Raw genomic sequence first — 57,671 nt, 5'->3', positions numbered from 1 at the left:
TTGGCGGCGCCGGCCGTCGGGAAGACGGCCGGGCCGGTGACGAACAGGTTGCCGACCGAGGGGGACCGGCCGCCGAAGGTCACCTTCTGTCCCAGCGGCACCGTGCCCGCCTCGTGGTCGGAGGTGCCCAGCCTGCTGACGTAGTGGTTCGCCGTACCGGTGGCGAGAGCTGCTTCCGCGGCAGGATCGAAGTCGACGAACTGCCCCTCCGTCGCGGTGTCGACGTCCAGCGCTTCGAGCAGCTTGCCGGTGATCTCGTCGCGCCTGCGGATCGCCTCCTCGTCCGCCGAGGAGAACGAGGCATCCACCTGCCCGGCCCACCCCGAGTTCTCGCGTGAGGCCGCACGGTCCGGACGGTCGAAGCGGATCTCGTCGCGGAAGGGCTCCTCCTGCTGCGCCATCCACCACAGGTCCAGCACGGGTTCGGCCAGGCCGGCCGCGTGCACCTCCATGAAGAGATTCGCGTTCAGTTCGTCCTCGTGGTCGGACCACAGGAACCGGTGGTTCGAGCGGGTCCAGCGCTCGGCGAGTGCGCTGGGCAGCGGTATCGCGTATCCGTGGGTGACGTGGTCGTTGAGGCCGGGCCAGCGGCTCACCACGTCCCCCGCCGCGGCGAGCGCCTGGGCGTAGAGCCGGGTGTTCTCCAGCGTGCCCGCCGCCAGTACCACCACGTCGGCGCGGACTTCCCGGGTCCCTCCGTCCGGGGTCGCGAACAGCACCCCTCGGACGCTTCCCGCCTCGACCAGGACGCTGATCGCCCGCAGGCCGGGCACCACTCTTGGCAGATCGAGGTCGGCGTGCCGGGCAAGCCCGCGGCGAGCCCAGGCCAGCAGCGGGGAGTACGCCCATACAAGGCGACCGTCCGGACCGTCGACGGACCAGCCGGCTTGGGGGACAGGTTCCAGGGACAGGTCCGGCCAGATCGCCTTCAGTTCCGCGCGCGGATCGTCATGCGTCCTGTCCGGACGCGGATCGCCGAAGGCGCGCTGCCATTCCCGCAGTTCCCGCATCACCGCCTGATACGACCCGGGTCCGTCGGCGAGCAGGCGGCTCGCCGTGTCGTTCGGCCAGTGTTGCCTGAGCACTCGCCGACTCACCGGAAGAAGCACTCCGTGCCAGCAGCGCGAGCGACCGCCGACGGGAGCGCTCACGCCAGGGAGTTCCGCGTAGTGTGGCGAAGCGGTACGCCACCAGGGGGGCGAATCGGGCAGCGGCACGGTATTCGGGGTTCGGGTGCGGTGCTCGAAACCCGTGAACGGCCCGTGGTCGGCGACGACGATGTCGCGCGCACCCCGTTCGCCGAGTTCCAGGGCGGTGCTCAATCCGCTCATGCCGGCTCCGACGACCAGGACCGAGCAACCCTCCGGCAATTTCCCTTGACTGTGGAGTCCTTCGGATATCCGCACGTACGGCTCCCGTTTCGGTTGCTATGTCGCTGAGTAGCGATGTCGAATGTCGATGAGCACAAGAGGCGCCCCGTTCGCAGAAGAACCGGTGCCGACTGGTTCAAGAGGTACTGGACTGGCGTACCAGGAGGGTCGCCCCATACTCTCCGACCTGCGTGTCGCAGGCTGCGGGGTGTCCCGGGGCCTGCTGTGCTCCCGCGGTGCCGACCTCGGCCCTGCCGCACGGCACGGAAATTCTGTACGACGGTTTCATCCCGGTCAAGAATTCCTGACTTTGTCCGCTTCGCCGGGCGGACTCGACGTTCAACTGCGCCCCTTCGACAGTTGAACAGTGCTTATCCTTCGGCATCCTGACGGTATGCCTGGCCAACGGGACCTGTGACAGTCATCGGTCTTTCGTGAGAATTCCCAACGTCGGAAGGTACGCAATGGGACGTTCGATTCGGCAGGTCGACACTGAGGGGCACGGCGTTTCCAGGCGGCGGCCCGCGGCCGATCGGCCGGTGGTCGGCCGACTGGCGGTCGACGGTGGCATTCCGGTGCGCCTGGCCGACCGTCGTTGGCCGACCTGGCCGATACCGGCGCGGAACGCCGGGCCCTTCCTGGAATCGGTGCTGCGGGGCGAGCGGTGGGCGATCACCAGTCCGGCCGGCCAAGAGCTGTTCGAGCGCCGGTTCTCCCGCATGTTCGCCGACTACGTCGGGGCGCGGCACTGTGTGCCGGTCGACCACGGATCGAGTGCCCTGGTGGTGGCCCTGGAGTCGCTGGGGCTCGACTACGGCGACCGGGTACTGGTGCCCAGCCTCACCTGGGTGGCCACGGCGAGCGCGGTGCTGCGGGCCGGACTCGTGCCCGTGCTGGTGGACGTCGATCCGCTGACCGGGTGCATGGCGCCGGAGCACCTGGACTTCCGGACGGAGCCGCGCGCGGTGCTCGCGGTCCACTGGTCGTGTGCGATGGCCGACATCCCCGCGATCTCGGCGGTGGCGGCGGCCCATGGTGCGAGCGTCGTGGAGGACGCGGCACAGGCTCACGGCGCCGAGTGGCTCGGGCGGCCCGCGGGATCACTGGCACTGATCGGCTGCTTCAGCATGCAGCAGTCCAAAGTGCTCACCGCGGGCGAGGGTGGCGCGGCGGTGACCGACGACGACCGGCTCGCTTCGGTGATGCAGGAACTGCGCGCCGACTCCCGCCGGTACACCACTGCCGAGGATGCGCCGCAGGGACTTGAACTGGAGGAGAGCGCCAGCATGATGGGCGCCAACTTCTGCCTCGGCGAGTTCGGTGCGGCACTCCTGTGTGCCCAACTGGAAGTCCTGGACGAACAACACGAGATCCGCAACCGCAACTATGCGGCCCTCAGCGGATTGATCGACGCTATCCCCGGCGTTCGGCTGCTGCGCCAGCACTCCGAGCAGACCCGCATCTCCGTCTACGAACTGCCGATCGTGTTCGATCCGCTGCCCCCGGGCATGACCAACAGCGACGTGGCCGACGCGTTGACCGCCGAACTGGGCACCCTCTTCTATCCGCCACGGGAACCGCTCAGCCGCAGCAGACTGCTCCAGCCGTGGACCAAGCCGACGCTGGGTCCGCTGGCCGAGCGCTTCGTCGCCGAGCACCGCGGGCGCGAGTACCCGAACGCCGAATACCTGGTCCGGCACTCGGTTCTCACTCATCACTCCACCCTGCTCGGGAACGAGCAGGACATGGCCGACATCGCCAGTGCGGTGGCCAAGGTGGTGTTCAGCCGCCCATGAGAGCCCATGGGGGCGCCGAGGGGATCACCGTGATCACCGTTACCCGGGGTCGTCCGGACCTGCTGCGCCGTTGCCTGAACACAGTGCGAAAGCAGGACTTTGCCGGCCCGGTAACGCATCTCGTCGTCGTGGACGACGACGAGATGCGTTACCGGCCGTTGGCCGAGGAGACCGCCCACGGTGACACGGTCCACGACAGATCGACGGTGTGGCACTTCAGGCCCCGATCGCCCGGAGACGTCTCCGGACCTCCGGTGCTGTCCCGGCTCCGCAATGCCGCGGTCGCACTGGCGGACACCGGGCTGATCAGCTTCCTCGACGACGACAACCTGCTGGAGCCGCACCATCTGTCCAGCCTGTTCAGGTGTATGCGGCGCAGCGGCGGCCCGGCTGTGCACTCCCAGTGCCGTCTGATCCATCAGGACGGCACGCCGTACCTGGACGCGCTGCATCCATGGGTCCGCGATGTCGACGCTGCCCGGGCCCGGTACCTGGAGCTGCGCAGGCCCTGTGTGTACGTGCCCTGGTCCAACGTCCTGCGCGACCAGGTCGAGGCGCGTGGTGTGGCCGGCCGTGTGCAGAACGCCGATACCAGTGAGTGGCTGTTCGAGCGAGCGCTCCTGTTGGCCATCCCGTTCCCGGAGGCCTACGACGTCGACGACTGGCGCAATGTGGTCGGCGAGGACAACAAGCTCCTGCGTGCGCTCGTGGAGGCGGATGTTCCGTTGGTGAGCACCCATATGCCGACGTTGCTGTACACGCTGGGCGGCTACTCCAACGCCTTTCGCGACGACGCGCCCGAGGGGGAATGGTGACTGATTCGCCGATACCGGCACCGAGCGTCGTGTCCGACGCCGAGGCGTCCGACACACTCGCGTGGCTGTCCTCGAAGCTCACTCCGATCCGGGTGCTGGACGTCGGGGCTCGCGGACTCCCTGCCTCGTGGAGCCCATTGAGCGGCCTCGTCCGGAACGTCGTCTGCGACCCGTTGGCCGACGCCACGACGGACTCGGTCGACAGCGTGGTGAGTGCCGTCGCGGTTTCCGTGCACGGCGGTCCCGAAGAGCTCAACGTGACCAGGGATCCCGGTCGTTCCTCCTTGCTGGAACCCAACCGTGCCGTGGTGGCCCGGTACGGCGGCGCGGCCGACTTCGAAGTGTGCGAACGACGTGCTGTCCCCTCCCTGACGCTGCGCCAACTGGCCCGGACGTACGACTCGTTCGACGTGCTGAGGCTGACCGCCCAGGGGCTGGAGTACTCGTTGCTCAGCTCGGACCTGGACTCGGTACGGGACGCGGTGTGCATCGATGTGACGGGCGGCCTGGTCGACAACTACGTGGGCCAGTACCCGCTGGCGGTGGTCGCCCCACTGCTGCGGGGTCTCGGCTACTCCTTGATCGACCTGAGCACCCGGTCGCGACCGGACGCGGCATGGGGAAGCGCGGTACGGCACCAGCCCGTGGAATACCGCGGACTCTGGATGAAGGACGACCTGGTGGGCGGCGCCGAGGCGACCGGGCTGGAACAGGCCGTAAAGCTCCTCGTACTGAGCAGGTACCTGGGCCACCACGCCTTCGGCCACGAGCTGGCGAGTGCCCTGCGGCAACGCTCACTGCTGCCGCACGGCCCGGCCCGGACCTTGGCCAAGGCAGGCTTCTGGGCGCTGCCCTGGTCACTCTGAGAATGGATGGGACATGAAGCTGCGCAAGGCATCGGCAGGACAGTCCGTCTACCACGACTTCATCGTGGCTCCCAACACATCCGTCCCGGCGAAGAGGCTCTTCAACTCCTTCGTCGTCGAAGGGCCGGTCGACGCGGGGAGGCTGGAGCACGCGATCCGCCACGCGATCGCCACGCACGAGGCGCTGCGTACCTCGCTGGACGACGTCGACGGTGAACTGAACCAGGTGATCCGGGAGTTGTCCGAGATCACCGAGGCACCCATGACGACGATCGACTGGGACGGCTCGCTCGACTCGGTCGCCGAGGTCATCCGAGGCCAGGACAACCGATGGGCCGTTCCCCGGGAGCTCGCGATGCACGTGGTGCTGGGTCGCGCACCCGGCCCGAGGACACTCGTCGCCTGTGTCCTGGATCATGCCTGCTGCGACGGGATATCCGCGGAGATCGTCACCGACCTGATCAGGGCCGAGTACAACCGGCCGAGCGGAGAAGCCCGTCCCGATCAGGTGACGCAGTTCTCGGACTACTACGCGCCGATGCTCCAGGACGGACTGGAGGTCTACGACGACTGTCTGCGAGCGGTCGAGTCCTCCTCGCCCGCGGTGCCGGAGTGGATGCTCGACCGGAAACGGCCCAGTGGCGATGCCTGGACCCGGGAGATGGAGCTGAGCTTCTCCGATGCCACCAACGAACGGCTCCGGTCACTCGCCAAGAAGTACGTCTGTACTCCCTACGAGATCCTGACAGCGGGTGTCGGCCTCTACTTCCGCCGGGAGGACGGCTTGCCGATCCGGCTGGCCGTCACGCACAGCGGTCGCCACCGCCGGCACGCGTTCGACGTCGTGGGACTGCTGCGAAGTCAGGTGGTGGACGTGGTCGACAACAGCCAGTACGACGACGTTCGGTCCTTCCTCGCCACGCGGCGCGACGAACTGCGCCGGGAGATGGCGCACTTCGGCAGGCTGCCCGTCGAGGAGATGTGCCTCAGGGCGGGGTTGAACACGGGCTGGCGGTCGGGTTCACCCGGGCCGTGGGAGGTCGAGCTGAACGGCATGTACGAGGCCCCGGCACCGGAGGCCATGGACGGTCACGAGGTCGTACCGGCCCCCGACTTCCTGGAAGACGCCTACTGCGAGAACGGAGGCACGACGTTCTTGCTGAACCTCTTCCTGCGCACGGACCGGGTGGACGCGACCCTGCGCTATGTCGACCCGCCGGTGAGCGAGGACATGGCGAAGCGGGTCGCGTCCGACCTGGAGACGATCGTGGAGTTCCTGGCCGCCGATCCGACCCGGTCACCTGCCGAGGCACCCGCGTTCTTCACCGTGGCAGAGGACTTCCGGCCGCTCGCGCCCTGACCGAGCGGACCGCCGGGGCCCCGGCGCCGAGGGCCACCGCGACGGCGCCGGCCCGCACCTGGTCACCGGCCCCGGTTCAACTGCGTGTTCAGCCGCAGTTGAACAGCTCGGGGCGCCGGGTGGAGATACGTACGTCCTTGGTTCGGCAGCGAGCGGGGAAGTGAAAAGTGCGACTGGGACAGGAGAGCGTCATGCCCACCGGGCCAGAACGTCGGTCCTTCGCGGACATCGCCGAACAGTCGGAGGCGGCCGGGCGCGCCGTGCCCGGGGTTGCCGCCCTGACGGTCACCGTCGGCAGACCTCCCGGCCCACGCCCGAGGCGGGCCCCGTCTCGGGCGGGCGTGCCGGATCCGGTGGAACACGAGGGGGCCGTCGAACTCCCACCGGCGCAGTTGGACGGCGGCCCTTGGGAGCCGCCGTCGACCGCACCCGCGACCCTCACCGACGCGCTGACGCGGGCAGCCGACGGTGACCGCGGCACCACGTATGTCCTCGGCGACGGCAGCGAGTACCGGCAGACCTACCGGGAGCTGCTGGCCGACGCCACCCGGGTGCTGTCCGGGCTGCGGGCGAACGGGCTGGCCGTGGGCGATTCGGTGTTGCTGCACTGCGACGACAACCGCAACTTCGTCACCGGGTTCTGGGCCTGCGTGCTGGGCGGTTTCGTGCCCACACCGATCGGGGTGGCGCCGACCTACCGCTGGGACACCGCCGTGACGCGCAGGTTGCGCGGCGCCTGGGAACTGCTCGACCGGGCACCCGTGGTCACCGACGCCGCCCTGGCCGGTCAGGTGGCCGGGCTGCGGACCTTGTGGGACACGGCCGGTCTCCGAGTCCTCGCGGTGGAGGAACTGCGCGCCGCGGAACCGGCGGAGCCGCGCCGCGCCCTGCCTGATGATCCCGCCGTCCACCTGCTCACCTCGGGGAGCACGGGGGTGCCCAAGTGCGTCCGGCACACGCACCGCACCGTCATCACCCGCGCGTACGTCAACGTCGCCGCCAACGGCTTCGGTCCGGAGGAGGTGACCCTCAACTTCATGCCGCTGGACCATGTCGCCGGCATGGTGATGCACAACGTCCGTGACGTGATCATGGAGTGGGAGCACATCAACGCGCGCACCGACAGCTTCGTCGCCGATCCGTTGCGCTGGCTGGACTGGATCGAACGGTATCGGGTCACCAACAGTTCGGCCCCCAACTTCGTCATCACACTGATGACGAACCTGGCGGCGGAGATCGCACAGCGGACCTGGGACCTGTCCAGCCTGCGCGACATCACCAACGGTGGTGAGGCCGTCGTCGGCCACACCACACAGGAGTTCCTGCGGATGCTCGCGCCGCACGGCCTCGCCCCCGACGTGATGCGGCCTGCCTGGGGCATGTCGGAGGTGTGCGGTGGCATGGTGCACTCGACACTACGGGCCGACCGCGAGCCGACCGGCGTCCTGACCGTCGACGCCAGGACGCTCAGCGGGACCCTCGTGCCACTCGCCGGGCCGGCGCCCGGCCATCCCACCTTCGCCGAGGTGGGTGTTCCCATCCCGGGAACGTCGCTGCGGGTCGTCGACGACTCCGGCCGGGTCGTGTCCGAGAACCGGATCGGCCACCTGCAGGTGCGGGGCATCACCCGGATGACCGGGTACCACAACAACCCCGCGGCCAACGAGGAGTCGTCCACCGCCGACGGCTGGTTCATCACCGGTGATCTCGCCTTCGTCCACAAGGGCAGGCTGGTCATCACCGGACGGGAGAAGGAACTGGTCGTCGTACGGAGCGCCAACTACTCCTGTCACGAGATCGAGTCCGTGGTCGAGCGGGTCGACGGTGTGCTGCCCACCTTCGTGGCTGCCTGCAGTGAGTACGACCAGGACGCCGGAACCGACGAACTGGTCGTGCTCTGCGTGCTGACCGCGGAATCCCCGCGGGAGCGCGACGAGGTCGTCTCCGAGATCCGTGCCCGGCTGTCGAAGGAGGTCGGTCTGCTGCCCCGCACGGTGGTCCCGGTTCCGCGGGCGGCGTTCCCCAAGTCATCGGCGGGGAAGATCGAACGCAAGCGGCTGCTCGCCGACTACCAGGCCGGTGCGTTCGACCACGAGCTGGCCGGGTTGTCCGCCGGCGGTCGCGACCACAACGATGGTGACGGACCGGCGTCATGGCTCTTCGGTACCACGTGGATACAGGCAGCCGCCGACCCGGGACGAGCACACTCCGGCGTCTGGCTGGTGTTCGACAGAGGCGATCTCGGCGCGCGTCTGCGCGCGGCCCGCCCCGACGGGGGCCCGGTCGTCTCGGTCACGACCGGTACCGGCTTTCTACGGGACAAGGGTGCCTACCGGGTCGACCCCCTCGATCCGGCGCACTACGTGGACTTGCTGGCCGCGGTCCGGCGTGACCACGGAACGCTCGGCGCCATCGTGCACGCCTGGGCAACCGGCGCCGCGCCCCCCGCCTCCTCCCCAGGCACCGGCGGCCAGGACCTGTCCGTGGGGTCCCTGCACAGGCTGGTCAAGGCGCTCGGTGACGACCGGACCCCGCTGTACGTGGTCACCAACGGTGCGCTCGCCACACCGGGCGACCCCGTCGAACCGGTGCGCGCAACCGTCAACGGCCTGGTCCGCACGGCGAACGCCGAAGGCGGCGTGCCGTGGGTCCGCCAGCTGGATCTGCGCCTCGACGACCTCGATCCGGCAGCGTCCGTCCTGGCCGAACTCGGTGACCGGGGCGCGGACGAGGTGGTGGCCCATCGCGACGGGCGACGGCTGGTGCCCCGGCTCACGCCGCTGCACGACAGATCGTCGGATGCGGCACGTCGCATTCGCCCCGGTGGCCTCTACCTGCTGACCGGAGGTCTCGGCGAGATCGGCGTACGGCTGGCGCGGTTCCTGATCACCGAATACGGCGTCCGCCTGGTCCTGACCGGCCGTTCCGCTCCGACAGGTGACCGGGCCGCCCGTCTCGCCGAACTCGCCACGCTCGGCGACGTCATCTTCCAGGAGGCGGACGTGACCGACCTGGACGCGATGCGAGCCGTGGTCACCGCGGCCGAGCAGCGGTTCAGGCAGGCGCTGGACGGACTGGTGCACCTGGCGGGTGCCGGCTTCGGTCACTACTGGCAGGACCTGGGGGCACACCTGCTCACCACGGAGGACACGGCCGAGTTCCAGCGGATGTTCCACGCCAAGGTCACGGGTACCGAGGTCATCGCCGAAGTGCTGCGGGACCGGCCGGACACGCTCCTGGTCCTGTTCTCCTCCGTCAACGGCCACTTCGGAGGCACGGCCTTCGGCGCGTATTCCTCGGCGAGCGGGTTCCTGCCCGCGTTCGCGACGTACTGGCGCAGCCTGGGCAGGCCTGTCCAATGCCAGTCCTGGAGCAGATGGACAACGGACCAGGACGGAGGGGCCGGTCTGGAGGCCCTGCGGCGGCACGGCTACCGGGAGATCGACCCGGAGCAGGGTGTGCAGCTGTTCCGTACCGCGCTCGCCGACCCCGCCGAGCACGTCCTCGTCGGACTCGACGACCGCAACGAGCACATCGCGCGCGAGCTCGATCCGGCCTTCCTGGGCCCCTTGCAAGTGACCGTGTCCTACCGCGGCGAGGCGTCGGGCGACCGCGTCCGCCAGGCGGTCCTCTCCGCCGTGGGTTCCGGTGTGGCCGTACGAGTGGAGCCGGCCGAACCGGCCCACGCAGCCCAGGACAGCGACGGCCTCGAACCCGTCGGTGAGGTCGAGCAGGCAGTCGCCGAGATCTGGCGCACGGCCCTGCGTCCGGCATCGCTGAACAGGGCGGACCACTTCTTCGAGCAAGGCGGGAACTCGCTGACCGCGATGCGCCTGGTGGATCGGCTGAGCGTCGCCTTCGACGTCCAGCTGACCGTGCAGGACCTCTATGACCACCCCACGGTCGAGAAGCTGGCACGGGAGATCGAACGGATCCGCGTGCCCGTCGCGGAACCGGCCACGAGCCGAGAGCCACGCACCTGACCCGAAGACTTCGCGCTTTCGAGCCGTCAACGTCTTACGTCCTGAATGTGGGCAGCAGCCCTTGTCCGGAATCGGGTCCTCTTGTGTCCGGGAGCGCTTCTCTCAACCAGAGGAGAGCTGGTGGTGATTTAGTGGAGAGGGCGCCACGGTCGGACGGACGGTGTAGGGAACCGACACCGCCGAGCTGTTGGCGACGGTAATGCGCCGTGACGATCTGTGAGCGGTTCGGATGGCGCGGAGCCTCTCGTGGTGGGAACAGAACGTCGCCGCGACCTGCACGGGGTTACACAACGTCACACCGTTGATGTCAACGGCGCACGTTGGGGACAAAGTGGCGACTTGATGGTAAGAGCATTCACAGTCACCGCATTCTTGGAACGCGAACAGGCCAACTTGGCGCGGAGAACCGTTTCCAGCTGCCGGCAATCTTGCTGGTGGGTGATTTAGCACTGAGACTGGTGGGACAGGTGATCGAGGAATTGCACGAGGCAACAGGCGTCCAGAAGTGGACAACAGGGGGGTCTACGTGGCAGAGATGCGCTATCGGGGATTCGTCGCCGACAGTGGTCCGGTGAGTTCTCTTACCCGTCAACAGGAACTTCTCAGAAATTCCACAGTGTCCGCGGTGCCTATCGACTCACTCGTAATTTCGGATTCGCCGCGCCTGCAGGGCGAGGACTCCGAGCACATTCAAATGATCGCCGAAACAGGCGAAGATCTACCCCCGATCTGGGTCCACCAACCCACCTACAAAGTGATCGACGGCGTGCACCGGGTGCGCGCAGCGGTTATCCGTGGCATGACTGACATCGATGTCCGCTTCTTCCACGGGAGCGAGGCGGACGTATTCCTGCTCTCGGTGTCCGCGAACATCAAACACGGTCTGCCGCTGTCACGGGACGACCGCGTCGCAGCCGCCCAGCGGGTTTTCACCACTCACCCGGAGTGGAGCGACCGCATGGTTGCCTCGTTGACCGGGCTCTCGCCGCGAAGAGTGGCCGCGATGAGGAATGAGATCACGCAAGGAGCCCCACAGCCCTCGCGTCGCATTGGCAGGGACGGCCGATCGCGGCCGGTGGACAGTGCGCAGGGGCGGCAGCGCGCCGCGGAGATCATCAGCCAGAATCCCGCGGCCTCGCTTCGGCAGATCGCGAAAGCCGCAGGTATTTCCCCCGCGACCGCCGCCGACGTACGCAACCGTCTGGACCGCGGCGACCTTCCCGTGCCCCGCGGTGCCGGGCCCGAGGCGGCGCGCGCGAAGGTCCTCACCGCGGCTCCCTCCGCGGGCAGTCGGTCCGGCAAGGACAGCGCGACACCGCCCGATCTCACTTCGATCTTCGACCGGCTTCGGAGGGACCCCTCTCTTCGGTTCAGTGAGACGGGCCGCTCGCTGCTGCGCATGTTCGACGCCGTCCGCGTCGCATTGCGGGAGCAGGAAGAGGTACTGCAGAGCCTCCCCCCGCATTGCCGGACGATCATGTCCGAACTCAGCTGCGGCTATGCGCAGATACTGCAGACGTTCGGCGAGGAGCTGAAAGTCGCCCAGCCGGCCAAAGCGGAACTGCCGCGCGCAAACGCCGGCTGACGGCCGATCCGCGAACGGACGCGGCGGTCCGCTCGGCGCGCTGCCGTTTCCTCGGGCCACACGTGAACCACGGCTCGTCGATGCCGTGACTCCGCGTCGTACGAACACCGGTAAAGGCGCTGCCTGCAGACCGCCGCCAGGGGCGAGGCGCTGTCGGTGCGGTCACGGACGGCGCCTCTTCGGTCCGGTGTTTCTGATGCTTCGGGAAATTCCCTCTCCTCTAGTTCACTCTCTGCGAAGTGGAAGAATTCATGTGCGGCATTGCCGGATGGATCGACTGGAAGCAGGACCTGAAGCACCGCGAGGACGTCATCGCGGCCATGACGCAAACCATGGCTCCGCGCGGCCCCGATGCGCAGGGCACATGGCTGTCGGACCACGCCGCTCTGGGGCATCGACGGCTCGCCGTGATCGACATCGAGGGCGGACGGCAGCCGATGGTGCGCACGGGGCGCGGCGGCGGCCAGGCCGTGATCACCTTCAGCGGGGAGATCTACAACTTCCAGGAGCTCAGGGAACAGTTGCGCTCGCACGGAGCCCACTTCTCCACGCGCTCGGACACCGAAGTGCTCCTCGCCGCCTATCTGCACTGGGGCGCGGACTTCGTGCACCGGCTCAACGGCATGTACGCGTTCGCCCTCTGGGACGAGCGGACCAGGGAGCTCCTCCTCGTCAGGGACCGGCTGGGGATCAAGCCGCTCTTCTACGCACCCGTGGGGGACGGGATCGTCTTCGGATCCGAGCCGAAGGCACTGCTCGCCCATCCCGGCATGGCGGCCGAGGTGGACCGCGAGGGCATCGCCGAACTCCTGGTCCTGCCCCGGGCGAAGACACCGGGCCACGGTGTCTACCGCACGATGCGAGAGGTGAAGCCGGGGTGCGTTGTCGTCGCCGGACCGTCCGGTCGTCGCGAGAGCCGGTACTGGCAGATGGAGGCGCGACCGCACACCGACGACTTCGACACCACCGCGGCCGAGGTGCGATCGTTGCTGCGCGACACGGTCCAGCGGCAGGTCGTCGCCGATGTCCCCGTGGGAACACTGCTCTCCGGTGGTATCGACTCAAGTGCCATCACCGCCCTGGCGGTCCAGGAACTCGACGCTGAACTGGGCAGCTACTCGGTGAATGTCGGGACGTCGGAGCACCCGGGAAGCGACACCTGGCGCCCCAGTGCCGACGAGCCCTTCGCCAAACTGGTCGCCGAACACCTCGGGATCAAGCGCTTCGTGGCCGACGTCGGCGTGGACGACCTCGTCGAAGGCATCGACTGCGGACTTCTCGCACGGGACCTGCCGGGCTGGGGAGACCTGGACACCTCCATGTACCACCTGTTCCGCAGGGTCCAGGAACAGTGCACCGTGGCTCTGTCCGGCGAGGCCGCCGACGAGATGTTCGGCGGGTACGCCTGGCAGCTCGACAGCGGCTACGTCGGGCATACGTCCTTCCCCTGGATGTACGCGAAGCGTCAGCCGGCGCTGCTGCTCCGCGACGACGTACGCGACGAACTCGAACCCGCCCGCTACGAGGCGGAGCGTTACCGCCAGGCCCTCGCCGAAGTCCCGCGACTGCCGGGCGAGAACAGCGCCCGCCGACGTGAGCGGGAGGTCTTCCACCTCGGACTGAGCTGCTGGCTCGGTGCCCTGCTCGACCGCAAGGACCGGATGAGCATGGCGGTCGGCCTCGAAGTGAGGGTGCCCTTCGCCGATCACAGACTGGCGGAGTACCTCTTCAACGTTCCGCTGGAGCTGAAGGCTCATGGCGGGACCGAGAAGGCACTGCTCCGCCGGGCCTGCGCGGATCTGCTGCCCCGCGAGGTCGTCGAGCGGCCGAAGAGCGCGTACCCGGTCAGCCGTGACGCCGGCTACGTCGAGCGGCTGCGGGGTCTGGTCCTCGACATGCTGGGGGAGCCGAACGCGCCGGTGTTCGACCTCATGGACCGGGCGAAGGTCCGCGCAGCGGTCACGTCAGGACTGGACACACTGCCGGGCCCGATCACCGCGGTGACACCGGCCATCGGTCTGTCCTACCTGCTCCAGTTGAACCGCTGGCTGGAGCTCTACGGCGTCCGCATCGTGGCCTGAGCGCCGGCGGCCCGCGGCGCCGGTGTCACGCCGTGCGGATGTTCTCCCGTACGAAGCCGAAGAGCCGGTGCAGGCCCGCGTCGACGAAGCTCCAGTCGTGACCGCCGGGGCGTTCGTGGTACTCGTGGGAGACCCCGTGGGCGGTCAGGGCGTCCCGCATGCTCCTGTTCATCTCGATCATGCGCTCGTAGTCGTCCACGCCGACATCGAGATAGAGACGCAGCGGCGCTCGGGGATCTTTGTCCGCGAGGAGTCGATACGGGTCGTAGGCCTGCCGGACCGCACTGCCGACGGGACCCCACACGCGTTCGTGGTCCTTGACCGTCGGCATCATCAGCCGCCGGTCCGAACGGTACGGAGCGTAGGGATCGCCCTCGCGCAGCGGCGCCTCGAAGGCGCCGCTGTGACTGCCCGCCACCGAGAACAGGTCCCCGTGGCGCAGCGTATGGAACATGGACGCGGCTCCGCCCATCGAGAATCCGGCCACGGCGCGCCCCGAACGGGACGCCACGGTGTTGTACCGCTTCTCGACCTGGCCGACGACATCATGGATGAAGTAGTCCTCGTACCGTCGCCCGCCCGCGTCGTTGATCAGCCAGTAGCGTCCCGATTCGGGCAGGACCAGGATCAGCCGATGGGCCGCGACACGGTCGGCCAGGCTCGGGCACGCGAGCCAGGTGCGCCGGTTCCCGCCGTAACTGTGCAGCAGGTAGAGAACAGGAAAAGGTCTGCCGGTCGGTGTGTAGCCCGGCGGCAGAACGACTGTGACGGACTTCCGCCTCCCCAGGGCCTCGCTCCACCACGTCTCGGTCACCACTCGCATCGCGCGTGTCCCGCTTTCGTTGTCAGAGGCCGAGCACACCCTGCCTGTCGAGCTTTCCGGACTGCGTCCTGGGCAGCGAGGCCACGATGTGGAACCGCTCCGGAACCATGTAGCGCGGAAGGACGGCCAGGCAGTGCCGGCGCAGCTCCGACACCTCACAGGCCGGTGAGAACGGCACCACGTACGCTTCGATGTGCTTCTCTCCGGAGGCATCGCCCACCGCGACGCACACGACCTCGCGCACCCTCTCCGAGAGGGCGGACTCGACCTCGCCCAGCTCCACGCGGTGCCCGCGTACCTTGACCATGTCGTCGTTCCTGCCGAGGAAGGCGTAGGCGCCCCGGGCGTCGACCCGGACCGTGTCTCCGGTCCGGTACGCCTCCACGGACGTGCCGTCGGCCTGCGCGACAAGCAGCAGTTTCTCGGCGGTGAGGAGGTCGTCCCGCCAGTAGCCGAGCATGACGGAGGGGCCGGCGACACAGAGTTCCCCCGTGACACCCGGCTCCTGGCCGAGCGCGTTCCCGGACTCGTCGATGACGAACGTTCTCGCGTACGGGCAGGGCTGCCCGATGGGAACGGGTTCCGTCAGCCCCGGCTCCACATCGCTTCCACGCACGTGGTGGAAGGTGCAGACGTTCGTCTCCGTGGGGCCGTAGAGGTTGTAGAGGTCGGCCTGGGGGACGAGTTCGCGCAGCCGTCGCAGCGAGCCCAGGGGGAAGACCTCCCCGGCGAACAGGACGACGCGCAGCGAGGACGCGCCGAGGAGCGTGCTGTTCCGGGCCGTCAGCATGCGGTTCAGCGCGTTGGGCACCGAGTACCAGACCGTCACCTTCCGGTCGACGACGACGCGGTTGAGCACGCCGCCGAACCCGACCTGGCTCTCTGGGAGAAGCACGACGCATGCTCCGGCCAGACATGTCGCGAACACGTCCAGCACGGACAGGTCGAAGTGCAGCGGCGCATGGCTGGAGACGCGGTCGTGCGCGGTGATGCCGAACTCGGCCACCGTCCACTCGACGAACGCCATGGCGTTCGCGTGGGACAGCACCACGCCCTTCGGGACGCCCTTGGACCCCGACGTGTAGAGGACATACGCGGGAGCCTGCGGGTCGGTACCCGGTCCGGCGGGCCGCGCCGGCGTCACCGCAGCCCCGTCGACGGCGTCGGGCCACGCGATGACCCGAGGGTCGGCGGGGGCGCCCCGTGCGGCGCCGACGGCGACGACCGGACGGTCAGGCGCGTCGACGGACGCTTGATCCAGCAGCCAGGGGACGTGTTCGTCATGGGAGATGACGCAGGCCATACGGCAGTCGGCGATGATCTTCGCGGCCCGGTCCAGCGGCGCGCTGGGATCGATCGGAACGTAGGCTGCCCCGGTCCTGAGGATTCCGTAGATGCTCACGATCGACTCGGGTGACTTGCGCAGCCAGAGGCCGACGCGGTCACCGGCGCCGACGCCCTGTCCGAGCAGCGTTTCGGCCAACGCGGTGCTCCGCGCGTGAAGGTCGGCATAGGTCAGGGTCTCGCCCTGGAACTCGACTGCCAGAGCATCCGGTTGCTTGGCCGCGGCATCGTCCAGATAGTCGGTGAGAGTGCGCATGCGGCTCCCGTCAGCTCTTTCGATCCGGCCAGGTAAGTCCCATGCGCCCAGCGACGATGCTGCGCTGCATGTCCGAGGTACCCGAGGACAGGGTCATGCCGAGGGCGTCCCTCAGGTTCCTTTCGACGCGTCCGTCGTGGGTGTATCCCAGCGCACCGTAGATCTGCAGAGCACTGGTGAACATCTCGACGGCGGCCTCACTCGTGTACAGCTTGCTCAGCTCGGGATGGATCCCCGCGTCCGGCCCGTTGAGTGCCGCTGCGGCGGAACGGGTGATCAGGCGCGCGAGTTCCCATCGCATCCGCATGTCGACCAGCCGGTTGGACACGGACTGGAAATGGGCGATGTGCTTGCCGAACTGCCGCCGCCGGCGGCAGTACCGGACGCATTCGTCCAACTCGCGCCGCATGACGCCGAGCCACGGCGCGAGGATGAGGGCCCGCTCGAAGGTCATCGTCCGGGCGAAGATCGCCGCGCCCTGCTTCTCGGCGCCCAGCCGCCGTGACGCCGGGACACGGCAGTTGTCGAGGACCACGTCTCCCCAGGAGGCGGTCCGCAGCCCGAGCTTCTCGCTGCCCGGTGTCACCTCGATCCCAGCGTCGCCCCGTTCGACGAGGAACGCTGTGACACCGGTGAAGCCGAGACTCCGGTCGAGGGTGGCGTAGACGAGGAAGACATCGGCGACCGGGGCGTTGGTGACGTATCGCTTGTGTCCGTCGAGGACGTACCAGTCGCCGTCGCGCCGAGCGGTTGTCGTCAGCGCGAGCGCATCCGAACCAGTGCCCGGCTCGGTCATCGCATGCGCGCCGATCACCTGACCCGACGCCAGAGCCGGCAGGTACGACGCGAGTTGTTCCTCGTCGCCGAACTCCATTATCGGCAGCTCCACCGCGAGGATGTGTGCTCCCAGGGCCATGAGGAGCCCGTTGTCCGGGCAGCTGAGGCCCAGTTCCTCCATGATGTGCGCGTATCGCGGAGGGTCGTATCCACTGCCCCCGTACGCGGCGGGCAGCAGCAGGCCCTGCACCCCGAGTTCCGCGTAGCGCTTCCATCCTTCGTGGTCGAATGTTCCCGACCGGTCGCGCTCGGAGATGTCCTCCTGCAATTCCGAGCCCAGTTTCTTCAGGTCCTCGAACAGTCCGTCATGGCTGTCGTTCCACTTGAACGTCATGATTCTCCATTCGCCCCGACGTGATGTGCCTCCCGTTCAGGGCGCAGCAACAAAACCATGAGTACGGTGGACGGTCAGCGCGAAACAGGGGAGCGCGGGTCGTCGGGAAGTCGACGGCATGCTGCCGCCGTCCTGATTGCAGGCCTGCATCGGCAGGGTAAGCAGCCGAATGCGCAGGGGCAAAGCGATGATTCGGGCTCGCTTCGGCCGGACCGTCCACCGCCGGGAGGACGGTTGGTCACTGTTCAACTGCTGCCTGATGGTCAGTCGAACACCGGACGCCGGGAAAGGCCGCTGTGCGCACCGGGAGGCCGCCGGACGCCGCCTCCGCCGCCCGGAGAGGCGTTGCTTCGCAGGCGCCCATGAGACATCGTTGGACGGTCGGGAAGCGGTTCCTGAAGAGCGCGTCACAAGAGGAGCCGGCGTCATGACGGTGCCTTTTCTGTTCTCTTCAACTCGTCGCAGACTTGCTGTGTTTCCCGTTCCTTTGCGTTACTTCCGTCTGGGTCCTGGCGCATTTGAGATGGCCTCGGAAATACGAGCACCCACGATCCGGGAACTGACGTCGGAGATCCGTCGCACGGCACCGGGATCCGGGGCCGTGGCGGCTGGCTTCGTGTGACCGCGCTGATGCGGCGACGGTCTGGACTCTCACCAGGGGAGGGTGGCATGAGCACGATCTATACCTTCATCAACGGCCAGGTGGCCATCACGGTGCGGTACTGCGTGGAGCGGTACGAGGAGGTGGACGCGGGGGCCCGGATCGACGTGCGGCGGGCGGAATCGTACGAGGGGAGCCACCACCGCGAGGGAGCCGAGGGCCACCGCGTCCTTCCCGTGGGCGACGGCGGTATCTGGCGCGTCGATCTGTCGCACCGGATCGACTCCGAGGTTCCGCGACAGCGTTACCACCACCACCCCGATTTCCGTGACGGTGATGTCGGGCCTCGTGTGTTCGACGAGGAGCTGTCCGCGAACCCGCTCGACTGGACGGAGCGGCGCCTGCTGGAGCTGCCCGCGCTGCTCACCGAGAAGGGCCACGAGGACCTGGCGAAGTCCGTCGACACCGAACAACTCGTGAGGTCGATGCCGCTGATCCGGATGGCGATCGAGGCATCGCTCAAGTCGTGAGATCCCTGGCCCGCCGCCGCGCCCGGGCGTCCCGGACGGAGACGGAGACGGGAACGGGCACGGTGGGCGGCCGGTGGAGGCGGACGGCGCGAGCGAAGGGGCACGCAAGTGCGTGACACAGCACCGGTGGCGGAGCTGGCGGATCGTCTCGTCGATGGTGAGGTCAGCACGGAGCACGGTGTGCTGGCGGCACATCGAACGGACGAGGCGTATCTGACGCCGTCCGGGTGGCCTTTGTGCGCGGTGTACGCACACAGCACCGCGGACGTCGTCGAGACGATGCGCTGGGCGACCAGGCACCGGGTCCCCGTCGTTCCCCGAGGCGCGGGCACGGGCCTGGCCGGCGGGACACTGGCCGGAGACGGGGCCGTGGTGCTCTCGCTGGAGCGCATGACGGCCATCCGGGAGCTGTCCGTCGACGACCAACTGGCCGTGGTCGAGCCGGGGGTGATCACCGCGGACCTCGCCCGGGCCGCGGACGCGCACGGGCTGATGTACCCGGTCGACCCCGGCAGCGCGATGAAATCGACACTGGGCGGGAACATGGCCACGAACGCAGGAGGGTTTCGCTGCTTCAAGTACGGCGTGACCCGTGAGTCGGTCCTCGGCCTGGAGGTCGTCCTGGCCGACGGGAGAACCGTCACGACGGGGCACCGGACGTCCAAGGGGGTGAGCGGCTACGACCTCACGAGCCTTTTCGTGGGCTCGGAGGGCACGCTCGGCGTCATTTCCGGTGCGACTCTTCGGCTGCGGTCGAAGGACGTCGGTCCCAGGGCGACGGTCGCCGCCTACTTCCCGGGTGCCGCCGCCGCGGCACAGGCACCGCTGGCCCTCGCCCGTGCCGGTCTGAGGCCGAGCCTTCTGGAGCTGGTCGACGAGGTCACACTGCGGGCGTTGCACGAATGGCAGCCGCTCGACCTGCCCGGCGACGGGGTCGCGCTGTTGCTCGCACAGTTCGACGGCGTCGAAGCCGACCGCGCCGCAGTCGAGATGGGCCGGGTGTGCGGGAAGCTGGACGCGGTCGCGGTCCAGGTCACCACCGACGAGGTGGAGTCCGAGCGGCTGCTCGACGTCCGTCGGCGTGCTCTGGGTGCGTTGGAGCGGATGGGCAGAACCATGGTCGAGGACTTCGTCGTGCCGCGCTCCCGGCTGGGCGACATGCTGCGGGAGATCCAACGTATCGCCGCGCGGCACGACGTCCTCATCGCGACGGTGGCGCATGCGGGCGACGCGAACCTGCATCCGACCCTGCTGTTCGACCGCACCGAACCCGAGATACCCGCGCGGATCTGGTCCGCCGCGGACGACATGTTCCGGACCGCCCTGCGCATGGGCGGCACTCTCACCGGAGAACACGGCGTCGGGACGCTGAAGAGGCGTTGGCTGCGGGACGAACTCGGCGACGACGGAATGAACATCCACCAAGCGATCAAGAACGCCCTGGACCCGCTCGGGATCATGAATCCCGGCAAGATTCTGTGAGCTCGCGCGCCCCAACACGGCGTCGGACAGGGGACGAGGAAGGTCTGATGGGAATGTCAAGCAGTGACGAATGGTCGACGAGGGTGAAGAGCGTCATTGTCGACGTCCTTGACCTGGGTATCGACTCAGAGGGACTCGCCGACGACCTTTCGCTGTATTCGTCGACCCTGAAGATGGACTCGATGACACTCCTCCATCTGCTGGTGACCTTCGAGGGTGAGTTCGGCTTCGAGATCGACGACGAGGACGTCATGAACGCGAGCCTCGACACAGTGGGCAGCTTGGTAGATCTGGTCGTGGACGTGGCGGAGCGGGGCCGGGGCGCAGTGGCAGCCGGACCCGTGAACGACGGTCCGGGGGTCTGAGGCATGCCGGTGACCGGCGATGTGTTCTACCTGAACAAGGACCAGGTGCCCACCCACTGGTACAACGTCCTCGCCGACCTGCAGGTCGAGGTCCCCGCGCCCCAGCCGCCCCTGGTCCAGGACACGGGGGCGCAAGAAGCCCGGACACTGCGTCCCCAGCTCCCGCTGTCCCTGTACCGGCAGGGCACCGGAAGCGGGCGGTTCGTGGAGATCCCCGAGCAGGTCCGCAGCGAGTACCAGCGCTGGCGGCCCACGCCCCTGCACCGGGCCACCAGGCTGGAGAGGGCGCTCGACACGCCCGCGCACATCTATTTCAAGTTCGAGGGGACCAGCCCGTCGGGCAGCCACAAGATCAACACGGCCCTGCCTCAGGCGTATTACTACAGCCGATCCGGTGTCAAGGAAATGGTGACGGGAACGGGAGCGGGCCAGTGGGGAACTGCCCTCGCCATGGCCTGCCACCCGTACGGAATGGAATGCACCGTTTTCATGGTGCGGTGCAGCTACGAGCAGAAGCCCTACCGCGGAACACTCATGCGGCTCAACGGGGCCCGGGTCATCAAGAGCCCGAGCACGCTGACCGAAGTGGGCCGTGCGGCGCTGCGGGAGAACCCCGACGCACCGGGCAGTCTCGGGATCGCCAACGCCGAGGCCATCGAGTACGCCGCCACCCGGCCCGCCGCGCGCTTCTCCATCGGGAGCGGCGAGAACCACGTTCTGCTCCACCAGACGGTCATTGGTGAAGAGGCCCTGCTGCAGATGAAGCTGGCCGGGGAGTTCCCGGACGTCGTGATCGCCGCGATGGGGGCGGGAAGCAACTTCGCCGGCATCACCTTCCCGTTCTATCGAGAGGCACGGACACAGAACCCCGATCTTCGTTTCATCGCGGTCGAGCCCGAGGCCTGCCCCAAGATGACCAGGGGCAGGTACCTGCTGGACTACACCGACTTCTCCGGCGTGACCCCGAGGACGAAGATGTACACCCTGGGGCACAGGTTCGCCGCGTACCACATCCACGCCGGAGGGCTTCGGTACCACGGCGCCGCTCCCATCGTCAGCGCGATGTACGACAACAAGCTGGTTGAGGCGGCGGCCTATGCCCAGACGCGTGTCTTCGAAGCCGGCCGCACCTTCGCCAGGGCTGAGGGAATCGTCCCGGCGCCGGAGTCCGCGCACGCGGTCACCCACGCGATGGAAGAGGCCGTCGAAGCCCGTCGGCAAGGGCGCAAGCGTGTGATCCTCTTCAGCCTGAGCGGTCATGGTCTGTTGGACCTGGGGGCCTACGAACAGTTCCTCTCGGGAGAGATGGTCGACTCCGAGCCCAGCGACGAGGAGATCCAGACATCTCTCAGCAGCCTGTTGTAGGCCGGGCGGGAACGGAGTTGGTGTTCCCAAGGCGCGAGGCTCCCGCGCCGTAGAAACAACGGACGAGGCCTTCCGCGCCGTGGAGGCAACGCGTGAGGCTCCCGCGCCAAAGAGGCAAATCATGAGGCTCCCGCGCCGTGGAGTGAGATGTCCGACGTCTCAACCCACCTGTGCGGGAGCCCGGTTGGTTCCCTGATCCGCCGCGCTCGTCCTGCCGCACGTCCGGTTCGAGTGGGTCACGATGTTCATCGCCACCCGCGAACATGACCGTCGCTGCGAGCTTTCGCCGCACCGGCAGGGACCGCCCGGGTTCGTCCCCCGGTGTCGCAGCCGACGGCCACCAACCGCGGGGCCGGACTCCGGCCACGGTCGCTGCCCGGCAGAACTCCGCCTCACCGGGGGGAGTTCGCGCTCCCTGGCCGCGGACCGGGGACGGCCGGGACAGGCGTCAGCTTCAGCACGTAGCGGGTGCCGCCGGTGAGACAGCGTTCCCGGACGGTGTTGTAGGTGCTGCCGCCCGGTGGGACGAGGTGGGCCAGGCGGTCGGCGGGATCGTCGAGTCCGCCGGGACGCGCCGTGCCGCAGACACGGACGTGCGCGGCCGAGCACGGCGGCCGGGCGAGAGTCCGGCGAGATCGAGGAACCGGGCGCTCCGCGTCTATGCGCCGCGGGTGGTGACGCCGCGGATGCGGCGGACCGCACCGGCCTGCGCAGCAACCGGCGCGCGGGTCAGGAACGAACGCCGGGTGCATGCCGTGCCCGCCCCCTCGGGCGCCCCGAAGCGGGCAAGGGTGTGCCACACCATCTTCAGATCCTGCGGCGCGTGGCGGCAGGTACGGGCGGCGTCGCCGATGATGCGCGGGTTGATCAGGTCGTCCTCTGCTATGCGGGCACCCAGGTCTGCGAACTCGGGGCCGCGGTAGTCCGCGTGCCGACGCAGTCGCTCGACGGTGAGCCGGTAGCCGGGATGCCACTCTACGGGACAGGGCAGCATGCGGGCCGCGGTCTCGACGGGTGTGCCGCGGTAGCTCTCGTCGAGGACGAACGCCTCCACGTCTCTCGCCAGCAGGACCGCGCCGTGCACCTGGGCCTCGATGTAGTCGTCAAGGGCGTCGTGCTCGTCCGATTCGGCCAGTGCGATGAGGGACATGCCGGCGGCGACCCCGAAATCGGTCGGCTCGAACGCGCTGTCGGGGTAGCAGAACGTGGCGCGGGCGAGGGAGGCGCCGGTGAGCCGGAAGTGCGAGGAGCCGAACCGCGGGGCGGCGCCGACGACTTGACCTCGGAAGTTGAGCGCGCCGTACACGGGCCGCTCGGCCGCGGGGGCGTCGTCGTACGCCCCGGCGAAGATCCGGCTCTCCCAGAGCCAGCGGCCCCCGCCGGGGTGGGCGGAGAGTTTGCCGTTGCCGGTTCTCGTGACGAACTGTGAGACGTACCGCCCGTCCCGGGCCAGTGCCTCCAGGATGGGCAGGCCGTCGCAGAGCCGGTCCGGATGGAAGTTGAGGGTCACCCGCACGTCGGGGCCGACACCCGGGCCCGAGGACAGTGTCGCCACATGACGCAGTGCCGCGCGTGCCCGTGCCGAGTGCACGTGCCGGAAATCCATTCGCTCCCCCCGAACTGCGCCTGCCCACCCCGACCCGTGCCTGGACACCCCGGATACGGGCGCATCAATTCCCGGAAAACCCTCCAATGAGATCACTCACCGAGCAGGAAATCCACAGCTCATTCGTCAACTGCCCCAAGGGGGAGGCGAAGCGTCTGCCCGCGCCCCGAGATCTCGACCAACGGCCCTGAGACGACCTGGACTTCCTTGGCCGACAGGCCTGGGGCGCGCCGGACCGCGGCCGGCCGACCGCCGAGAGGGCGGGCCGGAGAAGGCAACTTGGTGTGCGTGTACATGTGCACCAACTTGGCCTGAAGCATCCTTGACACGCGACGGCAGCCGATTCCTGCCGTCCCATGCCCAGCGCAGGTGTGCTTCGGGCGGGAGGGGGCCTGCCGTGGCTCTGATGGATGCGTCCTCGCGGAGCGGACCACCTCTTGGTCCGCGACATCCTCCGGACGTGCCTCGCCCCGCGGCCGATGGCGTGGGGGGTCCGCGGGGCGAGGGTCCTTGTGCGAAGGAGGTGCTGGAGCCGCTCGGTGCGATCGTCCTCGTTCAGGGCGTGGCCGGCCTGGTACACGAGTTCACCGGTCGCCTGCGCGGCTGGGGCCTCGTGCGGCGGCTCGACCTCCGCGACGGCTACGAGACACACACGAGAGTGCGCTGCCGATGCCGCCGTTCGCGGCCACCGAGAGCCGGAAGCCCGGAAGAGCTCGAACCGGGCCTCCGGTCAACCGTGTGTTCCGTGGATCGCTCGTACGTGCCGGTCAGCAGCTGTAGTTGACCAGCCTGAACGAGGCGTAGTGGTCGGAGGTGTAGTAGTCCTCCTGGTTCCTGTTACCGGTGACGATGCGACGGGCACCGCGCGTGGAGGAACCGGGCGTGATCACTGTGTACTCGTGATAGTAGCCAGTGGACTGGCTGGGCAGGATGCCTTCCCTGTTCTGGAAGACGCTGCCGTCCTGCGAATAGGGGTAGGGACCGCCCTGCTCGATGAGGTCGAGCGTGTCGTGTGCCTGGGACGGCAGGCTGCCGTAGCAGATGCTGCCGACTGCTGCGGCGGACGTGTCCGCGGCGTTGGCGGTGACGGTGCCGCCGACGAGGAGGGCGGACAGGACGGCGGCTGCGGCGCCGATGCGAGTGATTCGTGGGGGGAATCTCATGCCTTCATGATGACGCGCGTAGACAGTGGCATGTCAATGTCAAGTTTGAAGATTTTCCCGTCAAGTCCGATGAGTTTTCCGGAAGTTAACTTCGAGATCCGCCCTGCGCCGGATCGCCTGCGGAGCTTGCGCCTGGGCGGGGTCGATGGTGAAGCATTCGGCTCTGCGGGCGAGCGGCTTGTCGCTGGGTTCTGCCTGGTTGCTGTGGCGTGGCACGGTGAGGTCGTCTCGCAAGGACGGGGACGCCATCCAGACCCGCCGAAAAGACGGGCGGTGTCCGGAACCGACCTCCAATCGGTGTCGGCGACGGCGGGCCGTTCGCCGGAGGCCCGGTTCCCGCTCGTCAGGGCTTCCGGCTCTCGGCCGCCGCGAACAGCGCGAACGCCAGTACGAGCAGTGCAACGCTCCCGTAGATCTCGCGGCCGTCGAGGAAGTCGAGCCGTTGTACGAGGCCCCAGCCGCGCAGCCGGCCGGTGAACTCGTACACCAGGCCCGCCACGCCCTGAACGAGGGCGATCACACCGAGAAACTCCAGCACCTGCTTCATGCAAGGATCCTCGCCCCGCGGACCCCCCACGCTCATCGGCCGCGGGGCGAGGTACGCCTGACGGAAGTCCCCGGCCGGTTCGCCGCGGCTGCGTCCAAAGTCGCTCGTGTGACTACTTTGGTCGGTGATCAGGTGGCAGGGGCGGTGCGAACGGACAGCGATGCGTAGATTTGTCGACCGTGAGTGATACCGCGCCACTGCCGAAGCCCCCGCCCGTCCCAGGGCGCCGGTGGTTTCTGCCGTCGGCGGTCACCGCCGAGCTCGACCCCGACCGGTCCGGCCGGAAGGGGCGCCCCAAGCGCACCGCGCGCGACTGGCTCGTCGACTTCGCCTGCTTCCTGATCGCCGTCACGGTGGGACTGATCGGCGCGGACGAGATGTCCGGGAACACCGACATCCCGTACGCCCTGCAAGCCGTGGACCAGTGGCTCGGCGCGCTCGCCTGCGCGGCGGTCTGGCTCCGGCGGCGCTGGCCGGTCGGCCTGGCCGTGGCGATGGTCCCGGTCTGCTTCATCTCGAACACCGCGGGCGGCGCGGGCCTGGTCGCCCTGTTCACGGTCGCCGTGCACCGGCCCTTCAAGTACGCCGCCTGGACGGGCGGAGCCTCCGCCGCCCTGCTTCCCCTCTTCTACTGGCTGCGCCCCGATCCCGAGGTCCCGTACGTCCTGATCGTCGCCCTCGGCTGGCTGCTGACCGCCACGGTGGTCGGCTGGGGCACGCTCGCGCGCTCCAAGCGTCAGCTCATGCTGAGTCTGCGGGACCGGGCGCAGCGGGCCGAGACCGAGTCGGCGCTGCGAGCCGAGCAGGCCCAGCGGCTGGCCCGGGAGGCGATCGCGCGTGAGATGCACGACGTCCTGGCCCATCGGCTGACCCTGCTCAGTGTGCACGCCGGAGCGCTCGAGTTCCGCCCGGACGCCCCCCAGGTCGAGGTGGCGCGGGCCGCCGGGGTCATCCGGGAGAGCGCGCACGAGGCCCTGCAGGATCTGCGGGAGATCATCGGCGTACTGCGTGCCTCCGGCGACGGCGCGGAGGAGTCCGGGCGGCCGCAGCCGACCCTCGGGGCCCTGGAGGGGCTGGTGTCCGAGAGCCGTGAGGCCGGGATGAAGGTCACGCTGGACAACCGCGTCACGGATGCCGGCACGGTCCCCGCCTCCGTCGGCCGCACCGCCTACCGCATCGCCCAGGAGGGCCTGACCAACGCCCGCAAGCACGCCCCGGGCGCGGAGGTCACGGTCACGGTGGCCGGGGCGCCGGGCGACGGTCTCACCATCTCCGTACGCAACCCGCCGCCGCCCGGCGACGTGCCGCATGTCCCCGGTTCAGGGCAGGGGCTCATCGGCCTCACCGAACGGGCCACGCTCGCGGGCGGGCACTTCGAGCACGGACCCGGGGAGGACGGCGGCTTCCAGGTGAGCGCGTGGCTGCCCTGGGGGTGAGCGCGCCCTGAGGTCCGCGCCGGAACGTGAGCCGGGCACGCGGCCACGACGACCGAGTGAGGGGGCACTTCCGCCGATGAGCCGGGGAAAAGCACAAGGTCAGGCGGAGAAGGGTCACTACGGTAAGCCCATGACTCCGATCCGTCTGCTCCTCGTCGACGACGACCCACTGGTCAGGGCCGGCCTCTCCTTCATGATGGGCGGCGCCGACGACCTCGAGATCGTGGGCGAGGCCGCCGACGGCAGCGAGGTCGAGGCGCTGGTCGACCGCACCCGCCCGGACGTCGTCCTCATGGACATCCGCATGCCGACGGTGGACGGCCTCGCGGCAACCGAACGGCTCAGGGGCCGCAAGGACGCCCCGCAGATCATCGTCCTGACCACCTTTCACGCCGACGACCAGGTGCTGCGGGCACTGCGCGCGGGCGCGGCCGGCTTCGTCCTCAAGGACACCCCGCCCGCGGAGATCCTCGACGCGGTACGCCGGGTCGCGGCCGGTGATCCCGTGCTCTCGCCCATCGTGACCCGGCAGTTGATGGCCCACGCCGCGGGCACCTCCGCCGACACCCGGCGTACGAGCGCCCGTACGCGCGTCGCCACGCTCAACGACCGTGAGCGCGAGGTCGCCGTCGCCGTCGGCCAGGGCCGTTCGAACGCCGAGATCGCGACCGAACTGTTCATGAGCGTCGCCACCGTCAAGACGCACGTCTCCCGCATCCTCGCCAAGCTCGACCTCAACAACCGTGTGCAGATCGCCCTGTTGACGTACGACGCCGGACTCCTGGAGGAGGACGGGCACTAGCCGGCGGCCGTGGGCGTTGGTATGGACGGAGGGGGAAGCGCATGGTGGACGTGATCGATCTGGGGAAGTACGGGCCGGCTTTCACGCAGGACCCGCATCCGGTGTACGCGGAACTGCGCGCGCTCGGACCGGTCCACCGGGTGCGGTTGCCGGCCCCCGACGCGCACCACGAGACCTGGCTGATCGTCGGATACGAGGAGGCACGGGCCGCGCTCGCCGACCCCCGCCTCGCCAAGGACGGCCAGAAGATCGGCGTGACGTTCCTCGACGAGCAGCTGATCGGAAAGTACCTGCTGGTCGCCGACCCGCCGCAGCACACACGGCTGCGGTCCCTCATCGCCCGTGAGTTCACCGCGCGCCGGGTGGAGAAGCTCAGGCCGCGCGTCCAGGAGATCACGGACACCCTGCTCGACGAGATGCTGCCGCGCGGCCGCGCCGACTTCGTGGAGTCCTTCGCCTACCCGCTGCCCCTCACCGTCATCTGCGAACTGCTCGGGGTGCCGGAGATCGACCGGGCGGCGTTCCGCGCGATCTCGTCGGAGGCCGTCGCGCCGACCAGCGGGGAGAGCGAGTACGAGGCGTTCGTCCAACTCGCCGCGTATCTCAACGACCTGATCGAGTACAAGCAGAGCGCCGGGCCCGCCGACGACCTGCTCAGCAGCCTCATCCGGACGACCGCCGAGGACGGCGACCGGCTCTCGCCGCAGGAGCTGCGCGGCATGGCGTTCGTGCTGCTCATCGCCGGTCACGAGACGACGGTCAACCTCCTCGCCGGGGGCGTCCACGCGCTGCTCACCCATCCCGACCAACTCGCCGCGCTGCGCGCCGACATGACGTTGCTCGACGGTGCCGTGGAAGAGATGCTGCGGTACGAGGGGCCCGTGGAGAACGCGACGTTCCGGTACGCGGCGGAGGCGTTGGAGATCGCCGGTACGGCCGTCGGGGCGGGGGAGGCGGTGATGGTCGGCCTCACCGCGGCCGATCGCGACGGGGTCCGCTATCCGGCCCCCGACCGCTTCGACATCCGGCGCGACGCCCGTGGCCATGTCGCCTTCGGGCACGGCATCCACTACTGCCTGGGTGCTCCGCTGGCCCGCCTCGAAGCGCGGGTGGCGCTCCGCTCCCTCCTCGACCGCTGCCCAGACCTGGCCCTGGACGGCCCGGCCGGGGGTTGGCTGCCGGGGATGTTGATGCGGGGGGTACGAACCCTGCCGCTCCGCTGGGGATGATTCTCGCCCCCGCCGCCCCTACCCGTCCCGTCCCTGGGGGCTCCGCCCCCAGACCCCCGTATCGCGCTGACGCGCTCGTCCTCAAACGCCGGACGGGCTGAAGTTCAGCCCCTCCGGCGTTTGAGGAGCGGGGGTTCGGGGGCTGGCCCCCGAAAAGGGACGGGAATGGGTAGGGGCGGCGGGGGCGAAAGCCCCCTCAGTCCCGCGCCCCCGCGATCTCCCCAAGACGCACGACCCGGCGCTCGCGCCGAGACAACTCGCACGCCTCGGCGATCCGCAGCGCCTGCAACGCCTCCCGCCCGTCGCACGGATTGGCCCGCTCCCCCCGCACGACCTCGACGAACGCATGCAGCTCCGCCTCGTACGCGGGCCCGAACCGCTCAAGGAACCCGGTCCACGGCTTCGTCGCGGCAGGCGGCCCCGCCGGCTCCGTGGAGGCGATCGGCGTACGGTCGTCGAGCCCGACCCCGATCTGGTCCAGCTCACCGGCCAGTTCCATGCGTACGTCGTATCCGGCGCCGTTGAGCCGGGTCGCCGTGGCGGAGGCGAGCGTGCCGTCGTCCAGGGTGAGGACGGCCGCGGCCGTGTCGATGTCGCCCGCGTCGCGGAACATCGAGGGCCCGGCGTCCGAGCCCATCGCGCACACCTCGGTGACCTCGCGGCCCGTCACCCAGCGCAGCATGTCGAAGTCGTGCACCAGCGTGTCCCGGTACAGCCCGCCGGACAGCGGCAGGTAGGCGACCGGCGGCGGCGACTGGTCGGAGGTCATGGCGCGCACGGTGTGCAGCCGCCCGAGCGAGCCGGAGCGCACCGCCTCCCGCGCGGCCGTGTACCCGGAGTCGAACCGCCGCTGGAACCCCATCTGCAGGATCGTTCCGGCAGTCTCGACCTCCGCGATCGCCGTTAATGTGCCCTGCAGGTCGAGGGCGATCGGCTTCTCGCAGAACACCGGAAGCCCGGCCCGTGCTGCCCGACCGATCAGTTCGCCGTGTGCTGAGGTGGCAGCCGTGATGACGACGGCGTCCACACCCCAGGTGAAGATCTCGTCCACGCCGGGCGCCGCCGTGGCGCCCAAGCGGTCCGCGAGCCGACGGGCGCGTGCGGTGTCCGCGTCCGTGACGATGAGAGAGCCGCCGACCTCGCGGTGCCGGCTGAGGGCGGTCGCATGAAATGTACCAATTCGACCCGTCCCGATGAGTCCGATGCGCATGGGACCAAACTGAGGGCGGACCCTACACCCTGTCAACGCTTTGTCCGGACAATCGAACTTCACAACTTCCCGTCATCACCCCCCGGAGCTACGCTCGGCCCCGTGCCCAAACCAGACGTGGACCCGACCGTGCCGCTTCAGCTCAGCGTCGACCGGAACAGCCCGGTGCCGCTGTACTTCCAGCTGGCCCAGCAGCTCGAAGCGGCGATCGAGCACGGCGCCCTGACTCCGGGCAGCCTGCTGGGCAACGAGATCGAGCTCGCCGGACGCCTCGGCCTGTCCCGGCCCACGGTCCGCCAGGCCATCCAGTCGCTGGTGGACAAGGGCCTTCTCGTGCGCCGTCGAGGCGTCGGCACCCAGGTCGTACACAGCCAGGTCAAACGACCGCTGGAGCTGAGCAGCCTCTACGACGACCTGGAGGCGGCCGGTCAGCGCCCGGCGACCCGTGTCCTCGTGAACACCGTCGTCCCGGCCTCGGCCGAGATCGCCGCGGCCCTCTCGGTGGCCGAGGACAGCGACGTACACAGGGTGGAGCGGCTGCGCCTGGCCCACGGCGAGCCGATGGCCTACCTCTGCAACTATCTGCCGCCCGGCCTCCTCGACCTGGACAGCTCGCAGCTGGAGGCCACCGGTCTGTACCGGCTGATGCGCGCCGCGGGCATCACCCTGCACAGCGCCCGGCAGTCCGTCGGCGCCCGCGCCGCCACGGTCGTGGAGGCCGAGCGCCTCGGTGAGCCCGCGGGGGCCCCGCTGCTCACCATGCAGCGCACCACCTTCGACGACACGGGCCGGGCCGTCGAGTTCGGCACCCACACCTACCGCGCCTCGCGCTACTCCTTTGAGTTCCAGCTGCTCGTACGCCCCTGACCGCGCAGATCCCTGACCGCGTACGCCGCTGACCTCGTACGACTCGGTGTGCCCCTCGGGTGCGCCCCGGTCGCCGGGATGTGCCCGCGCGGTACCCGCCGTCCGAATGGGTGATCGCCGTGTCCGATACTTGGTACCTCCATGTATCGGCATCAAGAAGGGCACGGCTTCGTGGCACGGTTTCGGACCTGGGTCGGCATCGCGGTGGCAGGGGCGCTCGGCGCGTCCCTGGCCGGGTGCAGCAGTACCGGCGGCAAACGCGCCGAGGACGCCCGCGAGGCGGCGTCCGCCCAGGGCAGGGCCGCGGTGGACACGCCCCGCTGGACCTTCGCGATGATCACGCACTCGGGTGACGGCGACACGTTCTGGGACATCGTCCAGAACGGCGCCGAGCAGGCCGCGGTCAAGGACAACATCAAGTTCCTGTACTCGCACGACGACGAGGCCCAGCAGCAGGCGCAGCTCGTCGACGCCGCCGTGGACAAGGGCGTGGACGGCATCATCGTCACGCTCGCCAAGCCCGACGCCATGAAGGCCGCCCTCGCGCGCGCCACGAAGGCCGGCATACCCGTGATCACCGTGAACTCCGGCTCCGCGGAGTCCAAGGCGTTCGGCGCGCTCACCCACATCGGCCAGGACGAGACGATCGCCGGCGAGGCAGTCGGCGAAGAGCTGAACCGCCGTGGCCGGAAACAGACCCTCTGCGTCCTCCACGAACAGGGCAACGTCGGCCACGAGCAACGCTGCGCGGGTGTCGGGAAGACCTTCGACGGCACCGTACGAAACCTGTACGTAGAGGGCACCGACATGTCCGCGGTACAGGCCTCCATAGGTGCCAAGCTCCAGGCCGACCGGTCCGTGGACGCCGTCGTCACGCTTGGCGCCCCCTATGCCGACACCGCCGTGAAGGCCCGGCAGGACGCGGGCAGCGAGGCCGAGATCGACACCTTCGACCTCAACGCCAAGGTGGCTGCCTCGCTCAAGGACGGCACCCTCGGCTTCGCCGTCGACCAGCAGCCGTACCTCCAGGGCTACGAGGCCGTCGACCTGCTCTGGCTCCACAAGTACAACGCCGACACGCTCGGCGGCGGCAGGCCCGTCCTCACCGGACCGCAGATCATCACCAAGGACCAGGCCGCCGAGCTGGAGCAGTACGCGGAGCGGGGGACCCGATGACCGCGACGGCCCTCACGGTGGACGAACGGCTCCTGCGGACCTCGCCGCCGCGCAGGCTGCTCGGCCGCCCCGAACTCGGCTCGGTGGTCGGCGCGCTCGCCGTCTTCCTGTTCTTCGCGCTGGTCGCCGACAGTTTCGTACGGGCGGCCGGGCTGAGCACTGTCTTGTACGCGGCCTCCACGATCGGCATCATGGCGGTGCCCGTGGCGCTGCTGATGATCGGCGGCGAGTTCGACCTGTCCGCGGGCGTCATGGTGACGTCGTCCGCGCTGATCTCCTCGATGTTCAGCTACCAGATGACTGCGAACGTCTGGGTCGGCGTCGGCGTCTCGCTCCTGGTCACCCTCGCGATCGGCTTCTTCAACGGCTTCATGCTGACCCGCACCGGGCTGCCCAGCTTCATCATCACGCTCGGCACCTTCCTGATGCTGACCGGGATGAACCTCGGCTTCACCAAGCTCATCAGCGGCACGGTCTCCACGAAGACGATCGCCGACATGGAGGGCTTCGCGTCCGCCAGGGCCGTCTTCGCCTCCGTCCTCACGGTCGGCGGCGTCGACTTCAAGATCACCATCCTGTGGTGGCTCGGTCTGGTGGCCCTCGCTTCCTGGATCCTGCTGCGCACCCGGGTCGGCAACTGGATCTTCGCGGTCGGTGGCGGAAAAGACGCGGCCCGCGCGGTCGGCGTCCCGGTCGACAGGACCAGAATCGGCCTCTACATGGGGGTCTCCCTCGCCGCCTGGATCGCCGGACAGCACCTGCTCTTCTCCTTCGACGTCGTCCAGTCCGGAGAGGGCGTCGGCAAGGAGCTGACGTACATCATCGCGGCCGTCATCGGCGGCTGTCTGATCACCGGCGGCTACGGCTCCGCCATCGGCTCGGCGGTCGGCGCGCTGATCTTCGGCATGACCGACAAGGGCATCGTGTTCGCCGAGTGGAACCCCGACTGGTTCAAGTTCTTCCTCGGAGCGATGCTGCTCCTCGCGACCCTGCTGAACGCCTGGGTCCGCAAGCGCGCGGAGGCCACGAAATGACGCACGCGACCGAAACGACCGGGACGCCGCCGGACACCCGGCGTGCAGCCCTCGTCGAGCTCGACGACGTCAGTAAGTACTACGGCAATGTCCGCGCCCTGGAGGGTGTCTCGCTGGAGGTCCACGCGGGCGAGATCACCTGCGTCCTCGGTGACAACGGCGCCGGCAAGTCGACCCTGATCAAGATCGTCGCGGGGCTGCACCAGCACGACGCCGGCACCTTCCGCATCGAGGGCGAGGACGTCCGTCCGGCGTCCCCGCGCGAGGCCCTCGACCGCGGGATCGCCACGGTCTACCAGGACCTCGCCGTAGTGCCCCTGATGCCGGTCTGGCGCAACTTCTTCCTCGGCTCCGAGCCACGGAAGGGCAAGGGCCCCTTCAAGCGTCTGGACGTCGGCCTCATGCGCAGGACGACCCACGCGGAACTCCTGCGCATGGGCATCGACCTGCGCGACGTCGACCAGCCCATCGGCACCCTCTCGGGCGGCGAGCGCCAGTGCGTGGCCATCGCCCGCGCCGTCCACTTCGGGGCCAAGGTCCTCGTCCTCGACGAGCCCACCGCCGCCCTCGGGGTGAAGCAGTCCGGCATGGTCCTCAAATATGTGGCCGCCGCACGCGACGCGGGCCTGGGCGTTGTTCTGATCACCCACAACCCGCATCACGCCTACCTCGTGGGCAACCGTTTCGTCCTCCTCAAGCGCGGCACGATGACCGGCAGCCACACACGCGACGAGATCACCCTGGACGAACTGACCCGCCAAATGGCCGGAGGCTCGGAGCTGGACGACCTGCGCCACGAGCTGGCGGGCGGCGCCCCGTGACGGGTGCGGGGCTGTATCGATGTGCGGCTCCGCCGCGTGGGCGCGACCAGCCACGGCGGTCCCGCGGACAGCAGACGAACGGCAGCATTCCAGGGCGGCGCCGAGCACGGCGAGGGACGCCGCCGTGCAGCCAAACCCCCACGTGCGGCAGAATCGGCGCGATGAGCACCTACCGCGACCTCGCACTCCCCAGGGCGCTCGGCTCCGCCAGAGCCGCGGGCGCCCCCATCGGCTCCCGCCGGGCCACCGTCCTGCGCACCGTGGGCACACGCGAGCGCCGTTCACACCTGACGGCGCCGCGCGTCCCCACCGTCGGCATCGACATCGGCGGTACGAAGGTGATGGCGGGAGTCGTCGACGCGGACGGCAACATCCTGGAGAAGGTCCGCACCGAGACCCCCGACAAGTCCAAGAGCCCCCGGGTCGTCGAGGACACCATCGTCGAGCTGGTCCTGGACCTCTCCGACCGGCACGACGTGCACGCGGTCGGCATCGGCGCGGCCGGCTGGGTCGACGCGGACCGCAACCGCGTCCTGTTCGCGCCCCACCTGTCGTGGCGCAACGAGCCCCTCCGGGACCGGATCTCCAGCCGCCTCGCAGTGCCGGTCCTGGTGGACAACGACGCCAACACCGCCGCCTGGGCCGAGTGGCGCTTCGGTGCCGGCCGCGGCGAGGACCACCTCGTCATGATCACGCTGGGCACCGGCATCGGCGGCGCGATCCTTGAGGACGGCCAGGTCAAGCGCGGCAAGTTCGGCGTCGCCGGCGAGTTCGGCCATATGCAGGTCGTGCCCGGCGGCCACCGCTGCCCCTGCGGCAACCGCGGCTGCTGGGAGCAGTACAGCTCCGGCAACGCGCTGGTCCGCGAGGCCCGCGAGCTCGCCGCCGCCGACTCCCCGGTGGCGTACGGGATCATCGAGCACGTCAAGGGCGACATCTCCGAGATCACCGGCCCGATGATCACCGAGCTGGCCCGCGAGGGCGACGCCATGTGCATCGAGCTCCTCCAGGACATCGGCCAGTGGCTCGGCGTCGGCATCGCCAACCTCGCCGCCGCCCTCGACCCCTCGTGCTTCGTCATCGGCGGCGGCGTCAGCGCGGCCGACGACCTGCTGATCGGCCCGGCCCGCGACGCCTTCCGACGGCATCTGACCGGCCGCGGCTACCGCCCCGAGGCCCGGATCGCCCGCGCCCAGCTCGGCCCCGAGGCGGGCATGGTCGGCGCCGCGGACCTCGCCCGGCTCGTCGCGCGCCGCTTCCGGCGCGCCAACCGGCGCCGGGTGGAGCGCTACGAGCGGTACGAGCGCTACGCCGAGTCGCGCCGCTCCGCACAGGACTCGCTGTGACGGCCTCGCTGCCGCGCCAGGCCTCGCCCCCGGACGAGCCACCGCGGCCGGCCGAGGACCGCGGCCACATGATCCGCCGCCGCTCCCTGACCCTGCTGATCATCGTGCTGCTCATCGGTGTCCCGGCCGGCTACCTGGTGATCTCCGCCAACCAGAGCCGCGACAGCGGCAAGGACAAGGAGGAGAAGTACTCGGCGACCGGCCTCACCCCGGGCTGGCCCTCACGAGTCCAGCGCCGCCTCTACCGGATCCCCATCCCGGGGTCCTCGGCCGAGGTCGCGTACTACGAGACGAACAACTGGAAGACCAGCCGCCTCTACGTCCAGTTCCTCACCAGCGACGAGGGCCTCGACAAGTTCCTCAAGACCATCGGCACCAGCCGTGCCGCCCTGAAGAAGAACGACGTCGCCATCGGTGCGCGCGACCGGCGGGTCGTCGGCTGGGAGTTCACCGGACCGGGCCCCTGGTCGGGTCTCACCCACGCGCAGAAGAATCCGACGCCCACCCAGGACATCGTCGTGGACTGGTCGAAGCCCGGCCACCCCATGGTCTACGTGGTCTCCAGAACGACACCCTGACCCGCCCCGCTCCGCCGCCGGGCCGCGTTGTCAGACCCGGCCCGTAGAGTCGAAGACGGGTGATCCGACGAGGGCGGGTCGTCGAGTCGGACCGGGGCGAGGGAGGTGGCCGGGAGCATGAGCGTGGGGGAGATGCGTGCCGCTGTCGGCACCGAGCCCGAGGTGTCCGTGCGGCTGGCCGCCGTCTTCCTGCCCGCCGCCCTGCCGCGCGACGGCAGGATCGCCTTCTGGGACCCGGACGGGGACGCACCGTTGCTGGGCCCGGACACCGAGCTCACGGTCGCACGGAGGCACGGCGCGGGCGTCCGAAGGGGATCGGTGCCCGCGCTGACGTTGCCGGTCGTCGAGGCGCTGCCGCTGCTCGTGCGGGCCCGGCGGGACCCCGCCGCACATCCCGCCACGGCCTGCTGGGGCGCCGCCGCACTGCACGCCCTGCGCCTCGTCGCGCGCGGTCGGCTGCTGCCCGGCCTGACGCCCGACGGATACGACGCGTGGCGAGCAGGCCCCCTGGACCCGGACGACATCGCCCACCTGAGGGCGGTGGCCGCCTCCCTTCCGTACGAGGGACACGCCGTACCCCTGCCGGGCCGGGGCCCACTCCAGTTGCCCGACCGGGAAGCGCTGATGCGCGCCTTCGTGGACGCGGTCGCCGACGCACTGCCCCGCACCGCGGCCGCGCCGTACGCCACCGGGAAGCCCTTCGCGGCCGCCGGGCCCCAGCGGCTGCCGGGCGCCCAGGACTGGGCGGCGGAGGTCGCCGCGGGCATGGACGCGGGGGTACGGATCTCGCTGCGCCTGGACCTGTCCGCGTACGAGCTCTTCGACGACAGCGAGGACGCGCGGCGCGCGGGCGCGGCCGTCGTCCAGGTGCACAGCCTCGCCGACCCCACCCTCGTGGTCGACGCCGCGGCCCTGTGGGCGGGCGCAGCCGACACGGCGTTCGGACCGCGTGCCCGAGTCGACGCCGCTCTGGCCGTGCGCCGCGCGGCCCGAGTCTGGCCGCCCCTGGACCGGCTGTCCGGACAGGACGTGCCGGACGTACTGGCGCTGTCCGAGGACGAGTTGTCGGACCTGCTCGGTGTCGCCGCGACCCGCCTGGGCGCGGCCGGGGTCGCCGTGCACTGGCCCCGCGACCTCGCCCAGGACCTGAGCGCGGCGGCGGTCGTCCGCCCCGCGCCGGGCTCGGCCACGGACGGCACGGGCTTCTTCGAGAGCGAGGAACTGCTCCAGTTCCGCTGGCAGTTGGCGCTCGGCGGCGACCCGCTCTCCGAGGCAGAGATGGACCAGCTCGCCGAGGCACACCGCCCTGTCGTGCGGCTGCGGGACCAGTGGGTGCTCGTCGACCCGGCCCTCGTCCGCAAGGCGCGCAAGCGCGAACTGGGGCTGCTCGACCCGGTGGACGCCCTCTCCGTGGCCCTCACCGGCACCGCGGAGGTCGACGGCGAGACGGTCGAGGCGGTGCCGGTCGGCGCGCTGGCCGCACTGCGCGACCGGCTGACCGCCGGACTGCGGCCCGCCGAACCGCCGCCCGGCCTGAAGGCCACCCTCCGGGACTACCAACTCCGCGGACTGGCCTGGCTCGACCTCATGACCTCGCTCGGCCTCGGCGGCTGCCTCGCCGACGACATGGGCCTCGGTAAGACCGTCACCCTCATCGCCCTCCACCTGAAGCGGGCGCGCCCCGAGCCGACCCTCGTCGTCTGCCCCGCCTCGCTGCTCGGCAACTGGCAGCGGGAGATCGAGCGGTTCGCGCCGGGCGTGCCCGTGCGCCGCTACCACGGTCCTGGCCGATCCCTGGAGTCCCTGGAAAACACGGACGGCGGGTTCGTCCTCACCACCTACGGGACGATGCGGTCGACGGCACCGCAGCTCTCCCGGCAGAAGTGGGGCATGGTCGTCGCGGACGAGGCCCAGCACGTCAAGAACCCGTACTCGGCGACGGCCAAGGCCCTGCGGACGATCGGCGCACCGGCCAGGGTCGCCCTGAGCGGCACCCCCGTGGAGAACAACCTCTCCGAACTGTGGGCCCTGCTCGACTGGACGACTCCGGGACTGCTCGGCCCGCTGAAGTCCTTCCGCGCCCGGCACGCGCGCGCGGTGGAGAACGGCGAGGACGAGGAGGCCGTGACCCGCCTCGCCCGGCTGATCCGGCCCTTCCTCCTCCGCCGCAAGAAGTCCGACCCCGGCATCGTCCCCGAACTGCCTCCCAAGACGGAGACGGACCACCCCGTCCCCCTCACCCGCGAACAGGCCTCCCTGTACGAAGCCGTGGTCCGCGAGTCGATGCTGGCGATCGAGACCACCGACGGCATCGCCCGGCGCGGCCTGGTCCTCAAGCTCCTCACCGCGCTCAAGCAGATCTGCGACCATCCCGCGCTGTATCTGAAGGAGGACACCGGCGGCCACCCCGGCGGCGGAGGCGCCTCCCGCCAGGCCGCCCGCTCCGGCAAACTCGCCCTCCTGGACGAGCTGTTGGACACGCTGCTCGCCGAGGACGGCTCGGCGATCGTCTTCACGCAGTACGTGGGCATGGCCAAGCTGATCACCCACCACCTCGCGGCCCGCGCGGTCCCCGTCGAGCTCCTTCACGGGGGTACGCCGGTGGCCGAGCGCGAGCACATGGTCGACCGCTTCCAGAGCGGAGCGACGCCGGTCCTGGTCCTCTCCCTCAGGGCCGCCGGCACGGGCCTCAACCTCACGCGCGCGGGCCATGTCGTCCACTTCGACCGCTGGTGGAACCCCGCCGTGGAGGAGCAGGCCACCGACCGCGCCTACCGCATCGGCCAGACCCAGCCCGTCCAGGTCCACCGCCTCATCACCGAGGGCACCGTCGAGGACCGCATCGCCGAGATGCTCGCCTCCAAGCGGGCGCTGGCCGACGCGATCCTCGGCTCCGGCGAGGCATCCCTGACGGAACTGACCGACCGTGAACTGTCCGACCTGGTCTCGCTGAGGAGGTCGGCGTGATGTCTTCGACGGATGGGCTGGATCGGCCGGATGGGCCGGATGGGCTGGATCGGCCGGATGGGTTGGATCGGCCGGATCGGCCGGATCAGCCGGAACTGAGGGATCGGCCGGATGAGGGGGAACAGCTGGATCAGCCGGAACCGGGGGGCTCGTCCGGCACCGAGGCGTCTCCGGCCGGTGAGACGTCCTCGGCCGGTGAGACGCCCCCGGCGGGTGAAGCACCGGTTGGTGAGGCCCGGCCCGCCGACGCCGCTCGGCGTGCCTTGCGGGCGGCGCGGCGGGGGGATGGCGGAGGACCGGCGGCCGGCGCGGGGGAGGGGCACCCCACGAAGGCGGAGGCGCGCCCGGCTGGGCCCAGAAGGGCAACGGGAGCCGCCGAGGGGACCGCATCGCCGGGTCCCCGGCCCGGTGACAAGGCACGCGAGGCGCTGCGGCGGGCGGCTGCGGCCGGTCGCACGGGTGGCGCTACTGCCCCGCGGGCGGAGGAGGCGCAGGGGGCACAGGGTAAGCAGGTTGCGCCAGGCGTACAGGGGACGCAGGGTAAGCAGGCTGCGCCAGGCGCACAGGGGACGCAGGGCAGGCAAGTTGCGCCAGGCGTACAGGGGGCAGAGGGCAGGCAGGCTGCGCCAGGTGGGCAGGGGGCGCTGGGCAGGCAGGCTGCGCCAGGCGGGCAAGGGACGCCAGGCGTGCAGGCGACGCCAGGCGCACAGGGGGAGCCGGGCATTCAGCCGGCCTGGCCCTCGAATGTGCAAGGGACACCGGACGCGCATGGGGCATCGGACGCGCATGGGGCGCCGGACGCCGGTGGCGGCGAGGGTTCCGAGTCGGACGTCGAGCCGTCGGCGCCCGGGCGATCCGACGCGGCTTCCGGAACCCCGCGACCCGGTGACGTGGCCCGCGAGGCGTTGCGTGCCGCGAGGATTCAGGCGGAGCGGGAGCGAACTGCCGCCCGGGACAAGGGAGTCGAGGCCCGGCGGCGGCGGGGCGGCGCCGAGTCCAGCACTTCCACGCCCCGTCCGACCATGGCGAACCGCCGCGCCGCGGCACAGGTCCGGGAGCTGGCCGACCGGTTGGGCGACGCCTTCGACCTGACGGCCCGGCTGGAGAGGGAGTCCGAAGACCCACCGATGCGACCCGGCGCCGCGCCGGGCAGCACGTCTCCAGCGGCGGTTCCCGCCCCCGAAGACCAGCCTCGGAGTCGGCCCGCCGGTCGGCCGACTCCGGCCGTCACAGGGCCCATGGGCACGGACGCCGACGCCGTGCCGCCCGACACCGCCCAGGCCGCTGCTGACGACCAGCCGCCGTCCACCGAGCCGGAGCCGGAGCAGAAGCCGGGGCCAGGGCTCGGGCTGGAGCCGAGGCCGGAGCCCGAGCGCGGGCCGGCGTCTGCGCCCGCACCCACCTCCGACGCGGCAGCAGCACCCGGCGGCGGTTCGATCGCCGACGCCGTGCGGGCCGCGATGGCCAAGGCAGCCCGCGGCTCTCACGTCGAGCCCGACCCCCGCACCACCCAGGCACCCCACCCCGGCGTCGCCCCCACCCCCACCACCTACTCCGATGCCACCCCCGGCCCCGCCGCCCCTCACCCCACGCCCGCCCAGCTCCCCATCGCAGCGCCCGCGCGCTCGATGGCAGCCCCGGGCCGTGACGGCGAGCTGCGGCGGACCTTTCCCGCGCTGCCCGCGCGGCCGCAGGGTGCGGACGGGTTCGCCGAGACGTGGTGGGGGAACGCCTGGGTGGCCGCGTTGGAGGAGACGGCGTTGGACGCGGCGCGGCTCGGGCGGGGGAAGGCGTACGCGCGGGCGGGGCACGTGGACGCCATCACCGTCACGCCCGGGCTCGTACTCGCGTACGTGCACGGCAGCCGACCGCGGCCGTACCGCGTGCAGATCCGGATGCGTACGCTCTCGGACGACGACTGGGAGCGGTTCCTCGATGCCGCGGCCGAACGGCCGGGGCACATCGCGGCGTTGCTCGACAAGGACCTGCCCCAGTCGCTCGCCGACAGCGGGGTGGGCCTGCTTCCCGGCCCAGGTGACCTGGTACCGCAGTGCAGTTGCCCCGACTCCGGCCACCCCTGCAAACACGCGGCCGCGCTCTGCTACCAGACGGCACGGCTGCTGGACGAAGACCCCTTCGTCCTCCTCCTGTCACGAGGCCGGGGCGAACGCGAGCTGCTGGACGCGCTGTCCCGCCGCAGCGCCACCCTGGCGGCACGCTCGGCCCGCGCCGAGCGGGAACCGGCACTGCCCGGCGTACGGGCCACCGACGCCCTCGCGCTCCGGACGCTGCCGCCGCTCCCGGCCCCGCTGCCGCCGCCCGCGCACCCCGAGCAGCCCCCGGCCTACCCGGCATCGCCCGGCGGCCCGGACCCGTTCGCGCTGGACCAGTTGGCCACCGACGCGGCGGCCCGCGCGCACGCGTTGCTCACGACGGGCCGGGACCCCGTGGCGGAGCTGACCCTCTGGCAGGACGCCGTCCGCCTCGCGGCCACCCGACCCGGATCCGGTCTCACCGCCACGACCCGCTCCCTGTACGCATCCCTGGCGACCGCTGCCGGCCGCACCCCGGCGGACCTGGCGCGGGCGGTCGCCGCCTGGCGTCAGGGCGGACTGGAAGGGCTCGCCGTTCTCGAAGAGCCCTGGGACCCGCCGGCGGGCCGTTTCGACCGGGCCCGCCCGCTCCTCCTGGCCGCGGATTTCCCAGCCTTTCGCCCCTGGCACAACCACCTCACCCACCCCCGCGGCCACATACAGCTCCGGCTGGGCCACGACGGCCTCTGGTACGCCTACGAGTCGGAACCGGGCCACGACGACTGGTGGCCCAGGGGCACCCCCGACCTCGACCCGGTCGGCGCCCTCACGGGCCTGGGCTCCCCCACCGACCTGTGAGCGCGACCCGTTCGCCCGCCGCCAACTTTTTTCCGAGGCCCCGGAGGGCGGTAACGCTCCGCTGACCTGCCCTCCGGCCCGCCGCGCGGCATGTGGCGGCTCCGTGCAGGCCGCGTGGACAAATCGGGCTCGTTTCCGTGACCACAGGTGTGGAAGCTAGCGTGGAGCGGTGAGTGAGATGAAGTCCCCAGCCCTCCAGTACCGCTTCGACGGCCCCGAAGACGCCCCCGTGCTCATCCTCGGTCCCTCGCTCGGTACGACCTGGCATATGTGGGACCGGCAGGTCCCGGAGCTGGCCAAGCAATGGCGGGTCTTCCGCTTCGACCTGCCGGGCCACGGCGGCGCGCCCGCCTACCCGGCCGGTTCCGTCACCGAGCTCGCCGAGCGGCTGCTCGTCACGCTCGACGGGCTCGGCGTCCAGCGGTTCGGGTACGCGGGCTGTGCGCTCGGCGGTGCCATCGGAGCCGAACTGGCGCTGCGCCACCCGGAGCGCCTCGCCTCGCTCACGCTGATCGCGGCCTCACCGCGCTTCGGCACGGCCGACGAGTTCCGGCAGCGCGGCGTGATCGTACGGTCGAACGGCCTGGACCCGATCGCGCGGACGTCCCCGGAGCGCTGGTTCACCCAGGGCTTCGCCGCGGCGCAGCCCGCGATCACCGAGTGGGCCGTGCAGATGGTGCGCACCACGGACCCGGGCTGCTACATCGCCGCGTGCGAGGCGCTCGCCTCGTTCGACATCCATGCCGAGCTGGGCCGGATCGGGGTGCCGACACTCGTCCTGGTCGGCTCCGACGACCAGGTCACCGGCCCCGCCGAGGCCCGCACCCTGGTAGCCGGAATACCGGACGCCCGCCTCGCCGTCGTACCCGGCGCCTCGCACCTGGTCCCCGTGGAGCAGCCCGCCGCGGTCACGGACCTTCTCGTACGGCACTTCTCCACCGCGTGGCAGCAGCCCGCTTACGACTCGTCCACCGGTCAGATGGCGGTCGAGGTGCCGCAGGCGAGCCCGGTCGTGGCCGCGCCGCAGCAGATGTCGCCGGTCGCCGAGATCGCCCCCGCCGTGCAGCCCGAGGCGGTCCTGGGCAGACCCGACCCGTACGACGCGGGCATCAAGGTCCGTCGCGAGGTGCTGGGGGACGCGCACGTCGACCGCGCGCTGGCCCAGGCCGACGAGTTCTCCGGGGACTTCCAGGAGTTCATCACCCGCTACGCGTGGGGCGAGATCTGGGACCGGCCCGGCCTCGACCGGCGCTCGCGCAGCTGTGTCACGCTCACCGCCCTGGTCGCGGGCGGCCACCTCGACGAACTCGCCTTCCACACCCGGGCCGCCCTGCGCAACGGCCTCACCCCGGTCGAGATCAAGGAGGTGCTCCTCCAGGCGGCCGTCTACTGCGGCGTACCGGCCGCGAACAGCGCCTTCAAGGTGGCCCAGCAGGTCATCCGCGAGGAGACCACCCCGCAGGAGTGAGCACGAGGAGCGAGCCCTCAAAGCCGGCCTCCAAAGCCAGCCTCCAAAGCCAGCCTCCAAAGCCGGCCTCCAATGTCGGCGCCAGAAACCGGCGCCAGGAGTGGAGCGCCCGGGATGAGAAGCAGGTGTGAGAACCCGCAGGCGCGCCTCCTGGAGTGAGCCCGCGCCCCCGCCCGGAGGCAGGATGGGAACCATGAAGCTCACCAAGAAGTCGCACGCCTGCGTCCGCCTGGAAAAGGACGGCCGCACGCTCGTCATCGATCCCGGCGTCTTCAGCGAAGAGGACGCCGCGGTCGGCGTGGACGCGGTCCTCATCACGCACGAGCACCCCGACCACTTCAGCGAGGGGCACCTGCGCGCCGGTCTGGAGGCCAACCCGGAGGCGGAGATCTGGACCCTGAAGTCCGTCGCCGACCAGCTCTCGGCCGCGTTCCCGGGCCGCGTCCACACCGTCGGCCACGGCGACACCTTCACCGCCGCGGGCTTCGACGTACAGGTCCACGGCGAACTGCACGCCGTGATCCACCCGGACATCCCGCGCATCACGAACGTCGGCTACCTCGTCGACGGCGGCCGCGTCTTCCACCCCGGCGACGCCCTCACCGTCCCCGACCACCCCGTCGAGACGCTGATGCTCCCCGTCATGGCCCCCTGGAGCAAGATCTCCGAGGTCATCGACTACGTCCGCGAGGTCAAGCCGCAGCGCGCGTACGACATCCACGACGCCCTGCTGACCGACCTCGCGCGTCCCATCTACGATCGCCAGATCGGCGCCCTGGGCGGCTCCGAGCACCTGCGGCTGGCACCGGGGGAGACCGCCGACCTCTGAGTGTCAGAGGTGCCCGGTAAGTTGTGGGCATGCGTATCGCCACCTGGAACGTGAACTCGATCACCGCCCGTCTCCCGAGGCTGCTGGCCTGGCTGGAGAGCAGCGGCACGGACGTGCTGTGCCTCCAGGAGGCCAAGGTCGCCGCCGAGAAGTTCCCGGTCACCGAGCTGCGCGAGCTGGGCTACGAGGCGGCGGTCCACGCGACCGGCCGGTGGAACGGCGTGGCGGTGATCTCCCGCGTAGGCCTCGAAGACGTCGTCAAGGGCCTGCCCGGCGACCCCGGCTACGACGGCGCCGCGGAGCCCCGAGCCATCTCCGCGACCTGCGGCCCGGTCCGCGTCTGGTCGGTCTACGTGCCGAACGGCCGCGAGGTGGACCACGCCCACTACGCGTACAAACTCCAGTGGTTCGAGGCCCTGAAGGCAGCAGTCGCGGGCGACGCGACCGGCAGCCGCCCGTTCGCGGTGCTGGGCGACTACAACGTGGCCCCGACGGACGACGACGTCTTCGACGTGGCCGCCTTCGAGGGCCTCACCCACGTCACCCCGGCCGAGCGCGCCGCCCTCGCCTCACTGCGCGAGGCCGGCCTCTCGGACGTCGTCCCGCGCCCCCTCAAGTACGACCACCCGTACACGTACTGGGACTACCGCCAGCTCGCCTTCCCCAAGAACCGCGGCATGCGCATCGACCTCGTCTACGGCAACGAGCCGTTCGCCAAGGCCGTCACCGACTCCTACGTGGACCGGGAGGAACGCAAGGGCAAGGGCGCCTCGGACCACGCCCCGGTGGTGGTCGACCTGGACGTGTAGCTCCTTCAGGGCGCGGGGAACTGCGCGACCAGCCACGGCGGCCCGCAGCTCAGGTACGACCCACCGCGAAGCGCCCCGCCCCGTACTTACAGCAGCCTCAGGTCCACAGACTCCGCGAGCGCAGCCAACCCCGCATCCCCCGGATGCAGATGATCCCCGCTGTCATAGGCGGGAAGCATCCGCGCAGGACGCTCCGGGTCCCGCAACACCGCATCGAAGTCGAGCACCCCGTCGAACCCGGACCCGCCCCCGCCCCGGATCCACTGGTTCACGGCAACCCGCTGGGCGTCAGCCGCAGCCGTACACCGCGCCTCCCCCTCGCAGGGCGCGATCGTCGCGACCAACACCCGCAGCCCACGCCCCCGCGCCCGCTCGGCGATCTCCCGCAGCCCGGCCACGACCTGCTCCGCACTCGCTCCCCAGCGGACGTCGTTGACCCCCTGGAAGACGACGACGGTACGCGCCGACGTCTGGGCGAGGACATCCCGGTCCAGGCGGTGCAGCGCGCTCACACCACCCGTGTCCGTGGAGACACCGTCGCCGGTGTAGCGGTCGCTCACCACACGGTTCGCCGAGATCCCATGGTTGAGGACCCCATAGCGCGGGACCCCACTCTGGTTCAGCAGCCGCCCGGCGAGCACATTGGGCCAGCGCCGGTTCGCGTCCCGCGTCGACTTCTCGCCGTCCGTGATCGAGTCGCCGAGCAGCACGACGGATCCGGGCCCGCCGCCCACGTCGACACCGGTCAGCAGCGGCCAGTTGGTGATCGTCGAGGTGTACGCGTCCGGGGCGCCGTCGCCGGCATGGTCGCCCGGCGCGCTGACGTACGACGTCTGGACGGCCAGGCTGTGCACGGGTGCCGCCGTCACCGTCCCGGGCAGATGGAAGCTCACGAGCAGATTGGCGTCCGCGGGCACGTCGAAGTCCAGCGGATCGCTGAACGCCTGTGCTCCCGCCGGGATCTCGGTGCCCGTCGCGCCCCGGAACGACAGCGGCACGGGCGCACCGCGCGGACTCGCGCCGGACGCCTGCACCGCCACCGTCGCGCTGCCGATCCGTACGGGCGTGGTGGCGAAGGTGTTGTCGAGCCGGATCCGTACCCGCGGCCCGCCCGCCGAGGTGTGCACCACGAGCCGCAGCGTCCGGTCCGTCCACGGCCCGACCGCCGGGTAGCCGGAGGCCGAGGCGGCCCAACTCCCGGCCCAGCCACGGGAGTCGGCGCGCACCGAGAGTGCGAACACATGGAGGTCTGTGTTGCGCGGCAGCTCCACCGACGCCACCTCGTGCCCCTGGACGAGCGGCACGGTCACGACGTACAGCCGTGCCTTCTCGGCGAGTTGACCGCCGGGTGTGTTGATGTGCGGCAGGGCCACGGCCTTGGTGGCGAGCGGGCCGCCGCGCCAGTCGGACGCGGTCAGCCGGTACGAGGAGCGCGAGCCGTTTGTATACCGCACCACCCCCGTACCGCTCTCCTCGCCGCCCCCCGTGCCCGCGACGAGGAAGGCGAGCGCGTCACCGCGGCCGCCGACCCGTACGGACTGGCCGTCGGCGCGTACGTTGTCGGGCTCGCCCGCGGCTCGGCGGGGCCAGGCCAGCCGGGCGCCCTGGACCGTCAGTGAGCGCCCGGGCGTCCAGCCCGCGGCGGTCAGGTCCTGCGCCGACAGGGAGCCGCCCGAGCCGTCGAAGTCCGCCTCACGGGGCCGTGCGTCGTCGCTGACCGCGGTGTTGTCGAAGTGCCGCTCCAGCGGCAGCGTCCGCTCCTTGGCGGGCACCGCGGCCGCCTCGGACACCGCGGGCGACTCGGCCGTGGCGGCCGTCGCGGTCGTCGCAGGAACTGTCACCACCGCCGAGAGCAGAGCGAGAACGACGGTCGTACCCCAGACACGTCGGCGCACACCGACTCCTCCCACTTACGACTCACGGACCAACGGCTCACGAACCGTTCGGGCACGGTTCACGGACGAGGTGACAGGTGCACCGTGAAGCTAAGGAGGCGGCAGGGACTCGTCAATGATCCGGGCGCGAACTCGGCGCGAACTCCCTGGGAACAGGCGTTCCGCGTGCCCTGTGGTGCGCCGGGCGACAGAGATGACAGGCTGGGTGTATGAACATCCCTTTCCTGGGCAACTGGCGCAAGAGGCGGGGCCCTGCCGGAGGAGTCGCGGTCTTCTCCGACAGTGAGAGCGACCGCGAGGGGGTGGCCGAACTGCTGTCCGAGTGCGAACTGCTGCGCTCCCAGGCTCATCAGGCGGGGGTCGAACTCGACGACTCCGCGGCCTCGTTGGAGGCGCTGGACCAGTTGGTGCCGCGCTGGCGGGACGACGAGGAGAGCCTGCCCTGGCTGGGCAACGACGCCGGCCTCTATCTCGGCACGGTCATCGTGCGCACGGTCCCCGGCGCGGTCTGGGACATCTGGCCGGGCGGCCAGCCGGTCGTACGACTGGCCTCCGGCCGTGAGTTCGACGTGGTCGCCGTCGGTCACGAGTGGGCAGCCAGTGGTGCTCCCGAACTCTCCCAGCTGTACGCCGAGGTCGCGGAGGCGTAAGGTTCTGGCCCTGGCTGGCGCCTTAAATACGGCTAATGCCCGAAAAGTGCGTGTCGGGTATTAACTCCACTCTTGTGTGGATAGCTTGCGGGAATCGCGACACAGCTGAGAGTGGGTAGGGCTGAGGATGGCCGTCGATCCGTTGATCGAGCTGCGTGACGTCAACAAGTACTTCGGGGAACTGCATGTCCTCCAGGACATCAACCTCACCGTCGGCAAGGGGGAGGTGGTCGTGGTCATCGGCCCTTCGGGGTCGGGGAAGTCGACTCTGTGCAGGGCCATCAACAGGCTGGAGACGATCCGTTCGGGGGAGATCAGGCTCGACGGGAAGCTGCTGCCGGAGGAGGGCAAGGATCTCGCCATGCTCCGCGCCGAGGTCGGGATGGTCTTCCAGGCGTTCAACCTCTTCGCGCACAAGACGGTCCTGCAGAACGTCTCGCTCGGTCAGATCAAGGTCCGCGGCCGCAAGAAGGCCGATGCCGACAAACGCTCGCTCGAACTCCTGGACCGCGTGGGCCTCGTCTCGCAGGCCCCGAAGTACCCTGCCCAGCTTTCCGGCGGCCAGCAGCAGCGCGTGGCCATCGCCCGTGCCCTCGCCATGGACCCCAAGGCGCTCCTCTTCGACGAGCCGACCTCGGCACTCGACCCGGAGATGATCAACGAGGTCCTGGAGGTGATGCAGCAGCTCGCGCGCGAGGGCATGACCATGGTGGTCGTCACCCACGAGATGGGCTTCGCCCGCTCGGCCGCGAACCGTGTCGTCTTCATGTCCGACGGCCGCATCGTCGAGGACCGCACCCCCGAGGAGTTCTTCACCAACCCGCGCAGCGACCGCGCCAAGGACTTCCTGTCGAAGATCCTCAAGCACTGAGCGGGGGGAGCGAGATCATGATCACACTCCCGCCGCCACTCCCGTTCCCATCCCAACTCCACGCCCACGGAACGGAGTTGATTCCGCTGCCCGGCTCCACCGCCGAGTCCCTCCGGGCCGACGGGCCGACCGCATCGAACCTCGACTACGATATGCCGTTCACTGCCGTGGTGATGGGGACAGAGGCCGTGGACACCACCCCGGCCGAACCAGGGACGCTGCTGCCGGGCACGCGGTAGCGAGGGGCAATGGCCCGCCCGGCAGCAGCCGGAGATCACTGCTCGCGCAGCGGTACCGACACGTACGACTGGTCGGCCGCGGGCGAGGAGAAGGTCAGCTGCGCGCCGGTCGGGTTGTGCTCGATGTAGAGCGGGTCCACCGTGTCGACCACTAGGGCGAGTCGATGCCCTGCCGGGACGTCGTAGGCCGTGGAGAACAACTCCAGGTCGACGCCGAACGGCTTGCCGGGCGTCTGCCCGTGGAAGGTGTACGGCGCGTTGCTGACCAGCTTGCCGAGGCCGAGCGGGCCCACGTCGTAGAGGTACGCGACGAGGGTGCCGCTCTCCTTGGTGCTCGTGAGGGTTGTGTGCAATTTCGTGGTGCCGCGCACCCGTTGGGCGCTCGCGTACTTCTCCGACTGCCAGACAGCCGCGTACCGGCGCGGCAGCAGCGGGATCGACGCCACCGGCGGCAGCTGTGCGAGCTGGTCGAGGATGCTGGAGAGGAAGATGATCCCGCCGTCCGCGCCCGAGTTGACGTTCGCGCGGATCGTGGTGGAGCCCGCGAGGGCGATCTTCTTGCGTGTCGCGCCGACCGACTTCCAGTCCGGGTAGCCCTCGTAGCCGCCGGTGGAACGGGACTTGAGCTGTACCGGCTGCTCGCGGTCTATGCCGTTGTCCACGCCCTTGAGGTAGTGGTCGAACCAGCGGCTCGTGTCCGTCCACACATCGTTCGGGAGTCCGAAGAGGCCGGTCACCTCGGCGGTGGCGTGGTCGCCCGGCCGGTACTCCAGCCGCTTCGGGACGGTCAACCGCTCGTAGAACTCGGCGTATTGGTTGGGCGGGAAGATCGTGTCCCCCCAGCCGTTGGCGAGCAGGACCGCCGCGCCGTTCTTGTTGAGCTGGTCGACATAGGTCGAGGGGGAACGTTTCTTCCCCCAGGCGATCAGCTCCTGCTCCTTGGAGAGGTTGGAGGCGAAGAAGTCCTTGAAGATCTGCTGGAGTTCGGCGCTGGGGCGGCCGGTGATCTGTCCGGCGCCGTTCAGCAGGGCGGCGGCCTGGGAGTGCTGGGTGCGGCCCGAGTAGATCGAGTCGATGAGGTCGGCCCAGCCGCTGAGGGACGCGACGGCCTTGACGCGCTTGTCGTGCGCGGCGGCGAGCAGGCTGATGCCGGCGCCGTACGAGACGCCCGCCATGCCGATGTTCCGGGCGTCGGACGGGGTGTTGGCGAGGGCCCAGTCGATGACCTTCGACGCGTCGGCTATGTCGGGTGGACCCGCTACTTCTATCTCTCCGCCCGACTGCCAGAAGCCGCGGACGTTGTAACTGACCACCACATAGCCGGAGTCGGCGAGTTTCTGGGCCTGGGCGAGGTACTCGACCTGGGGCAGGCCCCAGCTCGTGGGCAGCACGATGAGCGGGTAGGCGCGGGAGGCGTCGGCGTTCGCGGGCATGACGACGTTGGCCTTGAGGACGGTGCCGCCGTCCCCGGTGATGTCGACGAACCGGACGGCGGCGGGCGCCGCCTGCGCGGCGGGGGCGAGCCCGAGAGCCGTGCCGGCGATCAGCGTCGCCGAGACGACACCTACGGCGGTGGTACGCAGGGCCTTGCGCGGGTGTCCCACAGGTCACTCCTCACACGTGTAAGTGCCAAAGTGACCCGACGGTAACCTCGTTGGCTTACCGCAAGTAACCCGTCGGTAAGTTACGCGCGAGTAACGATTGTTGAAATGTGTTGAAACCTAGGAGGCGCGGTGGCTGCTCCGTGCGGGAACCGCAGGCAGTGCGGTCTGTGAGGCGCGAGTGACGTCCGCGACGAGCTCGACCACATCCGGCCCATACGCCTGGGAGTTCACGACCTTCAGGAGGATCACGAAGGAGTTGTTGCCGTGTTTGCGCGCCAGCCGTTCGTGGTTGCGGGCGACATAGCGGGTCGCGGCCTGGTTGGTGATCGCGCGCTGGCCGCAGAAGAGGAACACGGGCCGTGCCGTGTTGCCCGCCGTGAGTCGGGCGAGGATCACGTACTCGCCCTTGCCGGGCTCCAGCCGGTAGCGCTCGCTGCCTATCTGGAACGCGCCGCGGTCCGGGCCCGGTTCGGGGTCGACGTTGACGCGGATGCCCGGAAGCAGCGAGTGCAGATGCGCGGCCATGCGCCGGTTCGACGACGGCCCGCCCACGCAGAACTCCGTGCGCTCCCCGAAGCCCTGCTGCGCCGCGTCGTGCGCGATCACCTGGGCGTGGGCGCCGCAGTCCTTGATCAGGGCGGAGAGTTCGAGCAGCGCGAAGACGTCATGGCGCATCACCGAGAGTTCCGGGCCGCCGGCCTCGCGGTTGACCACCAGGAGCGACTCGGAGTTGTCGGGCAGGCCGAAGAAGGCCTGCTTGCGGCGCAGCTTGCGCTTCCACAGGTACGTACGGGCGAGCCAGCCCAGCGCGGCGCTGAGGCCGGCCGCGACCACGCCGAGGACGATGTTGCGCACGTCGTCATTCATGGGCGCGCATGCTAGCGGGCACCTGCACCGGTGTTCGAGAGGGACCTGACGCGGCCATGCCGAGGAAGTTACGCTGCGCAGACGGTCGTTTACTGGAGGTACGGATGGGGCGCTCGGGCGCGCGGAGTCTGGCTGTGGTGGCGGTTTCGGCCGCGGTGATGTCGGTGGGGGCGGCACCCCCCTCCTCAGGATCTTCCGGGGGCTCGGGTCCGGCCGAGAAGGTGCCGGTCGCCGTCGGGTACGGCGGGGCCGTCGCGAGCGTGGACGCGGACGCCTCGGCCGCCGGGATCGAGATCCTCCGCAAGGGCGGCAACGCGGTGGACGCGGCCGTCGCCACGGCGGCCGCCCTCGGCGTCACCGAGCCGTACTCTTCGGGCATCGGCGGGGGCGGCTACTTCGTCTACTACGACGCCAAGTCCCGTACGGTGCGGACGATCGACGGCCGTGAGACGGCACCCCTGACGGCCGACTCGGGGCTCTTCCTGGAGAACGGGCAGCCGATTCCGTTCGCCGACGCCGTGACCAGCGGTCTGGGCGTGGGCACGCCTGGGACGCCCGCCACCTGGCAGAAGGCGCTGGACAGCTGGGGCAGCAAGCGGCTCGGATCGCTGCTGAAGCCCGCGGAGCGGCTCGCGCGCGACGGGTTCACCGTCGACGCCACGTTCCGCTCGCAGACCCAGTCCAACGAGGCGCGGTTCCGGAACTTCCCCGACACGGCCGAGCTGTTCCTGCCGGGCGGTGCGCTGCCGGTGGTCGGCTCGACGTTCAAGAACCCCGATCTGGCCCGTACGTACGAGGAGTTGGGCCGCAAGGGCGTCGGTGCGCTCTATCGCGGGGAACTGGCCAAGGACATCGTCGCCACGGTGAACAAGCCGCCGGTGGACCCGGCCTCCGGCTACCACGCGCGCCCCGGCCAGCTGTCCCTGAAGGACCTGGCGAAGTACGAGGCGAAGCGGCAGGCGCCCACGAAGACCTCGTACCGCGGATTGAACGTCTACTCGATCGCGCCCTCGTCCTCCGGTGGCACCACGGTCGGTGAGGCCCTCAACATCCTTGAGAACACCGACCTTTCGAAGGCAACGGACGTCCAGTACCTGCACCGCTTCATCGAGGCGAGCCGGATCGCCTTCGCGGACCGGGGGCGCTGGGTGGGCGACCCGGCCTTCGAGGACGTACCGACGAAGGAACTCCTCTCGCAGAAGTACGCCGACTCGCGCGAGTGCCTCATCAAGGACGACGCGGTGCTGACGAGCCCGCTGGCGCCCGGCGATCCGCGCGATCCGGCGGCGTGCGCGGCCGGTGGCACGGCCGCGCCGACGACGTACGAGGGCGAGAACACGACGCATCTGACGGCGGCCGACAAGTGGGGCAACGTCGTCGCGTACACCCTCACCATCGAGCAGACCGGCGGCAGCGGGATCACCGTCCCCGACCGGGGCTTCATCCTCAACAACGAGCTGACGGACTTCTCCTTCGCACCGGCGAGCCCGGCCGTGCACGACCCGAACCTGCCCGGTCCTGGCAAGCGCCCGCGCTCGTCGATCTCGCCGACGATCGTCCTCGACGCTCACGCCAAGCCGGTGGTGGCGCTGGGCTCGCCCGGCGGCGCGACCATCGTCACGACGGTCCTCCAAACGCTGACCGGGTTCGTCGACCGGGGCCTCCCGCTCGTCGACGCGATCGCCGCCCCGCGTGCCAGCCAGCGCAACCAGACGACCACCGAGCTCGAACCGGGCCTGTGGAACAGCCAGTTGAGGACCCAGTTGGAGTCGCTGGGCCACGGCTTCCGGCAGAACCCGGAGATCGGCGCGGCGACCGGCGTCCAACGCCTCCCGAACGGCAAGTGGCTGGCGGCGGCCGAGACCGTACGCCGGGGCGGCGGGTCGGCGATGGTGGTGCGGCCGGCGCCGTAGGCAGCGGGCCGTCACATCCGTGAGAGCTCGGCAAGAGGGCGGCAGGAGGGCGGCAGCGGGTCAGCCGGTCAGCGGGCTGTCAGGATGCGCGGCCCCGCGTCCGTGATGGCCACCGTGTGTTCCGCGTGGGCCGCCCGGGTGCCGTCGTTCGTGCGGAGGGTCCAGCCGTCGGCGGCCGCGTGGTACTCGTCGGTGCCGCCGGCGATGAGCATCGGCTCGATGGCGAGGGCCATGCCGTGCCGGAGGGGCAGGCCGCGGCCGGGCCGCCCCTCGTTCGGGACGGGCGGGTCCTCGTGCATACGGCGGCCTATGCCGTGGCCGCCGAAGCCGTCCGGAATGCCGTACCCCGCCGAGCGGCACACCGTGCCGATCGCGTGCGCGATGTCGCCGATGCGGTTGCCGACGACGGCCGCCTCGATGCCCGCCGCGAGGGCCCGCTCGGCGGTCTCGACGAGGTGCAGGTCGGCGGGACGCGGTGTGCCGACCACGAAGCTGATCGCCGAGTCGCCCACCCAGCCGCCGAGCTCGGCGCCGAAGTCGATCGAGACCAGGTCGCCGTCGCGCAGCCGGTAGCCGGTCGGGATGCCGTGCACGATCGCGTCGTTCACGGAGGCGCAGATGACAGCAGGGAAGGGCACGGGAGCGAACGAGGGCCGATAGCCGAGGAAGGGTGAGCCCGCGCCCGCGTCCCGCAGGACCTGGTGGGCGACCTCGTCCAGTTCCAGGAGCGAGACGCCCACGCCGGCGGCCTCCCGCACCGCCGTGAGGGCCCGTGCCACGACCTGGCCCGCTTCGTACATCGCGTCGATAGACGTGTCCGTCTTCAGTTCCACCATGCCAATTACTATACCGGTCGAGGTGTGTGCGGTGGCCTCCGCCCGCCTATTCAAATAACGGTCGCCGGTACTAGGGTGGGCGCATGGTGCGAACCCCGCTGACCCCCGAAGAGCATGAACGCGGCGAGCGGCTCGGCAGGCTGCTGCGTGAGGCCCGCGGTGGCCGCAGCATGGTGGAGATCGCCGCGAGTGCGGGCATCTCCGCCGAGACCCTCCGCAAGATCGAGACCGGCCGCGCGCCGACCCCGGCCTTCTTCACGGTGGCGGCGCTGGCGCGGGTGCTGGGTCTCTCGATGGACGAGATCGCAGGCAGTTGTGCACTCGCTCCGGCGTGATGCGCGGGTGACACCCCGTCATGTCCAGGGTTCCTCACGTCACGTTCCGGGTCAGTAACCGCACTCTGCGTCCGGGTCGAAAACTCGTTGTAGCCATTCCGTAACACGAACGGTGTTTTCTATCGAACCGGAGTACTCCAGTCTGGCGTGGGGTGAAGGCAATGGCGGTGGAACAACTCCCGGGCCAGGTGCGGGAGTTCGCGCAGTATCTCAATGGCCTGCTGTCCCGGCTCGACCAGGGCGGCGGCTGGTGCGGCGTGTTCTGGCAGCGCGACCCCGAGGGGATGCGGGCCTGTCTGGACGGCACGGAGGTGCCGCCCTGGGACGTCGTGCAGGCGCTCCTCCAGGACGTCGCCGCGGAGTTCGGCGACCGGGCCGCCGCCCAGGAGTCCGACCGGGCGCGGGCGCTGCACGGCGCGTCGCTGGCCGCGTACGACGGGCGGCCCGGTGGCCGTGACTCTCTCAGTGACCGCCTCGACGTCATGCTCCGCGAACAGCGCTACGCCGCCGAACGGCTCTCGGAACTCGACCGCTCGCTCCGTACGGCCACTGGCCCGGAAGAGGCCGAGTCCTACCGCATCGACCTGGCCTGGGCCCGCGACGACCACGACCGCGCGACGGCCCGCTGCACCGAACTCCGTTCCCGCATGGACGAGTTGGACCGACGCGCGGTCGGCGGCCGGGCGCAGGGGGCACTGACCATCCCGCCCGGCGAAATCGGCACCGACGTCTTCTGGGACGAAGAGCCCCGGAACGACCGGAACGACGGCGGGACCGGCGGGCCGTCCACCGGGCGCGGGGGCCCGCAGCGCCCCGCGCCGGACGAGGACGACTGGCCGGACCTCTGGCGCGACGCGTCCGCGGAACGGGCCGCAGGGCAGGCCGCCAGGCAGGCGGCCGAACAGAGCGCCTGGCAGGCCACGGCACCCGCTCCCGAGACCTCCCCGCACCCCACGGCCGCCCAGGAGGACGAGCGGGCAGCCCCCGAACCTCCCGAGCCCGTAAAGGCCCGCGCCCCCAAGCAGCGCTCGAAGCGCCGTGCGCGCGGCAGCGCCCGGTTCGCCGGGATGATGGACGAGGACGCCGCCGCGGCTGCCGCACCGGCCATGCCCGTGCCCTCCACCGCGGAGCCCACGCTGCGCGGAGCCCGCTTCGCCGGAGCCGCCGAGGAGCCCGCGCGGCCGAAGCAGCGGCGTGAGCCCCTGGACGACGAGGCGCGCCGGACCACCGTCCAGACCGTCGAGCGGCTCGTCCGGCTGCGGCGCGAGGGCCACAGCGGCGAGGCGCACGCCGTACTGGTCGAGGCGGCCTACTGGCCCGCCGCCCGATTCCCGCTCCTCGCCGCAGAGCTCCACCGCGCGGGCCTGGGCGCCGACTGGGCCACCCTCCTCTGGGAGGCCGCCTCCCTGCCCGCCGACCGCCTGGTCGCCGCCGCCGACGCGCTCGCGGTGGCGGGACGCACCGCGGACGGCGACCAGATGCTCCGCCAGGGCGTCGTGCGCCCCGCCCCCGAAATAGGCGAGGCGGTACTGGGCCTGGTCGGGGAGGACCGCCACCGCGAGGTCCGGGCCCTCCTTGACGCGTACGTCCGCATCCGCACGCCCGAAGAGGCCGCCCGCAGCGTCGAGACCGACCCGCCCCGCCTCATCCCCCTCCTCCTCGAAGCGGCCCGCCACGTCTCACAGCAACGCCACTGGGACCTGATCCACGCCTTGAGGGTGGCGGGTTACACGGCGTGAGCCGACCTGGACCGGGGAATGGTTCACCTTCCAAGGCTTCGGCCCAACATCTCAGGTGCGCGGGCCTGTGACATTGTGCGGCTCCGCCGCGCGGGCGCGACCAGCCCACGACCACCGGCACTCACCCACTCACCGTCACCCACCCCCACCCCCTCGCTAACCCACGAGGGTAGGAAACAAGATCGACTCAGCCGGTTAACGACGATGGTCTTGCCCAGCGCAGCGCCTCCGCCTACTTTCGGGGCTCTACGCCCACCATCTACGGGCGTAGAAGCTCTCTGACGTCCCGTCGAAGGAGCAGCTCATGGCCAACGTCGTACGCGCCGCTCTGGTCCAGGCCACCTGGACCGGCGACACCGCATCCATGGTCGCCAAGCACGAGGAGCACGCCCGCGAGGCGGCCCGTCAGGGTGCGAAGATCATCGGATTCCAGGAAGTCTTCAACGCCCCCTATTTCTGCCAGGTCCAGGAGCCGGAGCACTACCGCTGGGCGGAACCGGTACCGGACGGCCCCACCGTCACCCGCATGCAGGAGCTGGCCCGCGAGACCGGCATGGTCGTCGTGGTCCCGGTCTTCGAGGTCGAACAGTCCGGCTTCTACTTCAACACGGCCGCGGTGATCGACGCCGACGGCACGTACCTCGGCAAGTACCGCAAGCACCACATCCCCCAGGTCAAGGGTTTCTGGGAGAAGTACTACTTCAAACCGGGCAACCTCGGCTGGCCGGTCTTCGACACCGCGGTCGGCAAGGTCGGCGTCTACATCTGCTACGACCGGCACTTCCCGGAGGGCTGGCGCCAGCTCGGCCTGAACGGCGCGCAGCTCGTCTACAACCCGTCGGCGACCTCCCGGGGCCTGTCCGCCCACCTCTGGCAGCTGGAGCAGCCGGCCGCGGCCGTCGCCAACGAGTACTTCATCGCCGCGATCAACCGTGTCGGCGAGGAGGAGTACGGGGACAACGACTTCTACGGGACGTCGTACTTCGTCGACCCGCGCGGCCAGTTCGTCGGGGAGACCGCGAGCGACAAGAGCGAGGAGCTCGTCGTCCGCGACCTCGACTTCGACCTGGTCGAGGAGGTCCGCCAGCAGTGGGCCTTCTACCGGGACCGCCGCCCCGACGCCTACGAAGGGCTGGTGCAGCCGTGACGACAGACGCCTCCCAGGGCCAGGCCCACGGCTCGGCCAAGCACCTGTACCAGCGCCACCAGGCCGTCCTCCCCGACTGGCTCGCCGTCTACTACGCCGACCCGATCGAGCTCACGCACGGGGAGGGCCGTCACGTCTGGGACGCCGAGGGCAACAAGTACCTCGACTTCTTCGGCGGCATCCTCACCACGATGACCGCGCACGCCCTGCCCGAGGTGACGAAGGCCGTCAGCGAGCAGGCCGGCCGGATCATCCACTCCTCCACGCTGTATCTGAACCGGCCGATGGTGGACCTGGCCGAGCGGATCGCCAAGCTGTCGGGCATCCCGGACGCGCGCGTGTTCTTCACGACCTCCGGCACGGAGGCCAACGACACGGCCCTGCTGCTGGCCACCGCGTACCGCCGCAGCAACCAGATCCTGGCGATGCGCAACAGCTACCACGGCCGCTCGTTCACCGCGGTCGGCATCACCGGCAACAAGGGCTGGTCGCCGACCAGCCTCTCGCCCCTCCAGACGCTCTACGTGCACGGCGGCGTCCGCACCCGCGGCCCGTACGCCGATCTCGACGACGCCGGCTTCATCGCGGCCTGCGTCGCCGACCTGGAGGACCTGCTCGGCCATGTCCGCCCGCCCGCGGCCCTGATCGCCGAACCCATCCAGGGGGTCGGCGGCTTCACCGCACCACCGGACGGCCTGTACGCGGCGTTCCGCGAGGTCCTCCAGGAGCGCGGCATCCTCTGGATCGCCGACGAGGTACAGACCGGCTGGGGCAGGACCGGCGACAACTTCTGGGGCTGGCAGGCGCACGGCCAGAACGGTCCGCCGGACATGCTGACCTTCGCCAAGGGCATCGGCAACGGCATGTCCATCGGCGGTGTCGTCGCCCGCGCCGAGGTCATGAACTGCCTGGACTCCAACTCCATCTCGACGTTCGGTGGCACCCAGATCACCATGGCCGCGGGCCTCGCCAACCTCACGTACCTCCTGGAACACGATCTCCA

At 70.2% G+C, this 57,671-nt stretch carries 45 protein-coding genes (2 of these 45 only partly in view); 33 read left to right on the top strand and 12 right to left on the bottom strand.

Annotated elements, in window-relative coordinates:
- Positions 1-1,406, bottom strand: partial view of an FAD-dependent oxidoreductase gene (locus ACZ5VQ_RS10520; protein ID WP_469104539.1) — the 5' portion only. The gene continues 79 nt to the left of window position 1, outside the view; only the first 1,406 of its 1,485 coding nucleotides appear in the window; the start codon lies at positions 1,404-1,406; its stop codon lies off the left edge, out of view.
- Positions 1,407-1,834: 428 nt separating this feature from the next.
- Between ACZ5VQ_RS10520 and ACZ5VQ_RS10515 the strand changes: the two genes are divergently transcribed.
- The 7 genes from ACZ5VQ_RS10515 (at position 1,835) to asnB (ending at position 13,856) form a co-directional block, all read left to right on the top strand.
- Positions 1,835-3,166: a DegT/DnrJ/EryC1/StrS family aminotransferase gene (locus tag ACZ5VQ_RS10515; protein ID WP_469104538.1), complete on the top strand. Its 1,332-nt coding sequence runs from the start codon at positions 1,835-1,837 to the stop codon at positions 3,164-3,166.
- An 83-nt stretch (positions 3,167-3,249) separates the two neighbouring features.
- Complete coding sequence (locus tag ACZ5VQ_RS10510; RefSeq protein ID WP_469104537.1) at positions 3,250-3,981, top strand: glycosyltransferase family A protein; 732 nt, start codon at positions 3,250-3,252, stop codon at positions 3,979-3,981.
- Entirely contained in the window at positions 3,975-4,847 is an 873-nt protein-coding gene (locus ACZ5VQ_RS10505) for a hypothetical protein (protein WP_469104536.1), read from the top strand. The genes ACZ5VQ_RS10510 and ACZ5VQ_RS10505 overlap by 7 nt, the downstream gene beginning before the upstream one ends.
- A gap of 13 nt (positions 4,848-4,860) precedes the next feature.
- On the top strand, positions 4,861-6,207 hold the full coding sequence (locus tag ACZ5VQ_RS10500) for a condensation domain-containing protein (RefSeq protein WP_469104535.1): 1,347 nt from the start codon (positions 4,861-4,863) through the stop codon (positions 6,205-6,207).
- Between the two features lie 191 nt (positions 6,208-6,398).
- Positions 6,399-10,190, top strand: coding sequence for an SDR family NAD(P)-dependent oxidoreductase (locus ACZ5VQ_RS10495; protein ID WP_469104534.1), 3,792 nt, complete (start codon positions 6,399-6,401; stop codon positions 10,188-10,190).
- Positions 10,191-10,725: 535 nt separating this feature from the next.
- Positions 10,726-11,775 (top strand): ParB/RepB/Spo0J family partition protein, encoded by a 1,050-nt coding sequence (locus ACZ5VQ_RS10490; protein ID WP_469104599.1) that lies wholly within the window; start codon positions 10,726-10,728, stop codon positions 11,773-11,775.
- 251 nt (positions 11,776-12,026) lie between these two features.
- Positions 12,027-13,856, top strand: a complete 1,830-nt coding sequence (asnB, locus tag ACZ5VQ_RS10485; RefSeq protein ID WP_469104598.1) for an asparagine synthase (glutamine-hydrolyzing) — start codon at positions 12,027-12,029, stop codon at positions 13,854-13,856.
- A 25-nt stretch (positions 13,857-13,881) separates the two neighbouring features.
- Here the strand turns inward: asnB and ACZ5VQ_RS10480 are convergent, their stop codons facing one another.
- From ACZ5VQ_RS10480 to ACZ5VQ_RS10470, 3 genes are read right to left on the bottom strand one after another with little or no spacing between them, the layout of a single operon-like run.
- Positions 13,882-14,679: an alpha/beta hydrolase gene (locus ACZ5VQ_RS10480; protein ID WP_469104533.1), complete on the bottom strand. Its 798-nt coding sequence runs from the start codon at positions 14,677-14,679 to the stop codon at positions 13,882-13,884.
- Positions 14,680-14,701: 22 nt separating this feature from the next.
- Positions 14,702-16,279 carry an amino acid adenylation domain-containing protein gene (locus ACZ5VQ_RS10475; RefSeq protein ID WP_469104532.1) on the bottom strand — a complete coding sequence of 526 codons (1,578 nt, stop codon included), beginning with the start codon at positions 16,277-16,279 and terminating at the stop codon, positions 14,702-14,704.
- Between the two features lie 10 nt (positions 16,280-16,289).
- Positions 16,290-17,450: an acyl-CoA dehydrogenase family protein gene (locus ACZ5VQ_RS10470; RefSeq protein ID WP_469104531.1), complete on the bottom strand. Its 1,161-nt coding sequence runs from the start codon at positions 17,448-17,450 to the stop codon at positions 16,290-16,292.
- 669 nt (positions 17,451-18,119) lie between these two features.
- Between ACZ5VQ_RS10470 and ACZ5VQ_RS10465 the strand changes: the two genes are divergently transcribed.
- The 4 genes from ACZ5VQ_RS10465 to ACZ5VQ_RS10450 all read left to right on the top strand — a co-directional run bounded on the left by ACZ5VQ_RS10465 (position 18,120) and on the right by ACZ5VQ_RS10450 (position 21,793).
- Positions 18,120-18,581, top strand: a complete 462-nt coding sequence (locus ACZ5VQ_RS10465; RefSeq protein ID WP_469104530.1) for a hypothetical protein — start codon at positions 18,120-18,122, stop codon at positions 18,579-18,581.
- 108 nt (positions 18,582-18,689) lie between these two features.
- Positions 18,690-20,063 (top strand): FAD-binding oxidoreductase, encoded by a 1,374-nt coding sequence (locus tag ACZ5VQ_RS10460; RefSeq protein WP_469104529.1) that lies wholly within the window; start codon positions 18,690-18,692, stop codon positions 20,061-20,063.
- A gap of 83 nt (positions 20,064-20,146) precedes the next feature.
- Positions 20,147-20,428, top strand: coding sequence for an acyl carrier protein (locus ACZ5VQ_RS10455; protein WP_469104528.1), 282 nt, complete (start codon positions 20,147-20,149; stop codon positions 20,426-20,428).
- A gap of 3 nt (positions 20,429-20,431) precedes the next feature.
- Positions 20,432-21,793 carry a TrpB-like pyridoxal phosphate-dependent enzyme gene (locus ACZ5VQ_RS10450; protein ID WP_469104527.1) on the top strand — a complete coding sequence of 454 codons (1,362 nt, stop codon included), beginning with the start codon at positions 20,432-20,434 and terminating at the stop codon, positions 21,791-21,793.
- 658 nt (positions 21,794-22,451) lie between these two features.
- Here ACZ5VQ_RS10450 and ACZ5VQ_RS10445 read toward each other — a convergent pair.
- The 3 genes from ACZ5VQ_RS10445 to ACZ5VQ_RS10435 form a co-directional block, all read right to left on the bottom strand.
- Positions 22,452-23,399 carry a DUF3626 domain-containing protein gene (locus ACZ5VQ_RS10445; protein ID WP_469104526.1) on the bottom strand — a complete coding sequence of 316 codons (948 nt, stop codon included), beginning with the start codon at positions 23,397-23,399 and terminating at the stop codon, positions 22,452-22,454.
- Positions 23,400-24,166: 767 nt separating this feature from the next.
- On the bottom strand, positions 24,167-24,562 hold the full coding sequence (locus ACZ5VQ_RS10440; RefSeq protein WP_469104525.1) for a guanyl-specific ribonuclease: 396 nt from the start codon (positions 24,560-24,562) through the stop codon (positions 24,167-24,169).
- Between the two features lie 343 nt (positions 24,563-24,905).
- Complete coding sequence (locus ACZ5VQ_RS10435) at positions 24,906-25,109, bottom strand: hypothetical protein (protein ID WP_306936695.1); 204 nt, start codon at positions 25,107-25,109, stop codon at positions 24,906-24,908.
- A 179-nt stretch (positions 25,110-25,288) separates the two neighbouring features.
- On the opposite strand from ACZ5VQ_RS10435, the gene ACZ5VQ_RS10430 reads away from it, so the two are divergent.
- The 3 genes from ACZ5VQ_RS10430 to ACZ5VQ_RS10420 all read left to right on the top strand — a co-directional run bounded on the left by ACZ5VQ_RS10430 (position 25,289) and on the right by ACZ5VQ_RS10420 (position 28,576).
- Complete coding sequence (locus ACZ5VQ_RS10430; protein ID WP_469104524.1) at positions 25,289-26,545, top strand: sensor histidine kinase; 1,257 nt, start codon at positions 25,289-25,291, stop codon at positions 26,543-26,545.
- 130 nt (positions 26,546-26,675) lie between these two features.
- Positions 26,676-27,347, top strand: coding sequence for a response regulator (locus tag ACZ5VQ_RS10425; RefSeq protein WP_469104523.1), 672 nt, complete (start codon positions 26,676-26,678; stop codon positions 27,345-27,347).
- Between the two features lie 41 nt (positions 27,348-27,388).
- A complete protein-coding gene (locus ACZ5VQ_RS10420) occupies positions 27,389-28,576 on the top strand; it encodes a cytochrome P450 family protein (protein ID WP_469104522.1) in 1,188 nt (395 codons plus the stop codon).
- A 196-nt stretch (positions 28,577-28,772) separates the two neighbouring features.
- Here ACZ5VQ_RS10420 and ACZ5VQ_RS10415 read toward each other — a convergent pair whose 3' ends face one another.
- Positions 28,773-29,786: a Gfo/Idh/MocA family protein gene (locus ACZ5VQ_RS10415; RefSeq protein ID WP_454355689.1), complete on the bottom strand. Its 1,014-nt coding sequence runs from the start codon at positions 29,784-29,786 to the stop codon at positions 28,773-28,775.
- A 129-nt stretch (positions 29,787-29,915) separates the two neighbouring features.
- On the opposite strand from ACZ5VQ_RS10415, the gene ACZ5VQ_RS10410 reads away from it, so the two are divergent.
- The 11 genes from ACZ5VQ_RS10410 to ACZ5VQ_RS10360 all read left to right on the top strand — a co-directional run bounded on the left by ACZ5VQ_RS10410 (position 29,916) and on the right by ACZ5VQ_RS10360 (position 44,572).
- Positions 29,916-30,653 carry a GntR family transcriptional regulator gene (locus tag ACZ5VQ_RS10410; protein WP_469104597.1) on the top strand — a complete coding sequence of 246 codons (738 nt, stop codon included), beginning with the start codon at positions 29,916-29,918 and terminating at the stop codon, positions 30,651-30,653.
- Between the two features lie 171 nt (positions 30,654-30,824).
- Positions 30,825-31,829, top strand: a complete 1,005-nt coding sequence (locus ACZ5VQ_RS10405) for a sugar ABC transporter substrate-binding protein (protein WP_469104521.1) — start codon at positions 30,825-30,827, stop codon at positions 31,827-31,829.
- Positions 31,826-32,863: an ABC transporter permease gene (locus tag ACZ5VQ_RS10400; protein WP_469104520.1), complete on the top strand. Its 1,038-nt coding sequence runs from the start codon at positions 31,826-31,828 to the stop codon at positions 32,861-32,863. Before ACZ5VQ_RS10405 ends, ACZ5VQ_RS10400 begins: the two co-directional genes overlap by 4 nt.
- Positions 32,860-33,684 carry an ATP-binding cassette domain-containing protein gene (locus tag ACZ5VQ_RS10395; protein WP_469104519.1) on the top strand — a complete coding sequence of 275 codons (825 nt, stop codon included), beginning with the start codon at positions 32,860-32,862 and terminating at the stop codon, positions 33,682-33,684. Before ACZ5VQ_RS10400 ends, ACZ5VQ_RS10395 begins: the two co-directional genes overlap by 4 nt.
- 161 nt (positions 33,685-33,845) lie before the next feature.
- Positions 33,846-35,030 carry an ROK family glucokinase gene (locus ACZ5VQ_RS10390; RefSeq protein WP_362084647.1) on the top strand — a complete coding sequence of 395 codons (1,185 nt, stop codon included), beginning with the start codon at positions 33,846-33,848 and terminating at the stop codon, positions 35,028-35,030.
- The gene (locus ACZ5VQ_RS10385) at positions 35,027-35,608 is read left to right on the top strand and encodes a sugar kinase (protein ID WP_362084650.1); all 582 of its coding nucleotides are present in this window, start codon (positions 35,027-35,029) and stop codon (positions 35,606-35,608) included. Before ACZ5VQ_RS10390 ends, ACZ5VQ_RS10385 begins: the two co-directional genes overlap by 4 nt.
- 117 nt (positions 35,609-35,725) lie before the next feature.
- On the top strand, positions 35,726-38,575 hold the full coding sequence (locus ACZ5VQ_RS10380; RefSeq protein ID WP_469104518.1) for a DEAD/DEAH box helicase: 2,850 nt from the start codon (positions 35,726-35,728) through the stop codon (positions 38,573-38,575).
- Between the two features lie 1,022 nt (positions 38,576-39,597).
- A complete protein-coding gene (locus ACZ5VQ_RS10375; RefSeq protein ID WP_469104517.1) occupies positions 39,598-41,466 on the top strand; it encodes an SWIM zinc finger family protein in 1,869 nt (622 codons plus the stop codon).
- Between the two features lie 178 nt (positions 41,467-41,644).
- Positions 41,645-42,934, top strand: coding sequence for a bifunctional 3-oxoadipate enol-lactonase/4-carboxymuconolactone decarboxylase PcaDC (pcaDC, locus tag ACZ5VQ_RS10370; RefSeq protein WP_469104596.1), 1,290 nt, complete (start codon positions 41,645-41,647; stop codon positions 42,932-42,934).
- A gap of 193 nt (positions 42,935-43,127) precedes the next feature.
- Positions 43,128-43,763 carry an MBL fold metallo-hydrolase gene (locus ACZ5VQ_RS10365; protein ID WP_469104516.1) on the top strand — a complete coding sequence of 212 codons (636 nt, stop codon included), beginning with the start codon at positions 43,128-43,130 and terminating at the stop codon, positions 43,761-43,763.
- Positions 43,764-43,792: 29 nt separating this feature from the next.
- Positions 43,793-44,572: an exodeoxyribonuclease III gene (locus ACZ5VQ_RS10360; protein WP_362084662.1), complete on the top strand. Its 780-nt coding sequence runs from the start codon at positions 43,793-43,795 to the stop codon at positions 44,570-44,572.
- Positions 44,573-44,658: 86 nt separating this feature from the next.
- Here the strand turns inward: ACZ5VQ_RS10360 and ACZ5VQ_RS10355 are convergent, their stop codons facing one another.
- Complete coding sequence (locus ACZ5VQ_RS10355) at positions 44,659-46,467, bottom strand: SGNH/GDSL hydrolase family protein (protein ID WP_469104515.1); 1,809 nt, start codon at positions 46,465-46,467, stop codon at positions 44,659-44,661.
- 209 nt (positions 46,468-46,676) lie between these two features.
- Here ACZ5VQ_RS10355 and ACZ5VQ_RS10350 point away from each other — a divergent pair, with 209 nt between their 5' ends.
- From ACZ5VQ_RS10350 to ACZ5VQ_RS10340, 3 genes are all read left to right on the top strand, one after another.
- Entirely contained in the window at positions 46,677-47,117 is a 441-nt protein-coding gene (locus ACZ5VQ_RS10350) for a DUF6278 family protein (protein ID WP_362084667.1), read from the top strand.
- 127 nt (positions 47,118-47,244) lie between these two features.
- Positions 47,245-47,988: an amino acid ABC transporter ATP-binding protein gene (locus ACZ5VQ_RS10345; protein WP_469104514.1), complete on the top strand. Its 744-nt coding sequence runs from the start codon at positions 47,245-47,247 to the stop codon at positions 47,986-47,988.
- A gap of 17 nt (positions 47,989-48,005) precedes the next feature.
- On the top strand, positions 48,006-48,227 hold the full coding sequence (locus ACZ5VQ_RS10340; RefSeq protein WP_362084670.1) for a hypothetical protein: 222 nt from the start codon (positions 48,006-48,008) through the stop codon (positions 48,225-48,227).
- A gap of 35 nt (positions 48,228-48,262) precedes the next feature.
- Here the strand turns inward: ACZ5VQ_RS10340 and ACZ5VQ_RS10335 are convergent, their stop codons facing one another.
- Positions 48,263-49,831, bottom strand: a complete 1,569-nt coding sequence (locus ACZ5VQ_RS10335; protein ID WP_469104513.1) for a CocE/NonD family hydrolase — start codon at positions 49,829-49,831, stop codon at positions 48,263-48,265.
- Positions 49,832-49,948: 117 nt separating this feature from the next.
- Entirely contained in the window at positions 49,949-50,698 is a 750-nt protein-coding gene (locus ACZ5VQ_RS10330; RefSeq protein ID WP_469104512.1) for a hypothetical protein, read from the bottom strand.
- A gap of 104 nt (positions 50,699-50,802) precedes the next feature.
- On the opposite strand from ACZ5VQ_RS10330, the gene ggt reads away from it, so the two are divergent.
- Positions 50,803-52,611 (top strand): gamma-glutamyltransferase, encoded by a 1,809-nt coding sequence (ggt, locus tag ACZ5VQ_RS10325; RefSeq protein WP_469104511.1) that lies wholly within the window; start codon positions 50,803-50,805, stop codon positions 52,609-52,611.
- Between the two features lie 68 nt (positions 52,612-52,679).
- Here the strand turns inward: ggt and map are convergent, their stop codons facing one another.
- On the bottom strand, positions 52,680-53,447 hold the full coding sequence (gene map / locus ACZ5VQ_RS10320) for a type I methionyl aminopeptidase (RefSeq protein WP_384089603.1): 768 nt from the start codon (positions 53,445-53,447) through the stop codon (positions 52,680-52,682).
- A gap of 83 nt (positions 53,448-53,530) precedes the next feature.
- On the opposite strand from map, the gene ACZ5VQ_RS10315 reads away from it, so the two are divergent.
- From ACZ5VQ_RS10315 to ACZ5VQ_RS10300, 4 genes are all read left to right on the top strand, one after another.
- Positions 53,531-53,782, top strand: a complete 252-nt coding sequence (locus ACZ5VQ_RS10315; protein ID WP_469104510.1) for a helix-turn-helix domain-containing protein — start codon at positions 53,531-53,533, stop codon at positions 53,780-53,782.
- A 161-nt stretch (positions 53,783-53,943) separates the two neighbouring features.
- Positions 53,944-55,521, top strand: coding sequence for a hypothetical protein (locus ACZ5VQ_RS10310; RefSeq protein WP_469104509.1), 1,578 nt, complete (start codon positions 53,944-53,946; stop codon positions 55,519-55,521).
- A gap of 304 nt (positions 55,522-55,825) precedes the next feature.
- A complete protein-coding gene (locus ACZ5VQ_RS10305) occupies positions 55,826-56,668 on the top strand; it encodes a nitrilase-related carbon-nitrogen hydrolase (protein WP_362084687.1) in 843 nt (280 codons plus the stop codon).
- Positions 56,665-57,671, top strand: the 5' portion of a protein-coding gene (locus ACZ5VQ_RS10300) for an aspartate aminotransferase family protein (RefSeq protein ID WP_469104508.1). It continues 319 nt past the right edge of the window; the window shows 1,007 of its 1,326 coding nt (coding positions 1-1,007); the start codon lies at positions 56,665-56,667; the stop codon falls past the right edge of the window. Before ACZ5VQ_RS10305 ends, ACZ5VQ_RS10300 begins: the two co-directional genes overlap by 4 nt.

It is taken from the genome of Streptomyces sp. NPDC033178 (assembly GCF_055577685.1).
Note: the sequence above shows the minus strand (reverse complement) of the source record. Positions and strands in the feature narration are given on the sequence as shown.

What these genes read in the sequence shown, in the direction of transcription:
- ACZ5VQ_RS10515 (WP_469104538.1), top strand. Translation starts at nt 1,835, where the DNA reads ATGGGACGTTCGATTCGGCAGGTCGACACTGAGGGGCACGGCGTTTCC.
- ACZ5VQ_RS10505 (WP_469104536.1), top strand. Translation starts at nt 3,975, where the DNA reads ATGGTGACTGATTCGCCGATACCGGCACCGAGCGTCGTGTCCGACGCC.
- ACZ5VQ_RS10500 (WP_469104535.1), top strand. Translation starts at nt 4,861, where the DNA reads ATGAAGCTGCGCAAGGCATCGGCAGGACAGTCCGTCTACCACGACTTC.
- ACZ5VQ_RS10495 (WP_469104534.1), top strand. Translation starts at nt 6,399, where the DNA reads ATGCCCACCGGGCCAGAACGTCGGTCCTTCGCGGACATCGCCGAACAG.
- ACZ5VQ_RS10490 (WP_469104599.1), top strand. Translation starts at nt 10,726, where the DNA reads ATGCGCTATCGGGGATTCGTCGCCGACAGTGGTCCGGTGAGTTCTCTT.
- asnB (WP_469104598.1), top strand. Translation starts at nt 12,027, where the DNA reads ATGTGCGGCATTGCCGGATGGATCGACTGGAAGCAGGACCTGAAGCAC.
- ACZ5VQ_RS10480 (WP_469104533.1), bottom strand. Translation starts at nt 14,679, where the DNA reads ATGCGAGTGGTGACCGAGACGTGGTGGAGCGAGGCCCTGGGGAGGCGG.
- ACZ5VQ_RS10475 (WP_469104532.1), bottom strand. Translation starts at nt 16,279, where the DNA reads ATGCGCACTCTCACCGACTATCTGGACGATGCCGCGGCCAAGCAACCG.
- ACZ5VQ_RS10470 (WP_469104531.1), bottom strand. Translation starts at nt 17,450, where the DNA reads ATGACGTTCAAGTGGAACGACAGCCATGACGGACTGTTCGAGGACCTG.
- ACZ5VQ_RS10465 (WP_469104530.1), top strand. Translation starts at nt 18,120, where the DNA reads ATGAGCACGATCTATACCTTCATCAACGGCCAGGTGGCCATCACGGTG.
- ACZ5VQ_RS10450 (WP_469104527.1), top strand. Translation starts at nt 20,432, where the DNA reads ATGCCGGTGACCGGCGATGTGTTCTACCTGAACAAGGACCAGGTGCCC.
- ACZ5VQ_RS10445 (WP_469104526.1), bottom strand. Translation starts at nt 23,399, where the DNA reads ATGGATTTCCGGCACGTGCACTCGGCACGGGCACGCGCGGCACTGCGT.
- ACZ5VQ_RS10440 (WP_469104525.1), bottom strand. Translation starts at nt 24,562, where the DNA reads ATGAGATTCCCCCCACGAATCACTCGCATCGGCGCCGCAGCCGCCGTC.
- ACZ5VQ_RS10435 (WP_306936695.1), bottom strand. Translation starts at nt 25,109, where the DNA reads ATGAAGCAGGTGCTGGAGTTTCTCGGTGTGATCGCCCTCGTTCAGGGC.
- ACZ5VQ_RS10425 (WP_469104523.1), top strand. Translation starts at nt 26,676, where the DNA reads ATGACTCCGATCCGTCTGCTCCTCGTCGACGACGACCCACTGGTCAGG.
- ACZ5VQ_RS10420 (WP_469104522.1), top strand. Translation starts at nt 27,389, where the DNA reads ATGGTGGACGTGATCGATCTGGGGAAGTACGGGCCGGCTTTCACGCAG.
- ACZ5VQ_RS10415 (WP_454355689.1), bottom strand. Translation starts at nt 29,786, where the DNA reads ATGCGCATCGGACTCATCGGGACGGGTCGAATTGGTACATTTCATGCG.
- ACZ5VQ_RS10400 (WP_469104520.1), top strand. Translation starts at nt 31,826, where the DNA reads ATGACCGCGACGGCCCTCACGGTGGACGAACGGCTCCTGCGGACCTCG.
- ACZ5VQ_RS10395 (WP_469104519.1), top strand. Translation starts at nt 32,860, where the DNA reads ATGACGCACGCGACCGAAACGACCGGGACGCCGCCGGACACCCGGCGT.
- ACZ5VQ_RS10390 (WP_362084647.1), top strand. Translation starts at nt 33,846, where the DNA reads ATGAGCACCTACCGCGACCTCGCACTCCCCAGGGCGCTCGGCTCCGCC.
- ACZ5VQ_RS10380 (WP_469104518.1), top strand. Translation starts at nt 35,726, where the DNA reads ATGAGCGTGGGGGAGATGCGTGCCGCTGTCGGCACCGAGCCCGAGGTG.
- ACZ5VQ_RS10375 (WP_469104517.1), top strand. Translation starts at nt 39,598, where the DNA reads ATGGCGAACCGCCGCGCCGCGGCACAGGTCCGGGAGCTGGCCGACCGG.
- pcaDC (WP_469104596.1), top strand. Translation starts at nt 41,645, where the DNA reads ATGAAGTCCCCAGCCCTCCAGTACCGCTTCGACGGCCCCGAAGACGCC.
- ACZ5VQ_RS10365 (WP_469104516.1), top strand. Translation starts at nt 43,128, where the DNA reads ATGAAGCTCACCAAGAAGTCGCACGCCTGCGTCCGCCTGGAAAAGGAC.
- ACZ5VQ_RS10360 (WP_362084662.1), top strand. Translation starts at nt 43,793, where the DNA reads ATGCGTATCGCCACCTGGAACGTGAACTCGATCACCGCCCGTCTCCCG.
- ACZ5VQ_RS10350 (WP_362084667.1), top strand. Translation starts at nt 46,677, where the DNA reads ATGAACATCCCTTTCCTGGGCAACTGGCGCAAGAGGCGGGGCCCTGCC.
- ACZ5VQ_RS10345 (WP_469104514.1), top strand. Translation starts at nt 47,245, where the DNA reads ATGGCCGTCGATCCGTTGATCGAGCTGCGTGACGTCAACAAGTACTTC.
- ACZ5VQ_RS10340 (WP_362084670.1), top strand. Translation starts at nt 48,006, where the DNA reads ATGATCACACTCCCGCCGCCACTCCCGTTCCCATCCCAACTCCACGCC.
- ACZ5VQ_RS10330 (WP_469104512.1), bottom strand. Translation starts at nt 50,698, where the DNA reads ATGAATGACGACGTGCGCAACATCGTCCTCGGCGTGGTCGCGGCCGGC.
- ggt (WP_469104511.1), top strand. Translation starts at nt 50,803, where the DNA reads ATGGGGCGCTCGGGCGCGCGGAGTCTGGCTGTGGTGGCGGTTTCGGCC.
- map (WP_384089603.1), bottom strand. Translation starts at nt 53,447, where the DNA reads ATGGTGGAACTGAAGACGGACACGTCTATCGACGCGATGTACGAAGCG.
- ACZ5VQ_RS10315 (WP_469104510.1), top strand. Translation starts at nt 53,531, where the DNA reads ATGGTGCGAACCCCGCTGACCCCCGAAGAGCATGAACGCGGCGAGCGG.
- ACZ5VQ_RS10310 (WP_469104509.1), top strand. Translation starts at nt 53,944, where the DNA reads ATGGCGGTGGAACAACTCCCGGGCCAGGTGCGGGAGTTCGCGCAGTAT.
- ACZ5VQ_RS10305 (WP_362084687.1), top strand. Translation starts at nt 55,826, where the DNA reads ATGGCCAACGTCGTACGCGCCGCTCTGGTCCAGGCCACCTGGACCGGC.